Below are 57,671 nucleotides of genomic sequence, written 5' to 3' on the forward strand. Positions count from 1 at the left end.
CCGCCCGAGGCGCCGAGCGGGCGCCTCGGCCCATCAGGCTATTGCAAGAAACCAACGGCCTCGCCCCTGTGCGGGGCCGTTCGCATTCCAGCGCCCCCGCGCAGCCGCTACACTGCGCGTGACATTTCTCACAGTCCGCCGATGCCGTCTTCCAGCGAGCGCACCGTCCTGTTTGCCGATTTGCGCGGTAGCACCTCGCTGTACGAGTCCCTTGGCAATTCCCAGGCGGCCGAAATCATCACCCGCACCATCGGCATGCTCAGCCAGGTCGTGAGCCAACGCGGTGGCACGGTGGTCAAAACCCTGGGGGATGGCTTGATGGCCGTCTTCGAGCGGCCCGCACGCAGCCTGCGCGCGGCCTGTGAAATGCAAGAAGCCATCGCCCGCATCATGTCCGATGCCCACACTGGCGCCTCATCGCTGAAGCTGCGCGTGGCCTTGGCGCACGGCGAGATCGTCGCGGTCGACGGCGATTGGTTCGGCGATGCGGTCAATGTCGCGGCCCGCCTGCTCGAACATGCCGGGGACAATGAAGTGCTGATCACCGATGCGGTGCACGAGCGTCTCAACCGCCTGGATCGGCAGCGTTTTCGCAGCCTGGATCGCCTGCATCTGCGCGGCCGCGCCGAACCTTGCCGCGTCTTCGTGCTGGAGACCTGGACCGACGATGCCCCGGTGTCTACGCTGTTTTCCGACTTCACCGACACCCCTTCGGCCGACTGCCTGCGACTGACGGTAGGCGGTGTGCATCAGGTCTACACCCCCCAACAAACACCGATCGTCCTGGGGCGCAGCCCCGAATCCACGCTATGCATCGACGACACCCGGGTCTCGCGACTGCATGCGCGCATCGAATGGCACAGCGGCAACTTCCACCTCGACGATCAAAGCAGCAACGGCAGCTTCGTGCGCTTTGCCAACGAGGCCGAGACCGTGGTGTTGCGCCGCGGCCGCTGCGTGCTGCATGGCCGTGGCGTCATCGGACTGGGAGCGCCGCCAGGCGACCCCAAAGCTGCCTGCCTGAGCTTCGAAGTCTTCAGCATCGGGCCTTGAAAGCCCTCCCACGGCAGCTCAAGCTCCCAACCGATCGGCCAGCTCGCCCAAATCACGCACCACATGGTGGGTGCCTTCGGGCGCCCCCTCGGCCTCGGCATGAATGTCTGGACGCGCCACCCAGGCCGCCTGCAGGCCCGCGGCCAAGGCCGCTGCCACATCCAAAGCCAAGTCGTCCCCCACGTGCAAGACCCGGTGCGCCGGCGCCCCGGCACGGCGGCATGCCTCCATGAAAATCGCGGCATGGGGCTTACCCACCCCAAAACTGCGCGCACTGACCACGCTGCGAAACCAATGGCTCAGCCCAATGGTTTGCAGGTCGGCATTGCCATTGGTCAGCGCCACCAAGGGGAAGCGAGCCGCCAGGCGCTGTAGCGCTGGCACCACGTCTGCGTAAATCTCGACTCGGTGCCGCCAAGACAAGAATGCGTCGAAGGCCGGTTGCGCCAGCCCCTCGTCGTCGCCGGCCTGGCGCAGCGCACGCCGCAAGCTCTCCAGGCGGATGGCGCTCAGATCGTGGGACCACTGCGGGTGGGTGCGGGCCACTTCGTCGCGCAGCGCCCGCAAGCCGGCGATATCGAAACGCCGCGCCGTGGCCGGCGCATGCCGTTGCAGCCAGGCATGCAGTTGCGTCTCGGCCCGTTCGATGGCCGGCCACACGGGCCACAAGGTGTCGTCCAGGTCGAGCGTCAGCGCCAAGGGCGGCATGGCCAGCGGAGGATTGTTCGTCGCCTTCACGAGGTAGCGCATTATTCAACGATGCCCAGCATTCTGAGGCCATGGCACCATCGAACCCGATGAAGCAGGCCCCCAACTCGCCTATAGTGCACGGCGAACGTCCCCCGCCGCCCATGATCCACCGGACACGCCATGTCCCGCCCGAGCCTGCCTGACGAAACCCAACGCCTGGGGCGCCTGCACGAGTTGCGCATCCTGGACACGGCGCCCGAGCCGAGCTTCGATGCCGCCGTGAGCTTGGCCGCGCGGCTGACCGGTTGCCCCATCGCGCTGCTGGGCTTCATGGACCGGGATCGCCATTGGTTCAAGTCCGTGGTCGGGGCTGAGGCCCGGGAAGTCCCGCGCGAGCTGGCCTTGTGCAACCAGACCCTGCATGAGGACGGTCTGACGGTGGTCGAGGACCTGACAGCCGATCCCCGCTTCGCCCAGCACCCCTTCGTCGTCGATACCTATCGACTGCGCTTCTTTGCAAGCCTGCCGCTGCGGGTCGAAGGAGCCGTGGTGGCCACGCTGTGCGTCTATGACCTGCGGTCGCGAACACTGGATGCCCCGGCCAGGCAGGGGCTGCATCAGCTCGGCCTGATGCTGGAGAACATGCTGGCCTTGCGACTCAAAGAGCAGCGCTCGCGCATGCAGGAAGCCCGGGTGCGAACGGCTGGACTGGCCGGCAACGACTGGCTGTGGGAATCGGATGCCGAAGGTCGTATCACTTGGGTGTCGGCCAGTTTGGAGCGGCACACCGGGCTGCGTCCGGAAGACGAAATCGGACAAACAGCCCGCGAGTTCTTTCATCCCTGCTCCGATCCGGCCCACCGCAGCGACCATGCCGCCTACATACAAGCACGCCAAGCGCGCCAGCCCTTCAGCCAACTGGTCATGGAGCGCGAAACGCCGCGCGGCCGCCTGGCCGTGTCGGTGTCGGGCGTGCCGGTGTTCGACTCGTCTGGGCGGTTCCGCGGCTATCGCGGCGCCACCCGGGTGGTGACGGAGGAACTGCGTCTGCAGCAGCAGGCCCGCCAAGTCCAGCGCTTGCTTCAGGAGGCCATCGACAGCGTGGGGGCGGGCATCGTCATCACCGATGCCCATGACCGCATCGTGCATGCCAACCGGGCCTGGCGCGAAGGCCTGGGTTGCCACGTCCAGGGCCTGGAGAGTGCCTGCTGGACCGAAGCGCTGGAGCGGGCGGTGCGTGCAGGCGACTACCCCGATGCCATCGGACGCGAGGACGAATTTCTCGCCTGGCACACCGCCGCCCGGCCAGAGGGCGCTGCGCCGCTGGAGATGCGCTGGCGCGACCGCTGGATCCTCCTGACCGAAGAGCCCATCGCCAGCGGCGGCCACATTCGTGTGGCCGTGGACATCACCGCACGCCGTCGAGCCGAGCAGGAGTTGGAGCAGCGCGATGCCCAATTGCAAATCATGCGGCGCGCCATGGAAGCCGAGACCGCCCTGCCGATGACCGTGGTCGACGCCCTGGCTCCAGACATGCCGCTGGTGTATGTCAACCCGTCCTTCGAACGTCTGACCGGTTACCGGCGAGAGGAAATCCTCGGCCGCAACTGCCGCTTCCTGCAGTGCGAGGACACCGATCCGGTGATGCTGGCCGCACTGCGCTCGGCGCTGGCGCGTGGGGAAAGCTGCACCGTGGTGCTGCGCAACCAGCGCAAAGACGGCAGCCGCTTCCTCAATGAATTGCATGTGGCGCCCTTGCGCGATGCCCAAGGGCGCATCACCCACTTCATCGGCTTGCAAAACGACATCACCGAACGCAGCGCCGCCGCCGACCGGCTGCGGCTGAGCGAGGAGTTGTACCGCTCGGTGGCCTTGTCGATCAGCGATGGACTGATGGTGCTCACACGTGACCATTACGTCGTGGCGGTCAATCCGGCAGCCTGCCGCATCCTCGACGCCTCGATGGACACGCTGATGATGCGGCCCGGCCTCGAACTGCTGAGCGAGGACCTGCGGCCTTTGCCCGCCCAGGCCCACCCGGTGACGCGCTCACTCCAGACCGGCAAGCCGGTGACCGAGGAGGTGTATGCGGTGCGCGGGCCCGACGGCAGCCCCCGGTGGCTGGCCGTCAACACGCAGCCGCTGCGGCTAAGTCCTGACGAGCCGCCGATGTCGGCCGTGCTGACCTTTCGGGACATCACCCTTCAGCGCCAAGCCGAGCTCGCTTTGGCCCAAAGCGAACAGCGCTGGAAATTCGCCCTCGAGGGCAGCGGCGACGGCGTATGGGACTGGGACGTTCAAGCCGGCACGGTGTACTACTCACGCAGTTGGCGCGCCAATCTGGGCTATGCCCATGACGAGCTGAGCAACGATCCACGCGAATGGCGAGAACGCGTCCACCCGGAGGACTGGCCGCAGGTGCGCGCCGCGCTGGTGGCGCATTTGAAAGGACGGACCGAGGTCTACCAATCCGAGCACCGCATGCGTCACCGCGATGGCCACTATCTGTGCGTCTTCGAACGCGGCAAGGTGATGGTCCGTTCGCCCGATGGCCGTGCCTTGCGGGTGGTCGGCACTTATTCCGACATCACGCGTCTGAAGCAAGCCGAACAGGCGTTGCGCGACAAACGGGCCGCCGAGCTGGCCAGCCAGGCCAAGACGGAGTTCCTCTCGCGCATGAGCCATGAGATGCGCACCCCGCTCAATGCGATGATCGGATTTGCCCAACTGCTTGCAATGAGCGCCGGGCAGCCCCATGCGGCGCAGATTCGCGACTATGCCACGCACATGCTGCAAGCCGGCCGCCACCTCTTGGCGCTGATCAACGACGTGTTGGATCTGCAACGCGTGGAAACCGGCCAGCTTGCCCTGTCGATGGAGCCTGTGTCCTTGCGCGAAGCCAGTGCCCAAACACAAGAATTGTTGGCGCCCTTGGCGCGGGAATACCGCATCGACATCGAAAACCTCATACCGATGGACACGCACGTGCGGGCCGACCCGCAGCGGCTGCGCCAGGTCTTGCTCAACATCGTGTCGAATGCGATCAAATACAACCGGCCCGGCGGCCGCGTGACGCTGCAGGCCGGCGATGCGGCCGAGCACCGTGTGAGCATCGAGGTGACCGACACCGGCGCCGGTCTGGATGCCGCGCAGCTCGAGCGCCTGTTCCAGCCCTTCGAGCGATTGGGGCGCGAAACCTCCGGCATCGAAGGCACCGGCTTGGGTCTGTTCATCGCCAAGCGCCTGATCGAAGAGATGGGCGGCCGCATCCACGTGCGCAGCAGCGTCGGCACGGGCACCACGGTCAGCCTGGAGCTGCCGCGCGCCGATGCCGCCACGGCGAACACCATCGGTGCGGCGTCCACCGATCCCGCGCCATCGATGCCCAGCCGCATCGGCCCGCTGCGCCTGCTCTACGTGGAAGACAACCCGGTCAACGCCCTGCTGTTCCGCGAGGCCATGACCCTGTGCGAGCACATCGAACTGCAGGTCGCCGAAGATGGTGAACGAGCGTTCGACCTGGTACGCCACTGGCGGCCCGACGTCATCGTGCTCGACGCCCACCTGCCCGGCATGTCCGGCTTCGACGTGCTGCAAGGCCTGCGCCGAGACCACGGCCTGCACGACATCCCAGCCTTCATGTGCTCGGCCGATGCCATGCCCGAGGACATCGAACGGGCCCGTCAGGCCGGTTTCGCCGGCTACTGGACCAAACCCATCGCCCTGCCCCAAGTGCTGGCGGACATCGCGCGCGTGAGGCGCCGGCCAGACCCCGAGGACTGAGTTCCCCCCACCCCCTAGGGGCAAGCCCGGCCTGCGATGGTGAGACTGGCGCGGCTCGGGAATAATCCCGAAGCCACAAGGAACCCCGAATCGATGCGCTTCGCCCCCGAACCCCCCCATGCCCATGGCCGCGACAGCACCACCGGTGTGCTGCTGTGCAATCTGGGCACTCCGGAAGCCCCCACGGCGCCGGCGCTGCGCCGCTACCTGGCCGAGTTTCTGAGCGATCCCCGCGTGGTGGAGATCCCGCGCTGGCTGTGGAAGCCCCTGCTGCACGGCATCATCCTGCGGGTGCGTCCATCCCGGTCTGCCGCGAAATACGAAAGCATCTGGACCGAGGCTGGCTCCCCCTTGCGGGTGTGGACCGAACGACAAGCCAAACTCTTGCAAGGCTATCTGGGCGAGCGCGGGCACCGCGTGACGGTGGCAGCCGCCATGCGCTATGGACGACCGTCCATTGCCACCCAACTGGATGCCTTGAAGGCCGCTGGTGCCACACGGGTGCTGGTATTGCCCCTGTACCCCCAGTATTCCGGCACCACCACGGCCAGCGTGATCGATGCCGTGGGCGCCTGGGCGGCCCGCACGCGGGCCCTGCCCGAGCTGCGCTTCGTCAACCGCTATGGCGACCATCCTGGCTACATCGGCGCCCTGGCCCGACGCATCGGCCAGCACTGGATGGACCATGGCCGGCCCGACCGGCTCGTGCTCAGCTTCCACGGCGTGCCGCGGCGCACCCTGGACCTCGGCGACCCCTACCACTGCGAATGCCACAAGACCGCGCGCCTGGTGGCCGAACGGCTCGGCCTGCGAGCCGAGCAATATTGCGTCACCTTCCAAAGCCGCTTCGGCAAGGCACCTTGGTTGCAGCCCTACACCGAGCCCACGCTGATCGAACTGGCCCGCCAGGGCGTGCGGCGTGTGGACGTGATCTGCCCCGGCTTCGTCAGCGACTGCATCGAAACCCTGGAAGAGATCGCCATCGAAGGCCGCCAAGCCTTTCTGGGCGCCGGCGGCAAGGAGTTCCATCACATCGCCTGCCTGAACGATCTGCACGAATGGATCGTCGCGCTTTGCGACATCGCCGAGCAGCATCTGGCCGGATGGCCCACACGCGAAGCCAGTGACCCGGCCGCACTGACACGCCAACGCGAGCGCGCCCTGGCGCTTGGCGCAGCCGCTTGAGGTCTGGCCATGGACGGCGTACGCCTGGACAAATGGTTATGGGCCGCGCGCTTCTACAAGACGCGCAGCCTGGCCATGGAAGAAGTCGACAAAGGTCGAGTGCGTGTCAACGACCAACCGGCCAAGCCCTCGCGCGAAGTTCGCATCGGCGACCGCCTGAGCATTCAACAGGGACCGACGACCCGCATTCTCATCGTGCGCGGTCTGAGCAAGGTGCGCGGCCCGGCCGCCGTGGCCCAGCAGCTCTACGAAGAAACACCGGACAGCGTTCGCGCCCGCGAAGAAGCCGCGCGCCTGCGGCGCTACCTCGCCGACCCGGCCCACGCCATCGAACAAGGCCGCCCGACCAAGCGCGACCGGCGCAAGCTGGCCGACTGGCAGCGCTGGAGCGTGTCGCTGGACGATCTGCCCAAACGGTGATACCGCCACCGGCGCGCCGGCACGGGACACCCGCAGCGGCCCCGAGGATCCGCTGCTTGAGGCCGCCTCAAGGATTCACACACTCGATCCGGGTCGCGCGGACATGGTCGCCAGCGATGCGGCCCGTCACCCGCACCCGCACGCCGTGGGCCGGGTCACAGTCACGCGGCGTGCTGGCGTTCCATTCGACGAACGTGCCGCGCACCGTGAAGCGGAACCCGGACACCCCGGACACCTCCCCGGCCAGTCGGGCCACGGACGCCTCGCTGGCATCCGTGCGCAGCGCGAAGCGGGCTCCACGCAGCACCTGCAGCGCCGCATCGTAGTGCGCCTGCACGTCCACGTACCGCCCCTCCACCAAGTCATCCAGACTCCCTCCGCTCACCTGGGCCGACGACCGCTCGATCACGGCATCGGCGACGCACACGTAAAACAACGAGGGCGCGTCCGAGCAGACCTGCACCGGCCCGGAAAGACGCACCGGCTGTTGCCGCTGCCACTGCCGGCGCAGGATCTGGATGCGATCGGCCAGGACATACGGGTCGTCCGGCGGGCCCAAGATGCCCCCGCGTGTCCACACCCGCACCGACACCCCCTCGGCCAGCGCCTGTTGACCAGGCACGATGACCGTGCGGCCGTCCCACTGCACCCTGAGTCCACCCAGCCTGAAGCTGCCCGATGTCAGGCCCATGACCGAACCGCTCAGGCGCAGCCAGGGGCTCTGTCCGGCACCGTCCACGGTGGCGATCCGAGAGGCCAGGATCTCGCGCACCCCCCCGCTCGTGCGGGCCAGGCCGTGCACTTCCACCCGCTGCCCCACCTGCAGCGCCGAGGCGTCGGCCACCCCCACCAGCAAGGTCAAGGGCCCTTGCGCCGCATCGGTATTGACCCGCACCGGCTGCCCGGCCACCTTCAAGGGCGAGACCGAGGTCACCGGGCCGATCACCTGAGACGAGATGCGGATCTCGGAGACCACGCGCCGCCCCGAGGCCTCGGTCTCGAACTCGAGCTCGACGCGCTGGCCCAGGCCGAGCCGGAGCGGTCCGGAGGGAAGGTCGGGCGCCCCCTCCGCGCTGTCGAGCCTCACACGCGCCTGGGTGTCGTCCAGCTCCAAGCCATCGACCCACACGCTGCCGAAGCCCGAGACCGTCCCCGATGACGACACCGGCGCCCCCGTCCCACCCGAACCCACACCGTCCCCACCGCCGCAAGCAACCAGCCCGCCAGCCAGCACCAGGGCCATCAGGCCGATCCGGCTCCCCCTCAGGACGCGGTTCACGACGAAGACCCTTTTCGGGCGTGCGCAGCGTCGGTCTCGGATGCCTCGGGCTCCATGTAGTAATACACGCCAAAGCGCATGCGGTAAGGCTGCGCAGGCTTTGCGTCGGCCTGACAGCGCTGTCGCGCCTGCTCGGCCATGCACGCGAAGTCCTGCGCCCACAGCCGCCGTGCCAGCACCCCCAGCGCCTCGGCCGAAGCCTGCGACAGCCCGCTGGCGAACACGCTTTGCTCGAGCAGGCGCGGTTCGGACGTGGTCAGGTTGTGCACCGCAGCAGCCAGGTGATCGGCGCCGTTGGCGGCCAACAGCTCGGCCATGGCGGCCTCGTCGGCCGACGGCACGTAGCTCTGCGCCACCAACTCCACCCACGGGCCATCGATGTGCACCAGCGACAACCGCTGCAGCTCGTCCAGCAAGGTGCGGGGGTGCACGTCCGTGGACACCTCTCGCGCCAGCGCCTCGAACGAGCCTTGCTCTCCCTGGCGCGGCAGCCGCAACGGGCGGCCGCTGGCCGGATCGCGCCAGCGTGGGTCGGTGGCCCAGCGCGTGAAGACCAGCGACGCGGGCGAAAAAGGCTTGTCGCGCTGCAGGGCCCGGCCCAGCTGCGTCAGCGCCCGCACGTCTTTGCGGTGCACCCCGCTGAGCACGCTCAGCGCCGAATCGGTGCAGCGCCGCCCCTGGCGGCGCAGTTCCTCGGCCGCCACCTCCACGAAGACCCGCTTGAGCGCGGCCACGAAAGCCCCGTACTGCACCCCCTGGCGCAGCAACCAACGCACGATGGGCCGGGCCAAGGTCAGGGCCGTGCGCATGGCCAGCTCGGCGCGGCCGGCGCCCCTGGAATGCGCAGCGGCATCCTTGGTTTCGCTGGAAAAGGAAGTGTCCAAGGGCAAATGGGACTGATTCACAGGCTCAGGCAGGCATCCTAACCTGCGCAAAATGCCCAGGCGCCCCCCTGCGTCGGGGACCGGACGGACCGGCCCAGGCCATTTGCCGGCAAAATTCAAGATTTTCTTCAGGATTTTCCCGTCCGCCATCGGGCCCAGCCTCTTGAACCTTTGGAGCATGCCCCCATTTGCGCGCCAACCGATGGGAAGCACGACATGACAGAACCGCAACATCCTGACCCCAACCAATCTCCTGCCCCTGAACTGAACGCCGAGCCGGCCGAGCAGGTGACGCTCGAACAGAAGCTGGCCGAACTCGAAGCCCGGCACGCCGAGGTGTCCGACGCCTACTTGCGCGCCAAGGCCGAGGTCGAAAACACCCGCCGCCGCGCCGAGGAGGAAATCGCCAAGTCGCGCAAGTTCGCCATCGAGGCGTTTGCTGAAAGCCTGCTGCCCGTCAAAGACAGCCTGGAAGCCGCCTTGGCAGTGGACAACGCCACGCTGGAACAATTGCGCGAGGGCGTGCATGCCACGTTGCGCTTGCTCACCCAGGCCCTGGAGCGCAACAAGGTGCTCGAGGTGAACCCGGCCAGCGGCGACAAGTTCGACCCCCATCAACACCAGGCCATCAGCATGGTGCCGGCCGAGCAAGAGCCCAACACCATCGTGGCCGTGCTGCAAAAAGGCTATGTGATTGCCGACCGGGTGCTGCGTCCAGCCCTGGTGACCGTGGCGGCCCCCCGCTGACCCCTTGAAAGCCCCTCATTGATCCACAAGTAGCGGACAACCGGATTTTTCAGATCAGGAGCATCCAACATGGCAAAAATCATCGGCATCGACCTGGGCACCACGAACTCGTGCGTGGCCGTCATGGAAGGCAATACGCCCAAGGTCATCGAAAACAGTGAGGGCGCGCGCACCACGCCGTCCATCGTGGCCTACATGGAAGACGGTGAGGTGCTGGTCGGCGCCCCTGCCAAGCGCCAGGCAGTCACCAATCCCAAGAACACCCTGTACGCCGTCAAGCGCCTGATCGGCCGCAAGTTCACCGAGAAGGAAGTCCAAAAGGACATCGACCTGATGCCCTATTCCATCGTGCAAGCCGACAACGGCGATGCCTGGGTCGAAGTGCGCGGCAAGAAACTCGCGCCTCCGCAGGTCAGCGCCGAAGTGCTGCGCAAGATGAAGAAGACCGCCGAGGATTACCTGGGCGAACCCGTGACCGAGGCCGTGATCACCGTGCCGGCCTATTTCAACGACAGCCAGCGTCAAGCCACCAAGGACGCCGGGCGCATCGCCGGCTTGGAAGTCAAGCGCATCATCAATGAGCCCACCGCGGCCGCATTGGCCTTCGGCCTGGACAAAACCGCCAAAGGCGACCGCAAGATCGCCGTCTATGACCTCGGCGGCGGCACGTTCGACATCTCCATCATCGAAATCGCCGATGTCGATGGCGAGAAGCAGTTCGAAGTGCTGTCCACCAACGGCGACACCTTCCTCGGTGGCGAGGACTTCGACCAGCGCATCATCGACTACATCATTGGTGAATTCAAGAAAGAACAAGGCGTCGACCTCACCAAGGACGTGCTGGCCTTGCAGCGCCTGAAAGAAGCTGCCGAGAAAGCCAAGATCGAGCTGTCCTCCAGCCAGCAAACCGAAATCAACCTGCCCTACATCACGGCCGACGCCTCCGGGCCGAAGCACCTGAACATCAAGCTCACGCGTGCCAAACTCGAGGCCCTGGTCGAAGACCTGATCGAGCGCACCATCGAGCCCTGCCGCATCGCCATCAAGGATGCCGGCGTGAAGGTCAGCGACATCGATGACGTGATCCTGGTCGGTGGCATGACCCGCATGCCCAAGGTGCAGGAGAAGGTCAAGGAGTTCTTCGGCAAAGAGCCGCGCAAAGACGTCAACCCCGACGAAGCCGTGGCCGTGGGTGCGGCCATCCAAGGCGCGGTGCTGGCCGGCGACCGCAAGGACGTGTTGCTGCTGGACGTCACCCCGCTGTCCTTGGGCATCGAGACCCTGGGCGGCGTGATGACGAAGATGATCAGCAAGAACACCACCATCCCGACCAAGTTCTCGCAGGTCTTCTCCACGGCGGAGGACAACCAACCGGCCGTGACCATCAAGGTCTACCAGGGCGAACGCGAAATGGCCGCGGGCAACAAGCTGCTGGGCGAGTTCAACCTGGAAGGCATTCCGCCGGCGCCGCGCGGCGTGCCGCAAATCGAGGTGACTTTCGACATCGACGCCAACGGCATTTTGCACGTCAGCGCCAAGGACAAGGCCACCGGCAAGGAGAACAAGATCACCATCAAGGCGAACTCCGGCCTCACCGAGGAGGAGATCCAAAAGATGGTGAAAGACGCCGAGCTCAATGCCGCCGAGGACAAGCGCAAGCTCGAACTGGCGCAAGCCCGCAACCAGGCCGACGCCCTGGTGCACAGCGTGCGCAAGTCTTTGGGTGAGCACGGCAGCAAGCTCGAAGCCTCCGAGAAGGAAGCCATCGAGTCGGCCATCAAGGACCTCGAAGAAGCCCTCAAGGGCGAGGACAAGGCCACCATCGAAGCCAAGAGCGAGGCGCTGATGAAGGCCAGCCAGAAGTTGGGCGAGAAGCTCTATGCCGACATGCAGGCGGCTCAGGCGGCCGGCCAGAGCCACTCCGCTGCTGGTGCCCAAGCCTCGGCCAAGTCCGCCGACGACAACGTGGTGGACGCCGAATTCACCGAAGTGAAGGACAAAAAGTAATCGACGCTGGCCCGCCCCCCGAAGCCGGCAGCCGCAGCCGCAGGGGGCGGGGATGAAAGCACCCCCGTGGGCAGCGACACCTGCACACGGGGGCTTTGCGTTTGAAAGTGACCGAGAACATGGCAAAGCGCGACTACTACGAAGTCCTGGGTGTGGCGAAAAATGCCTCCGAAGAGGACATCAAAAAGGCCTACCGCAAGTTGGCCATGAAGTACCACCCGGACCGCAACCAGGGTGACAAGGCCAAGGAGGCCGAGGAAAAGTTCAAAGAGGCCAAAGAGGCCTACGAGATGCTCTCGGACCCGAAAAAGCGCGCGGCCTATGACCAGTACGGCCATGCAGGGGTGGATCCGTCCATGGGCGGCGCCGGCTTCCGCGGTGGCTCCGAAGGTTTCGGTGGCTTTGCAGAAGCCTTCGGCGACATCTTTGGCGACATCTTCGGGACCGGCGCCTCGCGCCGCGGGGGCCCACAGGTCTATCGCGGCAGCGACCTGTCCTATGCCATGGAAATCACCCTGGAAGAAGCCGCCTTCGGCAAGGAAGCGCAAATTCGCATCCCCAGCTGGGAAGACTGCGACACCTGCCATGGCAGCGGCGCCCGTCCGGGCACCAGTGCCAAAACCTGTGGCACCTGCCATGGCTCGGGCACCGTGCACCTGCGCCAAGGCTTCTTCAGCATCCAACAAACCTGCCCCCACTGTCACGGCAGCGGCAAGGTCATCCCCGATCCGTGCCCCAGCTGCGGCGGACAGGGTCGGGTCAAGCGCGCCAAGACACTGGAGGTCAAAATCCCCGCCGGCATCGACGAAGGCATGCGCATCCGCTCGGCCGGCAATGGGGAACCCGGCACCAACGGTGGCCCGCCCGGCGACCTGTACATCGAGATCCGCATCAAAAAACACGAGATCTTCGAACGCGACGGCGACGACCTGCACTGCACCGTGCCCGTGAGCATCACCACGGCCATCCTCGGCGGCACCATCGAGGTGCCCACGCTGTCTGGCCGCGCCGAAATCGAGCTGCCCGAGGGCACTCAGCATGGCAAGACCTTCCGCCTGCGTGGCAAAGGCATCAAGGGCGTGCGCTCGGCCTATCCTGGCGATCTGTACTGCCACATCCAGATCGAAACACCGGTCAAGCTCACAGAGCACCAACGCAAGCTGGTCAAGGAGCTGGATGAATCGCTCAAGAAAGGCGGCGAACGCCACTCGCCCCATGCCAAGAGTTGGACCGACCGGGTCAAAGACCTGTTCAAGTGAGCGCCTCACCCAGACGCTGCGCGCGGGAAATGCAAGGACATCGCGGTTTGGCCTTGCTCTGACCGAGCCGAGGCATACCCACCGTGCGCGCGCATCACGGCCTGCGTGATCGCCAGCCCCAGCCCGGCCCCTTCGCTGACACCGTGGCGCCGCGAGCGGTCGGCGCGGAAGAAGCGATCGAACAGCCTGGGCAGATCCTGCGGATCGATGCCCGGCCCCTCGTTGTGCACCGTCAGCACACACTGGGCATCCCGCTCTTCCAGACTCACGCGCACCGGCGTGCCGGGCCGCGCATGCCGCAGTGCGTTGGACAACAAGTTGCTGATGGCCCGACGCACCATCAGACGGTCCCCCCACACCTCGGCTTGACCCGCGGCCTCCAAGCGCAAGCCCTTGTCCTCGGCCAAGGCCTCATAAAAGTCGAACAGCGCTTTGACTTCCTCGGCCAACACGATGCGCTCGGGCCGCGGCAGCGCCAGTCCGTGATCGGCCTGGGCCAAAAAGAGCATGTCTGACACCATGCGAGCCAAGCGCTGCAGCTCCTCGGCATTAGAGGCCAAGATCTCGCGATAGGCCTGCGCCGGTCGTGGCTGGGCCAAGGCCACCTGCGTCTGAGTCAGCAAGTTGCTGATGGGCGTGCGCAGCTCATGAGCCAGATCGCCGCAGAACTGCGACAAACGCTCGACATCCTGTTGCAGACGATCCAGCATCGAATTGAGCCCCTGGGCCAAGTCGGCCAGCTCCACCGGCACGTCCTGCTCGGGCATGCGATGATCGATCTGGCGCGCCGTCACACGCTGCGCGCGCGCCTTCATCTCCCGCAGCGGAGCCAGCCCGCGCCGCGCCACCCACCAGGCCAGCAACCCACTGAGCAACGTGGCTGCGGCCAGGCACACCGTCAGCCAGCGGGTCAGCGACTGCATGAAATGCTGGTGGTGCCCGATATCCAATCCCAAGGTCAGCACGAGCCTACCGTCGGCAGCCAGTGCCTGCGCAGCAGGCAAGGAAAACTGCAGCACGCGCAACGTCCGCCCCGCCACGGTCCACTGGGCGGGCGGCCCCACGCCCTGCTGGCGCTCGACGGCTTGGGCCAGCTGCAGCCCATGGGCGTCATACACCGCGCGAGTCCCGTCATGCAGCTCGGCATGCAAGCCCTCGTGGGTCGAGAGCAGATGATCCAAGTGAGAAGCCAACTCGTCGGCCGAGCGGCTCTCGGCCACGATCCGCGCGATCAGGCGCGACTTGTCGCGCAGCAGCTCCTCATCCAACTCGACGAAATGCGCATCGGTGGCGCGCAGCACGAACACGCCCAGCCCCAGCAGCATGGTCAGTGACACCAAGGTGTACAGCAGCGTCAGGCGAGCCGTCAGCGTCAGCCGCAGTCTCATGCGCGTTCCTCAGGCACCTCCAGCACATAGCCCATGCCGCGCACCGTGTGAATCAACCGCGGCTCGAAGCCTTCGTCCACCTTCGCCCGCAGCCGCCGCACCGCCACCTCGATCACATTGGTGTCGCTGTCGAAATTCATGTCCCATACGTGAGAGGCAATCAAGGAACGGGGCAAGACCTCTCCACTGCGCCGCATCAGCAGCTCCAGCAGGCCAAACTCCTTGGCCGTCAGATCGATCCGACGGCCCGCTCGCGTCACGCGACGACGCAGCAAGTCGAGCTCCAGATCGGCCACTCTCAGGATCGTGGGCTCCAGGCCAGCACGCCCTCGGCGCAAAATGGTGCGCACGCGCGCCAGCAGCTCGGCGAACGAGAACGGCTTGACGAGATAGTCATCGGCACCCAACTCCAAGCCGCGCACCCGCTCCTCGACCTGATCGCGCGCGGTCAAAAAGAGCACCGGCCGCGTCCACCCCTGCCTGCGCAGCTCGCGCAATACCGTCCAGCCGTCCATGCCGGGCAGCATCACATCCAGGATGAGCAAGTCGGGATCGCCAGCCAGCGCCAGGTGCAGCCCGTCAGCACCATGGGTCGCCAGATCGACGGCAAAGCCCGCCTCACGCAGGCCCTGGCGCAAATAGTCGCCGGTCTTGGGTTCGTCTTCGACGATGAGGATCTTCACGGCCGCTGCACACACTGGAACAAGACGTAGTGTGCCTGCAACGCTGCCCAGCGCCACAAGCTGACAGATTTGTCATCTGGCAGACAGCTTGCCGTTGGCTCGACCCGCCCAAAATTCCGCCCACCGGTTGATGTACCGGTCGATGAGCCCGTGGATGTTCCCCCTCATGCCACCCATGTTCCATCTCAAACTCGCACGACTGGCAGCCGCCCTGTGGGCCGCAGGGGCCATGCTGGCCCCCGTCGCGCTGGCCTCTCCAAACGATGCCCCCCTCGATTGGCGCCAGGCCAATGACACGGTCGGAAGGTTTCAGCGCGGCCATGTCGACATCCTGCGCTGGGAAGAAGCCCAACACCAAGACCCCGCGCAGCCCCCCGCGCCATCGGCGTCCCTGTCCTTGGCCACGCCCGCCGACGCCGTGCGCCAGGCCTGGAAGGCCCATCTGTCGCTGGCCCCAGTGCAGGCCCAGCTCGGCGCAGCGCTGACCGATGCCATCGCCCAGGGGCGCTGGATGGCCCTCGACCCCAAGATGCACCGTCGCGTACAAGGTCTGAGCGAGTTGCTGGCCGTGGCCCGGCAGGCCCGTCAGGCATGGATCCAAGCCGTGGCGGCGCGACAGAGCATCGGCATGCACCGCGACAGCCTCGTGGCGGCCCAGGCGGCTCATGAACTCGGTCAACGCATGGTGCAGGTGGGCAACTGGAGTCGCCTGCAGGCAGCGCCGAGCTCGCTGGCCCTCGGCGAAGCCAAGATGGCCTTGGAGAGAGCCGAATACGCGGCCGCCCTGGCCGAGCGCGAGCTGGTGCGTGTGCTGCAGCTGACCGGACGGCACGACCGCATCGCGCTGCCCGATGGACTGCCGGCCTTGCCAGAGTCTTTGATGAGCGCCGATGCGCTGGCACACCATCTGCAGGGCTTGCGCGACCAGTTGCCGCGAGCCGAGGCGATGCGTGCATCCGCTCATGCAAGATTGGCCTACGAGGCCTATCGGACCAGCCACGCCCTGGCCATAGCCTACCGCGACCAGGTGCTCAAGACCCGCGAGCTGATGGCCGAGGAAGCGGTGCTGCGCTACAACGGAATGCTCATGAGCGTTTGGGAGCTGCTGTCCCACACCCGCTCCCGCTTGGCCACCGCGGCCGACGCCCTCCGTGCCCAACGCGACTTCTGGCTGGCCGAATCCGACCTCCAATGGGTGCTCCAAGGGGGCGAGCCCACGAACTTCGTCTCGCTCGGCGATGGTGCCAGCGCCGACACCGCCCCAGCTCACTGACCCTCGATGTCCCGACACCACATGCCGAATGCCTCTTCCCGACGCGGATTCTTCGCCATGGCCGCCAGCGCCGTGGCCGGCGTGGCCGTGGCCCGCTCGGCCTTGGCGGCCCTGCCCGAACCGGTGGTCCAGACCTCGCCACAGACCGCACCGCCCCTGCTGCCGCCCAATGGACGGCCCTACCGACCGGTCGTCACGCTCAACGGCTGGACCCTCCCATGGCGCATGAAAGATGGCGTCAAGGAATTCCACCTCGTGGCCGAACCGGTGGTGCGGGAGGTGGCGCCTGGCTTCCAGGTCCACATGTGGGGCTACAACGGCCAAAGCCCGGGCCCGACCATCGAAGTGGTCGAGGGCGACCGGGTGCGCATCTTCGTGACCAACCGCTTGCCCGAGCACACCAGCATCCACTGGCACGGGCAGCGCCTGCCCAACGGCATGGATGGGGTGGCCGGCCTGACTCAGCCGGCCATCCCCGTGGGCAAGACCTACGTCTACGAATTCGAAGCCCGCCGCCCTGGCACCTTCATGTACCACCCTCATGCCGACGAGATGGTGCAAATGGCCATGGGCATGATGGGCTTTTGGGTCACGCACCCGCGCGACAAGCACCCGCACATCAACGAGGTCGATCGCGACTTCTGCTTCCTGCTCAACGCATTCGATGTGGAGCCAGGCAGCAAGACCCCGCGCATCAACACGATGCTCGACTTCAACATCTGGTGCTTCAACAGCCGCATCTTTCCAGCCATCGACACGCTCAACGTGCGCTTGAACGACCGCGTGCGCATCCGCGTGGGCAACCTCACGATGACCAACCATCCGCTCCACCTGCACGGTCACGAGTTCCAGGTGACCGGCACCGACGGCGGCCCCACACCGCCAAGTGCACGCTGGGACGAGGTGACCACCGACATCGCCGTCGGCCAGATGCGCCAAATCGAATTCATCGCCAACGAAGAAGGCGACTGGGCCTTGCACTGCCACAAGAGCCACCACACGATGAATGCCATGGGCCATGATGTGCCCACGATGATCGGAGTCGACCACCGCGGCCTGGTGCGCAAGATCCAGCGCATCGTGCCCGACTACATGGTGATGGGCGAACGCGGCATGGCCGACATGGGTCAAATGGAAATGCCCCTGCCGGACAACACCGCACCGATGATGACCGGCCAGGGACAGTACGGCCCCTTGGAGATGGGCGGCATGTTCACCGTGCTCAAAGTGCGCCGCCACCAGCGGCCTGGTGACTACAGCGATCCCGGGCCATTCAGGCATCCACCAGGCACTGTGGCCTACGAATGGACAGGCGCGCCTCCGGCGGCCGTGCGCGCGGGCTCGCCATCGCCCGCCCCCGACTCGGCCCGCGCGGTCAAACCCCACGGCACGGGCCACGCCCATTGACGCCCCATCGATGCCCCATTGGAAGGAGACCCACCGATGCTGCAAGCCGCCCATGCCCTCGCCCTTGCGGGCCTGTTGCTCGTGCCAGCAATGACCATCGCGCACGGCGACCGCCACCACGGCGGCCAGGCCGGCCCCGTGGTGATCGAGCAAAAACCTTGGGGCATCGCCGGACAGGCGCGGGCCGTGACTCGCACCCTCGAGATCCAAATGAGCGACGACATGCGCTTCACCCCCGCCCAGATCGAGGTCAAGCACGGCGAGACGATTCGCTTCCTCCACCACAACCGCGGCAACGTCATGCACGAATTCGTGCTCGGCACCCGTCAGGAACTCCAGGCGCACGCCGAGCTGATGAAGAAGTTCCCCGACATGGAGCATGACGAGCCCTACATGGCCCATGTCGCCCCGGGCAAGACGGCCGAAATGATTTGGCACTTCAACCGTGTGGGCGAGTTCGAGTATGCCTGTTTGCTGCCGGGTCACTTCGACGCTGGCATGGTGGGCAAGATCCGCGTCGTGCCGCGATGATGTACTGGCGTGGGGTGCGGGCTGGCTTATAGTGCGCACGGCCTGCAAGTTCCTACCCCCATGTCCACCACGTACGCGCCTTCTGCACGCTCACGATGCCCTGCCCCGCGCCTCAGCGCCTGGTGTCAGTTCGCGATCTTGATCCTGCCAGCCATGGCGCTGGCCGACTCCCCTCCCGGGGAGCCGGCCTCCCCGATGGTGGACATCGCCAGCTCGGCCCGGCAGTCCCTACGCGCATCCGCCGAGTGGCTGGCCCGCGGCGTGGACGGTTGGTTTGGCGACCATCCCTTCGAAGACGGCGGCTCTGTGAGCGACGGCGTCTTCCAAGTGCGGTTGCTGCTGCGGCAACAGCATGCGCCCCGGCTGGGGGCCCGCTTCAACGCCAGCTTCCGGCTGCCCAACATCGAACAGCGCTCTGCACGGCTGTTCGTCGGACGAGACGACGCCCGAGACCTGGTGACCGACCAGCCGCAGCCCCTCAGCCGCGAACAGCGTTTGCAGCCCCCCGGCTCCGGCCAAGAAACCTTCTTTGCTGGGCTGGGCGTCCATGCCGGGGCCGGTTTCGATGCCCGCTTGGGCCTGCGCGGAGGCATCAAACCCTATGCACAGCTGCGCTACCGGCACCAGTGGGAACTCGGCCCCGCCGACCGGCTGCATTTGCGCGAAACCGTTTTCTGGACCCGCGATGACCGCGTCGGATCCACCACCGCGGTGTCGTACGAGCATGAGGTCAACCCCACCCTGATCGGGCGCTGGCTCCACGCGGCCACCTACACCCAACGCAGCCAGCGCGTCGAATGGTCGAGCAACCTCGGTCTGTACCAGTTCTTCGGCAACCAGCGCCTGCTGTCCACCGAGGCGCTTTTCCGCGGTCGTGAAGGAGGCGGTGTCAAGGTCGAGGAATACGGTCTGCAACTGAGCTGGGAGCAAGCACTGCACGAAGACTGGCTGCTCGGTCAGGTCTCCCTGGGTCACTTCCGCGAACGCGAGACAGCGGCCGAAGCGCGCCGAGGCCTGTGGGCCTTGGGCCTGACGCTGACCATCCGCTTCTGATGCCCCCGCTTCGGCCCCCTCGCATCAGATCCCTGCGTCAAAACAGCTCGGCCTGGCGTGCGTCACCAGGAGGTCGGAAAGCCGTCGCATCCAGACGCGGTGCGTGGCGCGCCAGCCCGGCGCGGGCGCAGGCTTTGTCCACGCGCTGGGCGATGAGCTGCGCCCACACCCCCTGACCCTTCATGCGCACGCCGAATTCGGCCTCATAGTCCTTGCCGCCCCGCAACTCACGCACCCGTGCCATGATGCGTGCGGCCCGCTGCGGCAGATGATCTTGCAGCCAGCGCTGAAACAAAGGGCTCACCTCCCACGGCAGCCGCAACACGGTGTAGTGAATCGACCTGGCGCCGGCCTCGGCTGCCGCCTGGACGAGCCGCTCGATCTCCGGCTCGTTCAAAAAAGGAATGATCGGGGCGACATTCACGCCCACCGGCACACCGGCGCGCGCCAGAGTCCGCACCGTCTGCAATCGGCGGTGGGGCGCCGCCGCACGGGGCTCCAGACGGCGACTCAGCGCCGCATCGAGTGTCGTCACGCTCACGAAGACCATGGCCCTGCGCTCGGCCGCATCGGCGGCAATCAGGTCCAGGTCCCGTTCCACCCCTGAGGACTTGGTAACGATGGTGTAAGGGTGTTTGCAGCGGTGCAACACCTCCAGCACCGCCCGCGTGATCCGCAAGCGACGCTCGATGGGCTGATAGGCATCGGTCGCCGAGCCGATATTGATCGGGCTGACTCGGTGCCTTGGTCGCGCCAGCTCCTGGGCCAGCACCTCGGCCGCGTTCACCTTGGCCACCAGCTTCGTTTCGAAATCCAGCCCGGGCGAAAGATTCAGGTAGCTGTGCGTGGGGCGGGCGTAACAGTAGATGCAGCCGTGCTCACAGCCCCGGTAGGGATTGATCGACCACTCGAAGGGAATGTCTGGGGAGTCGTTCGGGCTGAGCAGCGAGCGCACGCGCTCTTCCATCACCTCGCTGCGAGGAGGATGCGCGACGGCCCCCTCAGCGGCAGACTCGGCCTGCGCCCCCGGGGCCCATCCATCGTCAAACCATTCGCGCTCCTGGCTTTCGAAACGATGCGCCAGCCGCCAGCCCGTGCCGCGGCCCTTGATCACCACTGGAGACCATGGAGGTTCGGCCATGCCGGGACCCATCGGTAACTGTATAGATATACAGTATAGATGCCGAACCGCTGGAAGTCCAGGCCGGCGGCTCAGCGTCCACCCGGCCCGCGGACCGTGCGAACGCCGGGCCGCCGCATCAAGCTGCGCACAACTGCGCCTTGGCGGCCAGATACTCGCTGCGTAAACGCTCGATCAACACGCGCGCGGGCACCACCTCTTTGATGGCCCCCACCCCTTGGCCGGCGCCCCAGATGTCCTTCCAGGCCTTTTTCGCCCCTTCGCCGCCGAAATTCATCTTGCTCGGGTCGCTGACGGCCAGATTGTCCGGATCCAACCCGGCACGCACGATGGAGCCGCGCAAATAATTGCCGTGCACCCCGGTGAAAAGGTTCGAATAGACGATGTCCTGGCTGGTGCTTTCGGTGATCATGCGCTTGTATTCATCGACGGCGCGCGCCTCTTCGGTGGCGATGAAAGCCGAGCCGATGTAAGCGAAGTCCGCCCCCATGGCCCGCGCCGCCAAGATCGCGCGCCCCGTGGCAATCGCCCCGGACAGCGCCAAGGGGCCGTCGAACCACTCCCGAATCTCTTGCACCAGCGCGAAAGGACTGGTCGTGCCTGCATGACCGCCGGCCCCGGCCGCCACGGCAATCAAGCCATCCGCCCCTTTGTCGATGGCTTTGCGGGCAAAGGTGTTGTTGATGATGTCGTGCAACACGACTCCACCCCAGCGATGCACCGCCTCGTTCACATCCGTGCGGGCCCCCAACGAGGTGATGATGATGGGCACCTTGTACTTCTCGCACAAGGCCATGTCGTGCTCGAGCCGGTCATTGCTCTTGTGCACGATCTGGTTGATCGCAAACGGGGCGGCCGGGCGGTCCGGATGCTGGCGGTTATAAGCCGCCAGCGTCTCGGTGATCTCGGCCAGCCACTCGTCCAGCTGAGAGGCCGGCCGCGCATTGAGCGCCGGCATCGAACCCACGATGCCGGCCTTGCACTGCTCGATCACGAGCCGTGGATTGCTGATGATGAACAACGGCGAGCCGATGACTGGCAGCGGCAAGTTCTGAAGGATGGTCGGCAAAGGCACGGGATGCTCCTCGAGACTCAGAATGCTTCGATGTCCAAGCCCATGACGCTGTCGGCGCCATTGACGATCGCCTCACGCACCGCTGGCGCCTTGGCCAGGATGTGCTCGGCATAGAAGCGCGCCGTGGCGATCTTGGCCTGCATGAAGGCCGTGTCCTCGCCGGCAGCCAGCCGATCCTCGGCCACCATCAAGGCCCGCGCCATCTGCCAACCTGCCACCACATTGCCGGCAAGCATCAAATACGGCACGCTGCCGGCGTAGACCGCATTCGGTCGGCTCTTGGCTTGGGCCACGATGAAATCCACCACCTGCACGAAAGCTTCTCGGGCCGCTTGCAGGCGCTGGAGCATGGCACGGGCGGCCACACTGTCGCGACGGGCCAAGTCCGCCTCGGTGTTGGCGATCTGCGCAGCGATGGCCTTGGCCACCTGGCCCCCATCGCGCACCGTCTTGCGGCCCACCAAATCATTGGCTTGGATCGCCGTGGTGCCCTCATAGATGGGCAAAATGCGAGCGTCTCGGTAATGCTGGGCGGCCCCCGTCTCCTCGATGAAGCCCATCCCCCCGTGCACCTGCACCCCCAGGCTGGTCACCTCCAAGCTCATCTCGGTGCTGTAGCCCTTGACCAGCGGCACCATGAACTCATAGAAAGCCTGATTGCGCTGGCGCTCCTTCTCGTCCGGGTGTGCATGAGCCGCGTCATAGGCCGCTGCGGCAGTGATGGCCATCGCACGGCAGCCTTCCGTATAGGCGCGCATCGTCATCAACATCCGGCGCACATCCGGATGGTGGATGATCGGCGCGCTGCCAGGCCGAGACCCGTCCACCGGCCGCGACTGGATACGCTCCTTGGCATACGCCGCTGCCAACTGATAAGCCCGCTCGGCCACCGCAATGCCTTGGACACCCACGGCATAGCGAGCCGCGTTCATCATGATGAACATGTACTCCAGACCGCGGTTTTCCTGACCCACCAGGTAACCCACCGCGCCGCCGTGGTCGCCAAACTGCAACACTGCCGTCGGGCTGGCCTTGATGCCAAGCTTGTGCTCGATGCTCACGCAGTGCACATCGTTGCGTTCACCGATCGACCCATCGGGCCGAACCAAGAACTTCGGCACGATGAACAACGAGATGCCCTTCACCCCTTCGGGCGCGCCGGTGACACGCGCCAGCACGAGATGGACGATGTTCTCGGCCATGTCATGCTCACCGTAAGTGATGAAGATCTTGGTGCCAAACAGCTTGTAGGTGCCATCTGGCTGTGGCTCGGCGCGCGTGCGCACCAGCGCCAGGTCCGAACCCGCTTGCGGCTCGGTGAGGTTCATCGTGCCGGTCCACTGCCCCGAGATCATCTTGGGAATGTAGGTGCGCTGCTGCTCGGGCGAGCCGGCGGTCAACAAGGCCTCGATCGCCCCATCGGTCAGCAGCGGACACAGTGCAAAACTCAGATTGGCACTGTTGATCATCTCGATGCAGGCCGCACCGATGGTCTTGGGCAGGCCCTGACCACCGAAGTCGGTCGGGTGCTGCAGACCCTGCCAGCCCCCTTCTGCAAACTGACGGAAAGCCTCCTTGAAGCCAGGCGTCGTGAAGACTTGCCCGTCCTTCCAGGCGCTGGGGTTGCGGTCGCCTTCCACATTGAGCGGAGCGACCACCCCCTCATTGAACCGGGCGCATTCCTCCAGAACGGCCTGGGCGGTTTCCACGCCGGCATCCTCGAAACCAGGCAGCTTGGCCACCTCGTCCAAACCAGCCAGCTCCTTCATGCAAAACAGCATGTCCTTGACGGGGGCACGGTAAGTCACGGCATCTCCTCGCTTGTCACTCGACGGACAACTTGTGCACCAGGCGGAAAAAAGACCCGTGGCCTGTGCAGCGGGCGCACGGGTCTGGCGGGCCGCAACATCCCGATGTCACGGCCCGTTGTGGATCTCACAGGCTCTTGACCAGCTCCGGCACGGCTTCGAACAGGTCGGCCTCCAGGCCATAGTCGGCCACGGAAAAGATCGGGGCCTCGGGATCCTTGTTGATCGCCACGATCACCTTGGAGTCCTTCATGCCCGCCAGATGCTGAATCGCCCCGCTGATGCCCGCGGCGATGTACAGCTGCGGCGCCACGATCTTGCCCGTCTGACCGACCTGCCAGTCGTTGGGCGCGTACCCCGCGTCCACCGCCGCCCGGCTGGCGCCCAGCGCGGCCCCGAGCTTGTCGGCCAGCGGCGTCAGCACCTCGTTGAACTTCTCGGCCGAGCCCAGCGCACGGCCACCCGAGACGATGATCTTGGCGGCGGTGAGCTCCGGACGGTCGCTCTTGGTGACTTCGCGACCCACGAAGCTGGACAACCCCGAATCACTCACCGCCGCCACGCTTTCCACGCTTGCTGCACCGCCAGTGGCCGGCGCCGCGTCGAACGCCGTGGTGCGCACCGTGATGACCTTGACCGCATCGGCGCTTTGCACCGTCGCGATCGCGTTGCCGGCATAAATGGGCCGCTCGAAGGTGTCCGGCGACACCACCTTGGTGATGTCCGAAATCTGCGCAACGTCCAACTTGGCCGCCACCCTGGGGGCGGCGTTCTTGCCGTGAGCAGTGGCCGGAAAGAGGATGTGGCTATAACCTTGGGCCACGGCCAGCACTTGGGCCGCCACGTTCTCGGCCAGTTGTGCATCGAGTTGCGGCGCATCGGCATGCAACACCTTGGTCACACCGGCGATCTGGGCCGCTTGCCGAGCCGCTTCCCCGACGTTGTGACCCGCCACCAACACATGCACTTCCGACCCGCAGGCCAACGCAGCCGTCACCGTATTGAACGTGGCCCCTTTGAGGGCGCCGTGCTCGTGCTCTGCAATGACAAGAATGGACATGACCGAACTCCTCAAATGACCTTGGCTTCGTTCTTGAGCTTGCTGACCAGCGTGGCCACGTCGGGCACCTTCACACCGGCGCTGCGCTTGGGAGGCTCAGCCACCTTCAGGGTTTTCAGACGCGGGCTGACGTCAACCCCGAGATCCGCCGGCTTGAGCACCTCCAGGGGCTTCTTCTTGGCCTTCATGATGTTGGGCAGCGTCACATAGCGCGGCTCGTTCAAGCGCAGATCGGTGGTCACGATGGCCGGCAATTGCAGCTTCACCGTCTCCAGGCCACCGTCGACCTCGCGGGTGACGACCACGGCCCCATCGACCACTTCGACCTTGCTGGCAAAGGTCCCCTGCGGGCGATCGAGCAATGCCGCCAGCATCTGCCCCGTCTGGTTGCAATCGTCATCGATGGCTTGCTTGCCCAAGATGATGAGCTGGGGCTGCTCCTTGTCGACCACTGCCTTGAGCAGCTTGGCCACGGCCAACGGCTGCAACTCGGCATCGGTCTCGACGAGTATGGCCCGGTCCGCCCCAATGGCCATCGCCGTGCGCAGCGTTTCCTGGCATTGCGCCACGCCGCAAGACACTGCCACGATCTCGCTGACCACCCCCTTTTCCTTCAGACGGGTGGCTTCTTCCACCGCGATCTCGTCAAAGGGGTTCATGCTCATCTTGACGTTGGCGATGTCCACCCCCGTGCCGTCGGACTTCACACGCACCTTGACGTTGTAGTCCACGACGCGCTTGACTGCGACCAGTGCCTTCATGCGACGCTCTCCTTCGGATTGACGTAAACGTAACATCCCATTCTATGGTGCAGCGCACAGCCGGACTGTTGTCCTGGCGACAAGCGTGCTCGGGTTAACCCTAGGCATCGCAGCCTGCACAAAATAGAACGATCGTTCGATTTTGTGCATTCTAACGGATCCCCCCCCAGGGCCGTCCAGTCACCCAGCTTGGAGTCGGGTCTCCAAGCCCCACACTGCAGCGCCTCGACCGCCTCACTGCGGCCTTGCTCCGTCGGCCCCGACCTGCCTTTGATCGGCACGAAGCCAGCGTCCAGCCAACCTCCCCGCGCGCGCAACGGCCGCATCGGCGTGATGGCCCCGCAAGCCAGGCTGTGCTGCGCGCTTCCAGAGCCGGCCGAACCGTTGGTTGGAGTCCAACCATGTCCTGTGTGTGCCCTGCCGTGGCCGCGCGGACTGCGCGAGTTCTGGCGAGCGTGCCGGGGCTGGAGCCTTGCGTGACGCCCTGCGCGGACCAACCCGGCCTCAATCCCCAGCCGCGGCCTCAATCCCCAGCCGGTGACAAACGGAACTCTTTCACCGTGGGCCGCGCCGCCAGCGTCGACGCCAGCCGCGAGAGGCTGTCGCCGGCTCGTGAGCGCACGGTCATGCGGTACTCGAAGATCCTTCCTTCAGCCTCGAGCCGGTAGCTCAGGTTTGCAATCGAAAAGCCATGGGCCTCGAGCAACTGGCGCAGCTCGCTTTCGGGCATCACGTGGTCGCGCTCGAAACACACGCTGAAATGAGCATGCTGGCGCGTGGGCATGCGTCCTTCGATCAAGCGGAACACGGCCAGCACACCCAGGGTGATGAGCGTCGCCAACGCCGCGGCAAAGAAGAATCCCACGCCGATCAGAATGCCCACCGCGGCAGTGACCCAGATCGAGGCCGCCGTCGTGAGCCCTCGCACCGACAGGCCTTCCTTGAAAATCACGCCCGCCCCCAAGAAGCCGATGCCCGTCATGATCCCCTGAGCCATGCGCGTGGGATCGATCTGGGCCCGCATCGCCGCTGGACCGGCAAACCACTCGGCATGGAACACCGTGATGAGCATCAGCAGGCTAGAGGCCAAACAGACCAAGGTATGCGTCCGGAACCCCGCTGGGCGCCCGTGGTAGCTTCGCTCCAGGCCGATGACCGCTCCGGCCAATACAGCGCCCAGCAAATGAAGGCTGGTCTCTCTGTAGACGGGAGGCACTTGGGTCAGCAACTCATTCATGCACCCATCATGCCCAACACGCGCCCCCGCTGTCCAGCCGACCGTCCGCGACACATCTGGCCGCACCGATCGGACTGCCACTGGCGGGGCATGGCCTACAATAGCGGATGACGGGCCTCCTCGCATGGGAGCATGGCCAACCGGGTCAGGTCGGGAACGAAGCAGCCCTAACCATCGCGAACAGTGCCGGGGTTAAGGCTCGTCACCCGAATCCGTCGGTTTCGGGCTTCGTCGGCCCTGCAACAGGCGCATGCGCCCAGCCGCAGCGGATCATGCGGCCCGCCAGCGCCAGCGGCGCATCCCGGGATGCGCCGCAAGGCGTCCACAGCGCCTGCCCACACCACCACGGCTGCGCCTCGGTTGACGAGCGCTGCTCAGGTCATTCGGTACTTGAACTGTCCGTCCTTGCCCACGCTGGCCTTGATGCGCCCCACGGCTTGACCTTCGGCCATGCGGGCGAGCACCAATTGCGCCAGCTCCGGCAACAAACTGCCGCCCAGCAGGTGATCGACATTGCGGGCCCCGGTGTCCACTTCCGTGCATCGGGCCAGCACGGCCTCGACCAAGTCATCGCCATACTCGAAGCGGGCGCCATGTTGGGCATGGAAGCGTTCACCGATGCGGTCCAGCTTCAAACGGATGACCCGCTCGAGCACCTCATCGGACAGGGGGTAGAACGGCACGACCTTCAAACGCCCCAGGAAGGCCGGCTTGAAAGCCTTGTACAACTGCGGCCTGAGCAGCTCCTCCAGGCGCTCCGGGCTAGGCCTTTCGCTCTCGTCTTTGTTCAGGCAGGCCTGCATCAAGGTCGATGAACCCACATTGGACGTGAGGATGATGAGGGTGTTGCGAAAATCGATCTCGCGGCCTTCAGCGTCCTCCATCACGCCTTTGTCGAAGACCTGGAAAAACAGCTCCAGCACATCGGGGTGAGCCTTCTCCACCTCGTCGAGCAGCACCACACTGTAAGGCTTGCGGCACACCGCCTCCGTGAGGACACCGCCTTCTCCGTAGCCCACATAACCCGGCGGCGAGCCCTTCAGGCCAGAAACACTGTGCGCCTCTTGGTATTCACTCATGTTGATGGTGATGAGGCTGCGCTCCCCACCGTAGAGCGCATCGGCCAAAGCCAACGCGGTTTCGGTCTTGCCCACGCCACTGGGGCCCACGAACAAAAAGACCCCCTGGGGCTTGTTCGGATCTTCCAACCCGGCCCGGGCGGTACGCACGCGCTGAGCGATGGCAGCCAGGGCATGGGACTGTCCGATGACCCGCTCCTCCAACGCTTGTTGCAGCTGCAACACGGCTTGGATATCGTCCTTGACCATGCGGCCCAAAGGAATGCCGGTCCAGTCCGAGACGATCTGGGCCACGACCTGCGCATCCACCTGCACCGGCACCAAGGGCGTGTCGCCTTGGATGACGGCCAACTCCGACAACTTGGCCTGCAGTGCGGCTTGCCAGGGCGTCAAGGACAAAGGTTCGTTTTTCTTGCGCGACTTGCCAGCCGGCGGCGCAGGCTCAGCGCCCAGCGCTGCGGGCGTCGACGGCGCGCCCGCCTCGTCTGCCCCACGTTCGAGACGCTCACGCAACTCATCGATCTCGGCCACCAAGGCCTTTTCCTGCTCCCAACGGCTCAGGTCGGCCTCCAGGCGGGCCTGGATCGCTTGGGATTGTGTGTCCAGCTCGGCCAAGCGGCTGCGTTGATCCACGCCTTGCGCGGCTTCCTTCTGCAAAGCCTGACGCTCGGCTTCCAGAGCCGCGAGTCGGCGGCGGGCTTCATCGATCACCGCTGGCGTGGCATTGCGCCCCAAGGCCACCCTGGCACACGCCGTATCCAGCACCCCCACGGCCTTGTCCGGCAACTGACGCGAGGTGATGTAGCGGTGAGACAGACGGACGGCCTCAGTGACGGCCTGGTCGCAAATGCGCACACCGAAATGTCGCTCCATCAGCGGAACCATCGCGCGCAACATGTCCGCTGCCACGGCCTCGGACGGTTCTTCCACCTTGACGACCTGAAAGCGACGCGCCAAGGCAGCGTCCTTCTCGAAGTACTTTTTGTATTCACTCCAGGTGGTGGCTGCCACCGTGCGCAGTTCCCCCCGGGCCAGTGCTGGCTTGAGCAGATTGGCCGCGTCGTTTTGCCCGGCCTGCCCTCCCGCACCGATCAAGGTGTGGGCCTCATCGATGAACAGAACGATCGGTCGCGGATTGCGTTTGACCTCATCGATGACCTGCTGAAGCCGGTGTTCGAACTCCCCCTTGACGGAGGCGCCAGCCTGCAGCAAGCCCAAATCGAGCACATGCAACGCAACGTCTCGCAAAGGCCCAGGAACGTCTCCCGAAGCGATGCGCAAGGCCAAGCCTTCGACCACCGCCGTCTTGCCCACGCCAGCCTCTCCGGTGAGGATGGGATTGTTCTGACGCCGTCGCAGCAGGATGTCGATGACTTGACGGATTTCGGACTCCCGACCGATCACTGGATCGATCTGTCCCTCGCGGGCTCGCTGTGTGAGGTTGACCGTGTAACGATCCAATGCCGGCGTGCTGGCGCAGGCTGCAGCGCCCCCATCCGGTGACGATGCTGCAACCGGTGAGGATGCAATGCCAGCGGCTTCGGCCGAGCCGGCAGTCAGTTCGTCGAGGCGGTGTTTCAGGTCCTCCACGGGGATGCGCAACAACGCCGATGAGGCCCGAGCGGCCATCTGCCGCAATCCGGGATCGGTCAGCAATGCCAAGAGCAAATGCGCGCTGCGAATGCGCGCCACCTGGCTATCGAGCGATGCAATCAGCCAAGCATGCTCCAACCATTGCGGCAGACGCTGCGAGAACACGGGGGTTCGTGTATTGCCGCTGGGCAGCTGCCGCAGCGCGGACTCGAGATCCCGGCGCAGCCCTGCGGCCGACACCTCACGACGCGCACAGATCAAGCTCAGGTCGCTGCGAGGCTCGTCGAGCAAGGCCAGCAAGAGGTGCTCGATATCCACCTCGTGGTGCCCATGAGCCATGCACAAATTGGCCGCCCGTTCAGCCGCCTGCCGCGTCAGCTCGTTGAGCTTGGTAATCAAGGTCTTGAGGGATACAGACATGGTCGATGTCCAAAGAATGAAAGATTCACACCGCCGACAGCGCGTCGTAGGCCAGATCGTCGCGATCCTGGGTCGCGGGTTTGCTACAGAGGAACGTCGTCCATCCCAACCGTGGGACCAGAGCGTCAGACCGCGAGCTCAACACCGTGGGCCGAACGTCCTGCTGCCGCAGGCACAAGCGCACTTCGAACTCCAATGACACGCCGCAGACCAAGGTCAGCAGTCGCTGTAGGGCTCGCGCGCCGGTGGCTCCCGGCAGAAAATGGTCATAGCGCCGCCGCTCCAGGGGGCCTAGGTGCAAGCGCACACGCAAGTCGCGCTGCCACAGGCGTTCGCCCAGAACCGCGTTACGCCCCAGGGCCACATCGCTGTGACCGAGCACACTTCGCGCCGACGTGGGCAATCGAACCCAACGGCCCACGAACGATTCCACCCGAACGGGAATGCCGAAATGCGCTCCGATCCAAGACTCCAACTGCGATGCCGACACCTGCCGGCGCTGCAGGGCCCCTGCCCAATAGGCCACCGACTCGTCGTGCAAACCAGCCCCTGGCCCATCGAGCAGACGGTTGCGTAACGCGGACTGCCCCAGCCCTGCCAAGGACAAAACCATGGGCAAGAACCCCTCGGCTCGGTCGGACTCATACGACAGGGCCAAGCGATGCTTCTTCCATGCCTGGTAGAACAAGCCAAGGGCTCGGTGATTGAAGATGTCAAGGAAAGCGCGTGCTGCGCCATCACGCTTGAACACCTCGCGACGCACGAGTGTTTCGGTGTAGTGCAGCGGCAAGGTGCCGTGCACGCCCAGCAGCCCCATGAACGCAGGCGTGATCTCGATGCGCTCCAACCCTGCACTGGCGGCTTGCTCCTGCGACGCCTCTCGGACGACCTGAAGGTCCTCGATTTCACTGGCCGGAAAACTCAGCGACAGCGAGCTGCGAAATCGGAGCCGATGCGCAAGAATGCCCTGCTCGTCCAGGCCATCGCGCGCCGACAGCCAACGCGACAACAGGCGCACGGCCTGAAAGAACTCGTGTCGATGTGGCTCTTCCAGCAGCCGATCGATCACACGAGGGATTGAGCGCCGCTGCGGGGAGAGCATGACAGAAGTTCTTCGCCGGTGTGGGCGGAGACCAGCCGCAACCGTGTGAAGCTGTTGAGATGGGTATACAAACCAAAGAATCGGTGGAGCACCTCGGCGAACACATGCAGCCCCACGCCGACGAAACTGGTTTCATCGATGGTCAGACGGATGTCGGTTCCGCGCACGAAAGTGGCATAGGGCTTGCCTGGCAACCAGGCCACCGCAGGCTGATGCTGCACGGCCACCAGGCCATCGATCTGGCGCTGATTGGCAGCATTGCGCGGCAAATCGTACAGCCGCAACATTTCCTTGAGGGCATCGATGCCCCCCTGACTGAGTGAGAGATGGTTGAGCGACAGGTGAGAAATGAGCCGCCACAAAGCGCCTTGCCCGCGTGAAAACCTCAAGCTCGGGCTGGGCCGGCGCAACAGCCGAATCTCTTGGGCGGCACTGCCCCCCTCGACGAAGAGATCACCTCCTGGCTGCCCGATTGCCAGCTGGGTGGGCAAGTCTCGGTTGGTCGCCCACACCTCCAGTGACAAAGTCTCTTGCACCGCCCAGCTGGGTTGAAAGTCTGCATCCACCAGCCCCAGTTCCAACTCATATCCAGGGCTTTGTGAGGCCGTTCGCTCGTCGCGCTGGGTGTACCAATAGCAGGCCTTGGGTTGGACACGCTCCCCATCACGCAGCAAGTCGTCGTGGCGCAAAGAATAAAACGGGCGAAACTCCTGAACGGACTCGCCTTGCGCAGACTGGCGCACACACCACACCCTCTGAATCCCATACACCTCATAGGCATACGCCCGACGCGCATCGACCACCACCGGATACATCGTTCGAGCATGGGTCACCCGGATGGGGTCGGCCGGCGTTCGGAACAAGTTGACCACCGGCGTGCACCCGAGTTGGAGATGTTGGGCATCGAGATCTTCCAGAAGTCGGGCCGCATCAGAATCACCGCGCATGCCCGTCAATGGAATGTGCAGGATCAGGTGCGTCCCCTTGATGGCCATGTCCCTGCCAGTGCCTTGCGATGGAAGCGACACAGGCAGGTCCACGAAATTGAACTTTTCCGGATAGGCGAAGTATTCCGTGAGCAAGCGATAGGCCACATGCGACCGTGGATCGAGCTCCACGATCGACTCATGGTCCTCGAAGCCGACCAACCGCGGCCGCATCCCTGTCAGCTTCGACACCCCCTGTCCATCACCGGACTGCAAAATCACATCCAGTGACTTGGAACACAGCGCCTCGCGTAAAACGCTCACCAGCGACGGCTCGCCATCGAGGTAGACGCGCAAGCACTTTCCCTGCCAATCCGCCAAAGAAAACTGTGGCGACAGGGACTCCAGATGAATGGACACGACTGCCGACGTCCCATCGGGCCAACGGCAGCCCGGCAGGGACGGTGGCGCCATCCGGAAGCTGGCTTCGGTCAACCTCACCGGCACCAATTCAACGTCGTAAGCCGTGCGGAACTGACACGCCACGCCCCGAATCGGTCGACTGCGCAACACCTCACCACGGGGAATGCGTACGACCCCATTCATCTGCGCGGCTGCCGATCCAAGACGGAACTGAGCCACGGAACACGAAGGAAATGGCCGAAGGTAATGAGGATAGAGGACCTCCAGCAGGGATTCCGTAAAGAGAGGGAAATCGTCCTCGACACGTTTGTGGATTCGCGCGGCCAGGAATGCGAACGATTCGATCAGTCGCTCGACATGAGGATCCTCGGCAGACTCGCCACTCAGTTGTAGACGGGAAGCGATCTTCGGGTACCGCTGCGCGAACTCCCTGGACTGATTGCGTAGAAACGCAAGCTCTCTCTCATAGTAGGGCAGTAGCTCTTCCACTTCAGACCTCGACAATGCGGTCTGCACCCGCGCAGCGAACGCGATAATGCTGCGTGGTCTGGCTCACCACCGCATCAAAGCTGACAGGCTCTTTCGATTGCTCTACCAGCAGCCACGCTCGAATGGAAAAATGCAGTTTTTGCTCAGCCACGGCCCCTGTCTCCAGAGTCACCTGCACTGCACTCAGCCTGGGCTCGTGGATGCCGATGGCACGCTCGATCGATTGACAGATGCGCCGCCGGTCTTCTGGGCTGGCCAGGCTCAGGCTGCTGAAATCCAGCATCCCATACGAGAGCACGGAGCGCTCGCTCAGCGGGTACCCCTCGAAGTCCTCGTCCGCTAAAGCGCAACGGGTGTTGAGCAAGGCCTCCAGGTCGCGAGCGACACAGTCCTTGATTTGCTCCAGCGACATTTGAAGCACGGCATGAGGACTGACCGAACCTCCATCGTCGTCGAGCAGGCAGTCCAAGAGCGAAGGACGATAGCGCAACATGAGGGGCGCAAGTGAAACGACGGGGCATCCGAGCTCAGAAAGAAAGGCGGACGTGCCGCCTTTCTCTTTCCGGAAGGAGCCTTGAGAATCAGCTGAAGTTCGGGACGTTCTTGGCCAGGTCCCAGGCCCCGGTGATGTTGACCTTGCCGGACTTGTCACCGGTGATGTTGAGTTCGTCGTAGGTCCAACGCACAGCCGAGTACTTCAGCGTGAACGTCTCGGAAGGAACGCCCTCACCATTGACCGTCGGCGCCACCGAAGAAACGATGACATTCTTCAATTCGATCTTCAAATACTGGTGACGGCTCTGAGTCCCCGACGGGCTGCCCACATTGTTCTTCCCGCCATGGGCCCGGTAAAAGTAGACGATGACATCACTGATGATGGTCCCGGCCGAGCAAGCCTGCAACAGCTTGGGCGTGGCACCGTCGATGTCCTTGGTGAAGACCATTTCACCATGTTCGCAGCGCTCTGCCGTATGCCCACCGGCCGTCGACGCCGTCGCAGACTTGGGTTGACGCACCAAGTGGCTCCAGGAGTAGACCTCGACGGAATCTTTGTGCTTGCTGTCGCGGGAATCGCCCTTGATGTCGCTACCCTTGAACTCGACGTAGATGTCCTTCGCCATGGAAAAAGTCCTCCGCTGAAAAGGTTGGAGCGTTGAGAATCAGCCCTTGCCACCCTGTGGCAATTCCGCCACGAGGCGCAAAGACACCGAAAGTTCGTCCAATTGGAAATGTGGACGAACGAAGGAGACCGCCCTGTACACCCCTGGACGGCCCGGAACTTCGGAGACCTGCACGGAGGCCTCTCTCAATGGAAACTGCGCTTTGGTCTCCTGAGATGCAGCGTCATCCGACGTGACGTACTGCGAGATCCATCGGTTCAGATAGTCTTCCACGTTGGCTGCCGACGCGAAGCTACCGATCTTGTCGCGCATCATCGCTTTCATGTAGTGCGCGATGCGGCACACCGCAAACATGTACTGCAGCTGCGCGGACAGCACCGCGTTGGCGTTGGCCGCATCCAAATCGTATTTGCGCGGCTTTTGCACCGACTGAGCACCGAAGAACGCGGCGTAGTCGGTGTGTTTGCAATGCACCAAGGGAATGAACCCCAGGTCGCTGAGCTCCTTTTCTCGCCGATCGGTGATCGAGATTTCCGTGGGGCACTTCAGAGCGATCTCACCATCGTCGGTCTTGAACGTGTGCGTCGGCAAATCTTCGACGAGCCCCCCACCTTCCACCCCGCGAATCGCGGCGCACCATCCATAATTTTCGAAAGCGGCAGTCAGTCGCGCGGCGAAGGCGTAAGCGCTGTTGACCCACAGGTAACGGTCATGGCAGCTGCCATCAACCGCCTCGACGAAGTTGAACCCCTCCACGGTGGTTCCATCTTTCGGGTTGTACGGCAGTCGCCCGAGGAAGCGCGGCAAGGTCAGACCGACATAGCGGGCGTCTTCCGAATCACGGAAGGATTTCCACTTGGCATATTCGACCGTGTCGAATACTTTGGCCAAATCGCGAGGCTTGCCCAGGTCGGTGAAGCTCTCCAACCCGAACAGCTCCGGCGACGCTGCAGAAATGAATGGCGCATGAGCCGCCGCCGCGACATGGGACATCTGCTCGATGAAGTACATGTCCTCGGGCTGACGACCAATCTCGTAGTCACCGATCAAGGCCCCGAAGGGCGCCCCGCCGAAGGTTCCGAACTCCTCTTCGTAGACCTTTTTGAAAAGCGTACTCTGGTCGAAGTCGATGGCCGTGTTGAAGTCACGCACGAGCTCCTTCTTCGTTGCGTGCATGACTTTGATTTTCATCATCGCTCCCGTGGAGGTGTGCTTGCACAGATAGTGCAAGCCGCGCCAAGATGATTCAAGACGCTGAAACTCCGGGGCATGCATCACCTCGCTGAGCTGGGCTGAGATGAGCTGGTCGATCTCAGCCACTCTGGCATCGAGCGTGGCCGACAGGTTCTCTGACAGAACCACGGTCCCCTTCAGGACCTCTCGCACCAACTCGGAAATGATGTCTCGCGCACGTTGATGTTCCGTCGGCGACTTGGCCACGCGGCTTTGTTCGACGATGCGGTCGAGCAAAGACTCCGACTCTGGCGCGGCTTCGGGTTGCGGCGCTTGCGCAAGGGCTTCGGCACTCATCACGTCACTCCTTCGTGGTCTGGGTTTCTTGGCCCAAGCGCTCGAGCTGCTCGGTGTTGCGCAACACTTCGTCGAGCAAATCCTCCAGCTTCTCGTTGCCTGCCAGCTTGTTACGCAGATCGGCCAGCCGGGTCCGCACCTCGAGCAGACGACGCAGCGGTTCCACTTGCTGCACCACGGATTCCGGACGGAAGTCGTCGATCTGCTTGAACTCCAGGTTGACGGCGAACTCCCCACCCTCCTCGCTCAAGACATTACGCACCCGAAACGACGCTCTCGGGGCCATGCCTGCCATGACGGCATCGAAGTTGTCGAGATCGATGTTGACGAACTTGCGATCCTTCAGCCGAGGCGGAGGCGTCTGGTCGGAAGGTTTTCCGATGAAATCACCCAGCACACCCACCACGAACGGCAACTCCTTCTGCTCGATGGCATCGCCGATCTCGACGTCGTAGGTCAACTGCACCCGAGGCGGACGCACCTTCTCGAGACGCTTTTGCACACTGTCTTTCTTGGCCATGGGACTCCCTGCGAAGAGGATGAAAGACGCTCACTGGAGAGCGCTGAATGGATTGCGCGACCCGGTGGATGCCGGTCGGGCCGTGGCAGGCTCCGCCGGACGCGCCGCCCGACTGGAGGCCGAGATGGATGAAGCCTCCCGGCGGCGGGTCACCACCGCAGGGCGCGCAGCCGGCGTCTGCACGGGTTCGGTCGCCACGATCACCGTCTCGCCTATGGCCTCTCGGATCGTCTGCGTGAGTGTCTGGGCTTCCTCGCGGGTGCTGCCCTGCACCGCATTGCCCTGCCGCAAATGGCTCAAAGCCAAGGCCGAAGCTCGCAAACCTGCCACCGCCATGATGCTGTGGGCCGTGGTGTCATTCACATCGCGCTGCAGGACTTCCTGCGCAGCGACCATGGCCTGGCCATAGCGCTTGGCCTCCAAATGCATCTGGGCCTGCTGAAGCCAGGGCTCCTTGGCTCCCGGGTGGGCGCGCGCCGCTTGCAACAGCAAATCGCTCGCCTTGGCCCAATCGCCGGCTTCCTGTGCAGTCCGGGCCTGAGCCAGCGCCTGCTGAAGATCCACTTGGGGCAGCTTGTCTTCGGTCCGTGACACGCTGGCACAGGCCGTCAAGCCTGCAACCACCAAGACCGCCCCGACGCGCCAAAGCGCCCCCTTGAATGCAATCAGGTCCATACCGAAGACCCCCTCACCTGCTGTTGCTGATCGTTGCGACCGGTTGCTTCACCTGCAATTGGATGCAGGCCCCGCACTCTCATCGTGTCGCTTGAATGGCTGCGGATTAAATCGCAGCTTGTGGGCTTGACGCTAGGGCTTCGAGGCGCTCGTTACACAGAATTACCTATTGATACAGCAAGTCACCATATCCCCCTGAACAGGTGAGTGCATCCGCGCTCGTCTTGCCTAGACTACGGCCGCTTTTCATCACAACAAGCATCGTCTCAGGGAAGAAAGCCATGTGGCATCGCGCACCGCCGGCACTTGCTTTGCTCGCCCGTGTTCTGTCTGTCGTGGCGCTGGCAGGTGTCGTCGGTTGCGCGAGCGCCGGCAAGGCAGTCGATGCGGCCAGCGCCCTCACGAGTGGGGCGCTGCGCCTGATCGGCTTGGCCCCGCAAGAATCCCCTCCACCAAACGCTCAACCTGCGCGCATTGCGGTGCGAATGCAGGCCAGCGAATCGCTCAACGTCGACGACCACGGCCGATCCCTGTCGCTGGTGATGCGCGTCTACAAGCTCAAAGGAATCCAGGCATTCGAGTCGGCACCGCAGGACGCGTTCACCTCGCCTGCCCGTGAACGCGAGCTGCTCGGCGACGAGCTGATCGAGGTGCGCGAAATTCAGATGCTGCCAGGGCAACACCGTGAATGGCACGAAGTTCTTCCTGCCGAGGCTACTCACCTGGGCATCGTGGCTTTATTCCATCACCCTGCTGCGCAGAGCTGGCGACTGACTTTCGATGCGAAGGACGCGGCGAAAACGGGCCTGTCGCTTGGTCTACACGCCTGCAGCCTCAGCGTGGCCATCGGCCGATCGACGACCTCGTCTGCAAACCCCGTTCCTTCTGCGCCGGCGGGCTGTCAGCGCGGATGAGGACTTGCAACACGGACCTGACAACGTGATTCCATCTTCCAAGATCCTATGGGGTGAAGGTCTCTTCCTGAGACCTCAGCATTTCCAACGGCAAGACGCCTATCACGAGTGGCGGCTTGCTCAAATGGCGCGCATCCTGCATCCATACGCCTGGGGGGTGAGGCACCTTCGCGTCGACGAAGACGCTTTGCAAAACGGCCTGCTGCAACTGTTGGAGATTCAAGCCGTGTTGCCAGATGGCGATCTCTACGACGCACCAGGAGATGACCTGCTGCCTCCTTCCTTGTCTTTGACCGAACTCGACCTACAGCAGTCCGAATTCACGTTTCATTTGTGCGTCGCCCCGATGCGTCGAATGGGCAACAACCATAGCCGTCTCGACGAGAACGAAGGCGTCGAGTTGCGGTTTCGACAAGACGCACACGTGCAAGCCAGCGACTGGTTCACCGACGCGGTCCCGGCCGAAGTCGTGGTCCTGCGTAAAGCGGCGCGCTTGCGTGCCAGCCACGATGCGCGAGAAGACACCGTCAGTTTTCCGGTGCTGCGCTTGCGGCGCAAAGGCAACGGTGGATTCGAAGTGGACCGTCGCTTCATTCCGCCTTCGGTGGCCATCGACTCCACCCCGGCGTTGCAGTCGATGCTCCGCCGGCTGCTCGATGCGCTACAAGCCAAGGCCGATGCGCTGATCGGCCTGCACCGAGAGCCGTCGAAAAACATCATCGAATTCAGATCCGGCGACGTGGCTTCATTCTGGCTGCTTCACACCGTCAACGCAGCCCACGCGTCCTTGACCCATTTGGCGCGCCACCCCGGTTTGCATCCCGAGCGCCTGTATCAGGCCTTGCTCCAATTGGCCGGCTCGCTCTTGACGTTCTCCAAGTCGTTCACGTTGTCGGACTTGCCCGCCTATGACCACCAGGACCCGGGCACTTGCTTTGCTCGCATCGATCACATCGTGCGGGAAATGCTAGAAGCCGTCATCTCCACACGATACTTTGCCATCGCGTTGCACGAGAGCAAGCCTTCATTCCACATCGGTCGCCTCGACAGTGAGCAAATCCAAGCCTCCACGGCCTTCTTCCTGGGCTTGTCGGCCGCACTGCCCGGCTCGGAGCTCATCGAGACCGCGCCCTTGCGCTTGAAGATCGGCGCGCCGGACGATGTGGAAAAACTCGTGCTGTCAGCCATGCCAGGCGTGCGGCTCATCCATGCTCAGCAGGTCCCTGCCGCTGTGCCGATTCGACCGGGCATGCACTACTTTTCGCTGGAGCCACGTGGCCCTCTTTACGAGCGCATGCTGCAAGCACAAGCGATCGCTCTGTACACCCCGCAGGGCTGGCCTGATCTGCGTCTCGAACTGATCGCCGTGAATCCATGAGCACTTCACCCCCCTCCCTTTTCGAAGACACCGAGCTGATGCCACCGGCGGAGGCCCCCTCCGGTGCGCCCGTCCAAACCGGCAAACTCGTCGATCTGCTCTACGAGGGCTTCTACCTGGTCTTTCTACTGAAGAATCGACATAGCCCGGCCGATGCCACCACTCTGCGGGAGAAGCTGAAGGAATTTCTCGCCGAGTTCGAGCGTCACTCGATTCAGCTCGATGCCAGCGCCGAAGACGTTCACCTCGCAAAGTACGCGTTTTGCGCGCTGGTGGATGAAACGATCCTGACCTCGGGCCTCAAGATCCGCGAGGACTGGGAGCGCCACCCCTTGCAGTTGCAGTTTTTCGGAGATCAACTCGCCGGGGAGAACTTCTTCGTGCATCTCGAGCGACTGCGTCAGCAAGGCAGCGCTCGTTTGGCCGCGCTCGAGGTCTTTCATTTGTGCCTGCTGCTCGGGTTTCAGGGGAAATACCTGCTCGAAGGGCAAGAGAAGCTGAGCTACTTGACGGCACGTCTGACCGACGAGATCACCCACATGAAAGGACGCAAAGCAAGCTTCGCTCCGCATTGGGCGCCTCCTGACCGCGTGCAACACGTGCTGCACACCGTGATTCCGCCGTGGATGCTGGCAGCTGGCTTTGTCTGCTTGGGACTGCTGGCGTTCATGGGGATTCGGACCCTGCTCGATCGGGCAACCCATACCGATCTCGCGGCCTACCAACAGCTCATTCAGCTTCCCCCCGAAGCCGCGCATCTGACGATCACACTGCCGTGATGATTCAGGGAGCGCCCAAGGCAGTGGCCTGGCGTGGACAGGCCGCCTCGTCGTCATGCCGCGCCGCGCACACTCGGGCGCGGCACAACTGCCCTTCCAGCCAGCCCAAGGTGAGACAACGCCGGACCAGCTCCGCAGTGGGAATTCCCGCCTGGACGAGCACGACATCGCTGTGGGCCCCCCCAGGCGTGGAACCCGATCCCAACGACACCTGGCGGGGGGCGACCGATTCGGGCACAGCGCGTGACATCAACACTTCAATGACGTCCACATCGGGATCGACGGTGCGGGTGGCCATGCGGCGCACGGGCTCTCGAGACACGGGAGCGACCCGCGATCCTTTGCGGCGACGCTCAGAAGAGGTGGATGGCGCCGAAGACGCTTGCCCCACCTTCACGCGCTCAGAGGCCTGCGGCTCGACCTCGGGCTGGGGCACGGTGGAGACTTCCTCGGCCAGCTCGATACGTGCCGCCGACGGATTCGTGACGGCCGCCTCAGTGGTGCGAACGAACGGGTCGGGCAAGACCGCAGCGGCCGCTGGCTGCTGGGGCGCGCGCTGCTGGGACCAAGGCGCTGCCTCGAGTGCAGGTACGCGGCGATCTTGCATGGGCCATATCCACCATGTCAACGCGCCGACCAGCACGATCGACACGATCGGCAGCACGCGCCAAATCCGCATCCGACGTGATGTGTCCAGCGCGTGGCCTTGGCTGACCACCGCCAGGATGCCCTCTGCCTGCTCGGCAGCTTCGAGCGAGGCGTCGACGGCCGCGTCGCGGCTCGCCAAGAGACTGGGCACAGGCTCGTGCCCCGATGGTGGCAAACGACGGTTATGCATGGATCCTCCCTTGGGCGATCCGTGGCATGACCGTCCCGGACCGCGCGCGCACGATTCTAGAAAGACCGGTGTGATTTGTGGGGGCTCGCAAAGCCTCGTTACATCGTGAAAACGCCATGGGCTGGATTCTCCTGTTCGTCATCACTGGCAGCCTGCTGCTGAGCTGGTGGGCCTTGCCGGAACTGCGCAGCAATCCGCTCCCATGGGTGCGCCGCCTCGGCCGCGACTGGCGACGAACCCAACGTGGACACCGCCGCATGCGCCCGAAGAAGCCTTGGAAGGCGCCGACGCAGCTTGTGCTTTCGTACCGACACCGACTGCGCATCCTGGGCATGTTGTCGCTCCTGATCGTGCCGCCCTTGCTGGCATGGTGGATGCACGACGGCCGCCGTGTGGCGGACCTCGGCGTGCCCCACACCGCGAGCAGGAACCCCCAGATCGCCTGGCTGCTACAAGGCGAAAAGCTGGTTCCGCCGCCGGCGTTGCCACCGGAGGTATTCGCCACGGCCGAGGTCGAGGCCATCCGCCCTCGACTCACACACGCCAGCCGAGATTGGTCGCTTCTCGACGAGGACTTCCGTCAACGGCTGCTGCTCGTCTATCGACTGATGCGAGAGCGATATGGCTATGAGATGGTGCTCATCGAGGGATACCGAAGCCCGCAAAGACAAGCCGAGTTGCAAGCCATGGGGCCTCAGGTCACGCAAGCCGGACCGGGAGAAAGCTATCACCAGCACGGATTGGCCGCCGACAGCGCGTTTCTTCGTGATGGGACGCTCGTGATCTCCGAACAAGATCCCTGGGCCCTCGAAGGGTACCGACTGTATGGCGAACTCGCCGAATCGGTGGGCCTGACCTGGGGGGGACGATGGCAGATGCGCGACTACGGGCACGTGGAGCTGCGTTCCATCCAATTGTCTCGACGACACCAACGGTAACAGGTTGCAGACGTTTGTATCGCTAGACTTCGTTCCACAAAGAAATCTTCAAGTGCAGGGAGTGCACATGTCACGTCCGTTCATTGTTCTGGGCGACAAGACCAGTCACGGCGGCACCGTCGTCGAAGCATCCGGATCGACCGACACCCACGGACGGCGTATCGCACGCGTCGGGGACAAAGTGACCTGCCCCCGCAAGGGCCACGGCCGCGTGACCACGATCGTCACTGGTGACCCCACGATGCTGATCGACGGCAAGCCGGCGGCTCGCCATGGCGACAAATGCGCTTGTGGGGCCACCTTGATTGCCAGCCAATCTTTCAGCACCACCGCCTGACCGGCGCCACAGGAGTCTGCCCAATGCGCAAAATCCTCTGGCCTGGTCTGGCCCTTCTGTTGCTCGTGCCAGCCGTGCTGTGGTCCATCGCACAGTGGCCGTCGATGTCACCTTGGCTTGGCGACCGATGGTGGTCTGTCGTCGTGCTCGTTCTGCTGGGTGGCATGGCGCTGTGGGCCTTCCGCCCCAGCCGTCGGGATGCGCCACCCAATCACCCACCGCAAGCAACCGACGCTTCCCACGGCACCGCCGTCGCTCACACTCATGCTCAAGCACCGCAGACGCTGCTGGTGCGTGGCGCGTCCGTCGCTACCCGATGTGGAAACGTCCCGGAAGCGGTGCTGCAGGCCATCGGCCCCCAGCCATCGATGCCAGAACCCGATCCGCAATGGCCGGACGATCAGGGACTGCTGCGCCTGAGCGCCCGTTGTGCCACCCTGGATGTGTCCCGGGTGACCCGCGCCTTGGGCGAGGCGGCCGCCTCTGCAGCCGTCGAACGCCCGGCCCTGTGGCGAGCCTTGGCCTTGCAAGCCGACGCGCTCGATGGTCTGCAAGCGGCTTTGCAGCAGCTTCCCTCCCACACCAGGCTGAATGTCCAATGGACCGTGCCAGATCACTGGACCGCAGACGAACGCAGCCTGGCCCAAAGCTGGTTGAAAGACGAGCTGATGGCGCGCCTGTGGCCTGATGCCGGCCCGGTGGAGATTCGCCTGCTGCCTGCAGTGGGCCTGGCTGGCATGCTCCACCGTCTCCACGCCGAGAGCCTCGGGAACGATGAATCGTCGGGCGGCGGAACTTCTGCAACCTTGGTCTTGGCCTGCGATTCGCTCATCGATCCGCAGCATGCCCCCACGGCAGCCGTTCCTGGCGAAGCCGCTGCCGCCTTGCTGGTCCAAGCGCCGCGCGCTGGCGACACCTCCGCGCACGATGAGGTCCTGGCCCAGCTGTCCTGGCCGGCCTCACCGACATCCGATGTCCCGCCAGAGCGTGCCGTGCACGACATCGCGGCGCATGCCCTAAAGGCTGGGCCGCCCACCTCGGCGGTCGGCCGGGTGGTCAGCAATGTCGCGCTGGCCGGGCCTGACGCTCAACAAGTCCTCGACACCATCGTCGAACTGTTGCCCGAGCTGGACGTGGGAGAACGTCTGTGCCGCATCGGTGTGGCCTGCGGCGATCTCGGATGTGCGGGACCGCTGGTGGCTTTGGCCCTGGGCAGCCACGCCTCACGTCACGATCGGGCCCCCGTGCTGCTCCTGCTGGCAGGCCCGCAGCCCTGGGCGGCCGTATTGAGTCCGACGCAAGTCGCCTCCTCGGCCGCCGAGGCCTCGTCCAGCTGATTTCCGTTCGCCTCGCCATGCAAAGCGTCTTGAACTTCCTGTTGCATCCCCTCACCCAGCGCGTCACGGGCTGGCTGGCGTTGATCGGATTCGTGAGCGTCGGAGCCTGGGCCTTCGAACTGCCGATGCACTGGGCCTTGGCCTTGCTGGCCCTCTTTGCGCTGGCCATGCTCGTGCGCTGGGCCGTGCAGCGCTACAAGGCCCGCAAGGCGGCCAAAGCTCTGGAACAAGCCCTCGACGCCCAGCATGCCGAAGCCTCGCGGCTCGAAACGAACCGGCAACGTCGAGAAGAAGTGGCCTTGCTGCGCGAGCGCATGCGACAGGCCATCCGCACCCTCCAACGCTCCCGACTCGGACAGACCTCGGGGCGGGCCGCGCTGTACGAACTGCCCTGGTACATGGTGATCGGTAACCCAGCCGCAGGCAAGAGCTCGGCCATCGTGAAGTCGGGGCTGCGTTTTCCTTTCTCGGACGATGCCGGCAGCATCATCCAGGGCATCGGCGGAACCCGGAACTGCGATTGGTTCTTCACCTCTGAAGGCATCCTGATCGACACTGCCGGTCGCTACAGCGTCCAAGATGAGGATCGGGCCGAATGGCTGGGTTTCCTCGGTCTGCTGAAAAAGTACCGAGCCAAAGCCCCGATCAACGGCATCGTGATTGCTGTCAGTGTGGCCGAACTGGCAGCCCAGCGGCCTGAAGCCAACATCCGCCTGGCCAAGCAGCTGCGCCAGCGCATGCAAGAGCTCACCGACAAGCTGGAGGTCATCGCCCCGGTCTACGTCATTTTCACGAAGGCCGACCTGATCAGCGGGTTCGTCGAATTCTTCGAAGACCGAGACCGCAGCGAACGTGAACGGGTCTGGGGTGCCACGCTTCCGTATGATGAACAAGGACGCGCCGATGCCCTGGGGCTGTTCGAACGGCATTTCGACGAGCTGTACGAAGGGCTCAAAGCCGCCTCGGTGGCGCGGATGTCGATGCAGCGCGGCGAGCGGCTGCCGCCTGGCGTATTGAGCTTCCCCTTGGAGTTCGCGGGTCTGAAGCCCGCACTGTCCACCTTCATCGCAACGCTGTTCGAGGACAACCCTTACCAGTATCGACCCCGCTTTCGAGGCTTCTACTTCACCAGCGCGGTGCAAGAAGGGGAATCGACCAGTCGGTCCAGTGAGCGCGTCGCACGTCGCTTCGGCCTGAGCTTGCAGCCCGGCACCACGGCCAACGTCTATTCCCACACGGGTTTCTTCTTGAAAGACCTGTTCACCCGGGTCATCTTTGCCGACCGTCATCTGGTGCGTCAACACGTCACCCGTGTCCGGCGCCGCTGGCGCCAAGCCACGGTGATCGTGGGCCTTGCAACACTGGGGCTGTGCCTAGGCCTGTGGACCTGGTCGTATGCCAACAATCGCCAATGGGTGGCCAATGTTCGCGCTGACTTGGAGCAGGTCACCCGGCTGCAGGCCTCTTCGCCGGATCTTTCTTCGCGCCTGGAGGCGCTCATGATCCTGCAGGATCGGCTGCGTCAGGTCGAGGCGATCCGTCACGAGCGTCCGTGGTCCCTGTCGTTTGGCTTGCATCAGGGCCAGCAGCTGGAGGATGTCCTGCGGCGCGAATACTTTCACGGCGTGCGCGAGGTCATGCTCAAACCCGTGGCCCAAAGCATCGAGGCCTATCTGGCAGCCGTCAAGGACAACGAGGGCAAATTACAAGATGGCGCCGAACCGGTGGCGACGACGCAGTCCCCGAGCGCCACAACCGGTTCGCCGTACAGCGCAGCATCGACCACCAACGTCACCGATGCCTACAACGCCCTCAAGACCTACTTGATGCTGGCCGATCGGCGCCGCGCAGAGCCCGCTCACCTGAGCGACCAAATCACCCGATTCTGGCGCGGCTGGCTCGAAGTCAATCGCGGCGCGATGCCACGCGAGCGCATGCTGATGTTGGCCGAATCGCTGATTGCCTACACCACGGCCCAAGTCCAGGATCCCACATTTCCCCAGGTGGCCAACAACCTGGCCTTGGTCGATGAAACTCGTCGCGTGCTGCGCACCGTGGTGCGTGGCATGCCCGCCCGCGAACGGGTCTATGCCGAAATCAAGGCGCGCGCCGCCACCCGCTTTGCGCCCATGACCGTGGCCCGCGCCGTTGGCGAATCGGGGCAAGATCTGCTGGCCGGCAGCCAGGCCGTCTCGGGCGCCTTTACACGACAAGCCTGGGTCGAGTACGTGCAGGGCGCCATCCGTGACGCCGCACACAAAACCCTCCAGGCCGACGACTGGGTCCTCAAAACCACGGTGCAGGACGACCTCACACTGGATGGCAGCCCCGAGCAGATCCAGAAGGCGCTGACCGATGCCTACAAGTCCGAATACATCGCCCAATGGCACCGCTTCCTCCACGGCGTGACCGTGCAGCCGTTTGGCAGCTTCGAGCAAGCCGTCGAACGGATGAACCGCCTGGGCGACCCCGCCAATTCGCCCCTCGGGCGATTGATGACGGTCGTGCACGAAGAAACCTCCTGGGATCGCCCCGCGAGTGCCACGGCGCTGATGAGCGCCAACCGTGGTTTGGGCGCTTGGTTCCGAGAAGTGGTGCTGCGACAAACCCCGCCTCCAATGAATGCGCAAGTGCGCACCGACGATCCGGCCAGCGCTCAGCAAGCGATCGCGGGGCAAGTCAGCCAGGAATTTGCCGGCGTGAGCCGTTTGTTGAGCGCACGAGACAATGGCGGCACGCTCATGGGAGCCTACCTGGAGGGCCTGTCGCGTCTGCGCACACGATTCAATCGGATCCACACCCAGGGTGAATCCGGCCCAGGCAGCGTTCAGCTGATGCAGCAGACGCTGGAAGGACAGTCGGAGATCGCCGAGCTGCTCAAACTCGTGGACGAGCAGATGCTCAACGGCTTGAACGACAGCGCGCGCGCAAGCCTGCGCCCACTGCTCGTGCGGCCACTGATGCAGGCATTCGAAGCACTGATCCCGGACGCAGAGGAAGAAATCAACCGCATTTGGCTCGCTCAGGTCTACGGCCCGTATGAATCCACTCTGGCCGACCGCTACCCCTTCAAGCCCGACGCCCGTGTCGAGGCATCCGCCGCCGACATGGCCAAGATCTTCGGCCCTGAGGGAGCGATCGCCCGGTTTGCGGACAAGACCCTGGGGCCGCTGGTGATCCGGCGGGGCGACAGCCTGGCTCCGCGCACCTGGGCCGATCTGTCCATCCGGCTGTTGCCGGAATTCACGGGTCGCTTCGCCGCCTGGGTGGCGCCCCTTGGCGGTCATGCCGCAAGCTCGGCCGACACCGAGCAAACACTGTTTCAAATCCTTCCCCAACCGGCGCCGGGCTTGACCGAGTACAGCCTGGAGATTGACGGCCAAGTGATGCGCTATCGCAATGCCGCGGCCGCATGGTCTCACTTTGTGTGGCCCGGCCCTCAGCCCACGCTGGGCGTGCGCTTGCAAGGCGTGAGTTTCGATGGCCGAAGCATCGAGTTCTTGCATGAGCCTGGCCGGTTCGGATTGGAACGCATGATCCACAACGCCCAACGCCGCCGCATCGATGCCCAAACTCACGAGCTGCGATGGTCTGCGGGCGGACACACCGTGGCCGTGCACCTGCGCATCATCGCCATGCCCGGAGCGTCGGGCGGGGCGTCTGCAGGGAGCGGCAGTTTGGGGGCGGCGCCCCTGCCCCGAGCGGTCGCCGGTGCGGCGTCTGCTCGTTCTGTCTCGGCCCTTGCAGCGGGAGGCGCTCGATGAGCCTGCCCACCGCGACCGCCAAGCTCGTGTGCTTCGGCAAACTGCCTTCCTGCGGCGATTTCGTGCGCAACGGGACCGCCAGTGCGTCGCTGGTGCAGACATTGGACCGTTGGATGTCGCGCACCCTGGAATTGCTGGCACAGGATCCCTGCTGGAAGCAGACCTACGATCAGGCACCGGCCACCCATTTCGCATTTTTGGGGCCCCGCAGCCCCGTCGGATTGGCCGGATACCTGGTGCCCAGCCAGGATGCCTCCGGCCGCCGTTATCCGTTCATCGTGGCGGCCTCATTCGGTGTCGCCGAGCCCGTCGGATTCTTGGGCTTGAGCCCACTGGCCTTGTCGCGCCTGTGGACCCAAATGGAACACACCGCCCAGCTTGCGCAAGCCTGCCAGGAATCCACGCAAACCCAGGAGGTGTTGACGCACGCCGAACGGCGATTGCAGTGCCCTGCCACGCAGGACGCAACACATTTCCGGGAATTTTTGGAAACCCAGACCCTGGGCAGTTTGGAATCCCTCCTCGAAGAAGCCGGTCAAGCGCTGCCGCTGCGCCAAACGCTGTTGGCGCTGGGACTGCTGCTGCGTCCCCTGATTGGCCATCCCAACCCCAAACTCGAGCGGGGCCTGCAGTTGCCGCTTCCCAGTGATCCGCTGTATCGACCTTTCGTGGCCTCGTTCTGGCTTGATCTGGTGGCCGGCTTCCTGCGGCGTAGCGGTTTGGAGCTGGGCATCTTCACCGCTCGGCACCACGGACGCGCGGTGCTGGTCATCGGGTTCAACGGCGCCTGTCCGCGCAGCCTGCGCTCTGTGCTGGACCCACAAGCCGGACTCAAGGACAACATCGAATTTTCCAGTCCTTCCTGGGTTGAACCCTCGGTCGAGACGGACTACGGACTGAAGAAGCTGTCGAGCTATCTGCGCAACCCCACGCTCTCGCTGGCGCAGGCCAGCCAGACTTTTCGTGAGACTTTTCTGGGCCTCTGAGGAACACAACGATGATGTTCACACATCCCTGTCTCGCGCTGCAGACACGCCCGTGCGTGCCACGGCGGCACCTGTGGCCCATGCGTGCCTTGGCCGCCTCCTTGCTTCTGAGCGCCGGCTTGGCCGCAGCCGGCAATCGAAGCGAACCAGGGCCCGACCAAGTCCTCGTGACCGGCACGGTCCCGGACGAAGCCACCCGTGCGCTCGTCTTACAACGATTGCATGAGCTGTATGGCGCTCAACGGGTCGTCGATCAGATCGCCATCGGCAGCGTGGTTGCCCCGCCACAGTGGTCCCAACATGTGCGCAACATCCTCGGCCCTGAAATCCGCCAGGTCAGCCGCGGCCAGCTCTCGGTGCGCGGCACGCAAATCGACCTGCAGGGCGAGGTGCCCAATGAAGCCCAACGTCAACAGGTGCTCAGCGCCATGGCCACGCGGCTGAATCCCACCTATACCGTGCGCAGCGCCCTGCGCGTCGGCACGGGGGAGCAGAGTCTGATCGACCAGGCGCTGGCCAACCGCATCGTCGAGTTCGAACCCGGCAGCTCGGTGCTCACCCCGGCAGGCCGCTCCGTGCTGGACCAAATGCTGCCCATCTTGATGCGCCTGTCGGCCAAGCGCATCGAGATCATCGGTCATACCGACGCCCTGGGCGCACCAGATGCCAATTTGGCCCTTTCACTGGCACGGGCCGACGCCGTGCGCAACTACCTTCAGGCCCGAGGCATCGATGCCCAACGCCTGGCGATTTCCGGCGTGGGCTCCGCACGGCCTGTGGCCAGTAACGACACGCCTGAAGGGCGGGCCCGTAACCGCCGCATCGAGTTCCGGATCAGCCAGTAGCCCTGCAACGGTCAGGCCGACAGGCTCGCCGCAGCGGCCAAGCGCTCGGCGCAGGCTTGCGCCACAGCGGCATCCCGGGCCTCGACCATCACGCGCAGCAAAGGTTCGGTGCCTGACGCACGGATCAAGATGCGCCCGGTGTCACCCAGCTCCCGCGCCACATCGGCCTGCTCACGAGCCAAACGCTCATTGCGGCGCCAGTCCTGCCCAGGCAACAGCCGTACATTGATCAGAGATTGCGGACACAGGGTCACATCGGCCAGTAGCTCGGCCAAACTCAGTCCGCAACGCATCGTCGCCTGCAGCACCTGCAAGGCGCTGACCATGCCGTCACCCGTGGTGTGACGGTCCAGTACCAGCAGATGCCCCGAGCCCTCGCCACCGAGCAACCATCGGCGCGCCAGCAACTCTTCGAGCACATAGCGATCACCGACCTTGGCTCGCACCAGCGCGACACCGCGCCGCGCCAAGGCCTGCTCCACCCCCAGGTTGGTCATCAGGGTGCCCACCACACCGGGCACGGCCTGCCCCTGACGCAAGCGGTCGTCCACCATCACGTACAGCAGCTCGTCGCCGTTGTACAGGCGCCCTTGGCCATCGACCATGAGCAACCGGTCCGCGTCCCCATCCAGGGCCACACCGTAGTGCGCACCATGCTGGCGCACCGCCTCGATCAAGGCTTGCGGTGCCGTGGCGCCAAATCCGGCGTTGATGTTGTAGCCATCCGGACTGCAGCCAATGGCCACCACTTCGGCGCCCAACTCGTGCAGCACATTGGGGGCGACTTGATAAGCCGCGCCGTGAGCCGCATCGACCACGATCCGCAAGCCTTTGAGTGAAAGCGTCGCGCTGAAGGTGGCCTTGCAAAACTCGATGTAGCGACCCTGGGCATCGTCGAGCCGCCGCGCTTTGCCCAGCGATGCCGAGTCCACCCACTGGGGGGGTTCCTCGAGCAAGGCCTCGACCTCCGACTCCCATTCGTCAGGCAGCTTTTCACCCTGAGCCGAAAAGAACTTGATGCCGTTGTCGGCAAACGGATTGTGCGAAGCGCTGATGACCACCCCCAGATCCAACCGCAGGGCCCGGGTCAGGTAGGCCACACCCGGAGTTGGCAGCGGGCCGCTGAGCAGCACATCCACACCAGCGGACGAAAAACCCGCCTCCAGAGCCGATTCCAGCATGTAGCCCGAAATGCGTGTGTCTTTACCAATCAACACCGTGGGACGGCCCTTGCCCTGGTGTGCACGCCGCAGCACGCGGCCGACGGCATGCCCCAGACGCAAGACGAAGTCCGCAGTGATGGGAAAACTGCCGACCGTGCCGCGGATACCGTCAGTCCCAAAGTATTTTCGTTGGCTCATGGCTGTGTGGTTCGTTTCGATCCAGAGGTGGGAGAGGCTGCGCTGCGGGTTGCAGAGACTTTCAACCTTGCCTGGGCTGCTGGCACCATGAAGGCAGGCCCCCATGCGCCCAGACTTTCAGGGCATCCAAGGTCGCGGCCACATCATGCACACGCACGATGCGCGCACCATGCGCCACGGCCGCCAGGGCCGCCGCCACACTGGCTGCAAGGCGATCGGCCACGTCCCGCCCGGTGACCACCCCCAGCGACGACTTGCGCGACCACCCTGCCAATAGCGGATAGCCCAGCGCAAGCAACTCCTGTTGTCGGCGCAGTAACTCGAAATTGTGTTGCACCGATTTGCCGAATCCGTATCCCGGATCGAGGACGATGCGCTGCGCCGCAACCCCGTGGTCGCGCAACACCTGTGCTCGTGCATCCAGAAAGCAGCGCACTTCGGTGGTCACATCCTCGTAGTGCGGGGCCATTTGCATGGACTTGGGCTCCCCTTGCATGTGCATCAGGCACACGCCGCAACGCGGGTGCTGCGCAACAACCTCAAGAGCCCCTGGGCTGCGCAGCGCGTAGATGTCGTTCACGATGTCCGCGCCAGCCTCCAGGGCCATGCGCATCACCTCGGGCTTGTAGGTATCGACCGAGATGGGAACGCCCAGGCGCACGGCTTCGCGCAGCACTGGTTGCACGCGGTCGAGCTCTTCCTGCAGGGGCAGGGGCTGAGCCCCCGGACGGCTCGATTCCCCGCCCAAATCGAGGATGTCCGCCCCCTCGCGCAACAGCCGCTCGCAATGGGCCAGCGCCGATCGCGTGTCGGCATGCCGGCCGCCATCGGAAAAGGAATCGGGCGTGATGTTGACGATTCCCATCACCCGAGGACGACTCAGATCAATGTCGTAGCGCGAGGTTTGCCAAAACATGGGTTCGGAAATCGACAACGGGGCCGAAGCCCCGTTGGGTGTGAATGCGCAGCGCTGGAAATGCCTAGCGTGTCAAGCCGCTGCGGGCGCTTGGTCGGTATTGACCGGCGGAGTAGGACCACCACTGCCCTTGCCCCCACCGCTGGGCGCCCAGTCTTTCGGCGGACGGGGCGGTTTGCCCGCCATGATGTCGTCGATCTGCTCGGCATCGATGGTCTCCCACTCCAGCAAGGCTTGGGCCATCGCATGCATTTTGTCTTTGTTTTGTTCGATCAAGCGGCGAGCCACGGCGTATTGCTCGTCGATGATCTTGCGGATTTCCTTGTCGACTTTCTGCATGGTCTCTTCCGAGACGTTCACCTGCTTGGTGATCGAACGTCCCAAGAACACCTCGCCTTCATTTTCGGCATACACCATCGGGCCCAGCTCATCGGTCATGCCGTAGCGGGTGACCATGTCCCGCGCGATCTGCGTGGCACGTTCGAAGTCGTTGCTGGCGCCGGTGGTCATTTGGTTCATGAACACCTCTTCAGCAATGCGTCCGCCAAACAGCACCGCGATGGTGTTGAGCATGCGCTCTTTGTCCATGCTGTAGCGGTCGCCTTCGGGCAGTTGCATGGTCACACCCAGCGCGCGCCCGCGTGGGATGATCGTGACCTTGTGGACCGGATCGGTCTTGGGCAGCAACTTGGCCACCAAGGCGTGTCCTGCCTCGTGGTAGGCGGTATTGCGACGCTCCTCCTCGGGCATGACCATGGACTTGCGTTCAGGCCCCATCAGGATCTTGTCCTTGGCCTTTTCGAAATCCTGCATTTCCACCACGCGCGCATTGCGACGCGCAGCAAACAGCGCCGCCTCGTTCACGAGGTTAGCCAAGTCGGCCCCCGAGAAGCCGGGCGTGCCGCGAGCCAGGATGTCTGGCTTGACATCCGTACCGATAGGCACTTTGCGCATGTGCACATTGAGAATCTGTTCGCGGCCGCGCACGTCCGGCAAGGTCACGTAAACCTGACGGTCGAAGCGACCCGGACGCAACAGGGCCGGATCGAGAATGTCGGGCCGGTTGGTCGCAGCGATCACGATCACGCCCAGATTGGTCTCGAAACCATCCATTTCGACCAGCATCTGGTTGAGCGTTTGCTCGCGCTCGTCATTGCCGCCGCCCAGGCCGGCTCCGCGATGACGGCCCACGGCGTCGATCTCGTCGATGAAGATGATGCAAGGCGCGTTCTTCTTCGCCTGCTCGAACATGTCACGCACGCGGGCCGCACCCACGCCCACGAACATCTCGACGAAGTCCGAGCCGGAAATCGAGAAGAACGGCACCTTGGCCTCGCCCGCGATGGACTTGGCCAACAAGGTCTTGCCAGTGCCCGGGGGCCCCACCATCAGCACGCCGCGCGGGATGCGCCCACCCAGCTTTTGGAATTTCTGGGGGTCTTTCAGGAAGTCGACCAATTCCTTGACTTCCTCCTTGGCCTCGTCACAGCCGGCCACGTCGGCAAAGGTCACGGTATTGTTCGACTCATCGAGCATGCGTGCGCGCGATTTGCCGAAACTGAACGCCCCACCTTTGCCGCCGCCTTGCATCTGGCGCATGAAATAGATCCACACACCGATCAACAACAGCATCGGCCCCCAGGAGATGAGGATGCTCATCAGCAGCGAGGGCTCCTCGCGCGGCTTGACGTCGAAGCGGACGTTGTGATTGATCAGATCGCCCACCAGGCCACGATCGAGATAGGTGGCCGTGGTGCGGATACGGCGATCATCGTTGGTGATGGCGATGATCTCGGTGGCGCCGCCCGAACCTTCTTGCAGCGTGACACTCTTGATGCGATTGTTGCGCACCTCTTCCAGGAAATCGGAATAGGCGATCTGCCCGGTAGTGGCCGCGGTACGATCAAACTGCTTGAAGACGGTGAACAGCACCAGCGCGATCACCAGCCATACAGCCACTTTCGAGAACCATTGATTGTTCACCGCGGCTCCTTCTCCGACACGAACTGCAAAAATTGCCCGTTGACAAACAACATCGGGATCATTCTATTCGACACAAGCGCAGCACTCCGATCCAGGTGACCCCGTTTCCAACCCGAGTTTGACGGATCACACACCTCGCAGCGAGTCCTTCGGCGCTATGACCGAGATAGCTTTTTCAGCGTGCCTCAGCGTGCCGCCGTCTGGGACTTGAGACCCTGGCCGACCAAGAAGGTTTCGGCCGACTTGTCGCGGGAGGCTTTGGGCTTGATCGGCTTGACGATGCGAAAGTGGCGCTTGAAGAGCTCGACGAGTTGGCTGTACCCACTGCCGTGAAAGACCTTGCAGACAAGTGCACCATTTTGGTGCAGATGGGCGCAAGCAAATTCCACCGCCAGCTCGACCAGGTGGGCCACACGGGCCGCGTCGGACACGGCAATTCCCGACAGGTTGGGCGCCATGTCAGAGATCACGAGGTCCACGGGACGGCCAGCGACCGCCGCTTCCAGTTCGGCCAACACCGCTTCCTCACGAAAATCTCCCCGGATGAAGCGCACCCCCTCGATGGGCTCCATGTCGAGCAGGTCCAGGGCAATGATCTGCCCATTCAGCGCGCCGGCCGCGGCTCCGCCGCCGACGGCGTCGCGCGGGGCGAAGCGCCGCCGCACGTACTGACTCCAGGCCCCCGGCGCGGCTCCCAGATCGACCACCAGTTGGCCCGGTCGAATCAGCCCCAAGGTCTCATCGATCTCTTTGAGTTTGTAGGCCGCGCGCGATCGATAGCCCTCTTTCTGGGCCAGTTTCACGTAAGGATCGGTCAGGTGGTCGTGCAACCACGCCCGGTTGACCTTCTTGCTCTTGGTTTTGATGTTCATGAGCCGACGATAATAGGCAGATGTCCGCGATCACACTCACTGCGGCCCAGCGCAAGGAAAAGCGCGCCGAGGCCCATCATCTCGACCCCGTCGTCCTGATCGGCGCCGAGGGTCTCACCGACGCCGTCCTGAAGGAAACCGACGCCGCCCTCAAGGCCCACGGCCTGATCAAAGTGCGCGTTTTTTCCGACGACCGGCAAGTCCGCGAGGACATGCTCGCACAGCTCAGCGACCGTCTGGGCGCCGCCCCCATCCAACACATCGGCAAGCTGCTGGTGCTGTGGCGCCCGATCCCGCCCAAAGAAAAACCCGTGGACGAGGATCGTAAACCCGGCCCCAAGGTGGTCAAGGTGATCAAGTACTCCAAGCGCGGGGGGCAACGCCCCGAGGTGAAGAAGGTCACGATTCTGGGCAACCAGCGCCTGACCCAAGGTGGCACGGTCAAGCGGGCCAAGAAACGCATCGTCAGTCGCAAAAAGCGCGCCCTCGAGTCCTGAGTCCCGGAGGCGCCGCGGCGTCCCGGTCAGGGGCGCGCGGCCACGGCGGTGGCGCGCCAGGCCAGGGCCAGCAACGCGAATCCCTTGAGGACGAACAAGGCCAACGAGGCCCCATGCAGGGCCGCAAACGACCAGGCGCCCTGCCCGGCCCGCGCGGCTTCCATCATGGGCTGTAACGCGAAATAGCCCGCGACGGTGCAAAACAGGGCCATCAATGCCAGCCCCAGTTCCAGGCTGAAGTGCGAGCCGGCCTGCTGTTTGGCACACCGGCGCGCCAGCAGGATCAGCACCACGGCCAAGGCCAAACTGGCATGGGCCTCGATGGCGAATATCCGCGCCACGTAGCGCCCGGCCTGGGCGCGCTCGAGCACCGCAAATGCCGAGGGCGCGGCCACGGAGCCGATGGTCAGCACGGCTCCAGCCCACAGGCCGGCGACCCAGGCCATCCAACGCCGCAGCATCACGGGTCCTCCGATCGATCAGATGTAGCGAACCTCGACGATCTCGTATCGCTTGATGCCGCCGGGCGCCTGCACCTCGGCCACGTCCCCCGCTTCCTTGCCAATGAGCGCCCGCGCGATGGGCGAACTGATGGAAATGAGGCCCTGCTTGAGGTCGGCTTCGTCGTCGCCGACGATCTGATAGGTCACGGTCTCGCCGGATTCCTCTTCCTCGAGGTCCACGGTCGAGCCGAAGACCACCCGACCGCCCGCGTCGAGCGCCGCCGGATCGATGATCTGGGCCACGGCGAGCTTGCTTTCGATCTCTTGGATGCGGCCCTCGATGAAGCCCTGCTTGTCCTTGGCCGCGTCATACTCGGCATTCTCAGACAGATCGCCTTGCGCGCGGGCCTCCGCGATCGCATGGATCACGGCCGGACGTTCCACGGATTTCAGGCGCGCGAGTTCGGCCTTGAGCTTCTCGGCGCCTCGTTTGGTCAGCGGAATGGTGGCCATAGGGTCTACTCTCTCACATGGTCAAAGCGCCCGATCCCCAAGCGGTGGCCGCTCGAGAACGGTAGCGCAGGTCAGCAAAAAATCAGCCGCCGCCGATTCCCGCAGGGGACGGTCGGCGGCGGCCTGGGTTCAGAAGATGGAAATCAGTGTAGCGTCTTGTGCAATTCTTGCACGGAATAAACGACCAGATCGTCCTGGTGTTTCATCGCCTCCACTGCAGCCTCGCAACCGGCCATGGTCGTGTAGTAGGTCACACGGTTGGCTAAGGCTGCCGTGCGGATATAGCGTGAGTCTGCAATGGCCGTGCGCGTTTCATCGACCGTGGTGAACACGAGTTGGATCTCGCCGGCTTTGATCATGTCGGCGATGTGCGGACGCCCCTCCTTGACCTTGTTGACCACCCGCACCGGAATGCCGGCCGCAGCGATGGCCGCAGCCGTGCCCCGCGTGGCCACGAGTTGGAAGCCCAGCGCATGCAGCTGGCGAGCCACATCCACCGCCCTGGCCTTGTCGGCGTCCTTCACCGTCAGGCACACCGTGCCGCTGGTGGGCAGACGCGAGCCGGCGGCCAATTGGCTCTTGAGCATCGCCTCGCCAAAGGTCTTGCCCACGCCCATCACCTCACCAGTGGATCGCATCTCGGGCCCCAGCACCGGATCGACCCCGGGGAATTTGTTGAACGGGAAGACCGCTTCCTTCACGGAGAAATACGCCGGGATCACCTCGCGCGGCGGACGTCCGCCCAAGCCCTGTTGATCCTTCAGCTTGCGCCCGGCCATGCAGCGCGCGGCGATCTTGGCCAGGGGTTGACCAGTGGCCTTGGACACATACGGCACGGTGCGCGAAGCCCGCGGGTTGACCTCCAGCACATAGACCGTGGCCTCCTCCCCTTCGCCTTGGATGGCGAACTGCACATTCATCAGACCCACCACCTTCAGGGCTTGAGCCAGGAGGGTGGTCTGACGCCGCAGCTCGTCTTGCAGGCCGGGCGACAGCGTGTACGGCGGCAAGGAGCAAGCCGAATCACCAGAATGCACGCCGGCCTGCTCGATGTGTTCCATGATGCCGCCAATCATCACCGACTCGCCGTCGGCGACACAATCCACATCGACTTCGATGGCATCGTCGAGGAAGCGGTCGAGCAACACCGGCGACTTCTCACTCACCCGCACGGCCTCGCGCATGTAGCGCTCCAGATCCTTGTCGCCATGCACGATCTCCATCGCCCGACCACCCAACACATAGCTGGGACGCACCACCAGCGGGTAACCGATTTCCCGCGCCATCTGCAAGGCCTGCTCCTCGGTGCGGGCCGTGCGGTTGGGCGGCTGCTTCAGTCCCAAGGTGTGCAGCAACTGCTGAAAGCGTTCGCGGTCTTCGGCGATGTCGATGCTGTCGGGACTGGTGCCGATGATGGGCACGCCTTGGGCCTCCAGATCGAGCGCCAGCTTCAGCGGGGTCTGTCCGCCGTATTGCACGATCACCCCGACGGGCTTTTCTTTCTCGACGATCTCCAACACGTCTTCCAAGGTCACCGGCTCGAAGTACAGACGGTCGGAGGTGTCGTAGTCGGTGGACACGGTCTCGGGGTTGCAGTTGACCATGATGGTCTCGTACCCGTCTTCACGCATGGCCAGCGCCGCATGGACACAGCAGTAGTCGAACTCGATGCCCTGACCGATGCGGTTGGGCCCACCGCCCAGCACCATGATCTTCTTCCGGTTCGAGGGGTCGGCTTCGCACTCCTCGTCATAGGTGGAATACATGTAAGCCGTCTGCGTGGCGAACTCGGCCGCGCAGGTGTCCACACGCTTGTAAACCGGGCGGATGCCCAAAGCGTGGCGGGCCTGCCGCACGGCATGCTGGTCGGTCCCCAGCAAGCGGGCCAGCCGCTTGTCAGAAAAGCCTTTGCGCTTGAGGAAACGCAACTCCTCGGCCGTCAGGCTGGGCAAGGTGCGCCCAGCCAAGCCAGATTCAATACGAACGAGCTCCTCGATCTGCGCAAGAAACCAGGGATCGATGGACGTTTCCTCGTGCACCTCGGCCAAGCTCATGCCGATACGAAAGGCATCGGCCACGTACAGAATGCGCTCAGGACCGGGCTCACCGATCTCTTGCACGATCTCCTCACGGTCGGTGCTGCGTTCGGTCAGGCCATCAATGCCGGTTTCCAGTCCGCGCAAGGCCTTCTGGAAGCTTTCCTGGAAGGTGCGCCCCATGGCCATGACCTCGCCCACCGACTTCATCTGGGTGGTCAAATGGGGATCGGCCTCACGGAATTTCTCGAAGGCAAAGCGCGGGATCTTGGTGACGACGTAATCGATGCTGGGCTCGAAGCTCGCGGGCGTGGCGCCACCGGTGATCTCGT

Annotated in this window: 48 protein-coding genes and 1 other RNA gene (1 of these 49 running past the window's edge); 22 read left to right on the top strand and 27 right to left on the bottom strand. The window is 64.3% G+C overall.

Features of this window, described 5'->3' with window-relative positions; translation table 11 throughout:
• Nucleotides 1-141 precede the first annotated feature (141 nt).
• Nucleotides 142-1,053 carry an adenylate/guanylate cyclase domain-containing protein gene (locus CTA01S_RS03355; protein WP_019559346.1) on the top strand — a complete coding sequence of 304 codons (912 nt, stop codon included), beginning with the start codon at nt 142-144 and terminating at the stop codon, nt 1,051-1,053.
• An 18-nt stretch (nt 1,054-1,071) separates the two neighbouring features.
• Here CTA01S_RS03355 and CTA01S_RS03360 read toward each other — a convergent pair whose 3' ends face one another.
• Nucleotides 1,072-1,791 carry an HAD-IA family hydrolase gene (locus CTA01S_RS03360; protein WP_232300977.1) on the bottom strand — a complete coding sequence of 240 codons (720 nt, stop codon included), beginning with the start codon at nt 1,789-1,791 and terminating at the stop codon, nt 1,072-1,074.
• Nucleotides 1,792-1,923: 132 nt separating this feature from the next.
• On the opposite strand from CTA01S_RS03360, the gene CTA01S_RS03365 reads away from it, so the two are divergent.
• The 3 genes from CTA01S_RS03365 (at nt 1,924) to CTA01S_RS03375 (ending at nt 7,131) form a co-directional block, all read left to right on the top strand.
• A complete protein-coding gene (locus CTA01S_RS03365; RefSeq protein ID WP_062192195.1) occupies nt 1,924-5,526 on the top strand; it encodes a PAS domain S-box protein in 3,603 nt (1,200 codons plus the stop codon).
• A gap of 93 nt (nt 5,527-5,619) precedes the next feature.
• Nucleotides 5,620-6,711 carry a ferrochelatase gene (gene hemH / locus CTA01S_RS03370; protein ID WP_062192198.1) on the top strand — a complete coding sequence of 364 codons (1,092 nt, stop codon included), beginning with the start codon at nt 5,620-5,622 and terminating at the stop codon, nt 6,709-6,711.
• A gap of 9 nt (nt 6,712-6,720) precedes the next feature.
• Complete coding sequence (locus CTA01S_RS03375) at nt 6,721-7,131, top strand: RNA-binding S4 domain-containing protein (RefSeq protein WP_019559342.1); 411 nt, start codon at nt 6,721-6,723, stop codon at nt 7,129-7,131.
• 67 nt (nt 7,132-7,198) lie between these two features.
• Here CTA01S_RS03375 and CTA01S_RS03380 read toward each other — a convergent pair whose 3' ends face one another.
• Nucleotides 7,199-8,374, bottom strand: coding sequence for a DUF5666 domain-containing protein (locus CTA01S_RS03380; RefSeq protein ID WP_062192201.1), 1,176 nt, complete (start codon nt 8,372-8,374; stop codon nt 7,199-7,201).
• Nucleotides 8,375-8,406: 32 nt separating this feature from the next.
• Nucleotides 8,407-9,294: a DUF6502 family protein gene (locus tag CTA01S_RS03385; protein WP_157451285.1), complete on the bottom strand. Its 888-nt coding sequence runs from the start codon at nt 9,292-9,294 to the stop codon at nt 8,407-8,409.
• A gap of 216 nt (nt 9,295-9,510) precedes the next feature.
• Between CTA01S_RS03385 and grpE the strand changes: the two genes are divergently transcribed.
• The 3 genes from grpE (at nt 9,511) to dnaJ (ending at nt 13,307) form a co-directional block, all read left to right on the top strand.
• Nucleotides 9,511-10,041, top strand: a complete 531-nt coding sequence (gene grpE, locus CTA01S_RS03390; protein WP_019559339.1) for a nucleotide exchange factor GrpE — start codon at nt 9,511-9,513, stop codon at nt 10,039-10,041.
• Between the two features lie 69 nt (nt 10,042-10,110).
• Entirely contained in the window at nt 10,111-12,048 is a 1,938-nt protein-coding gene (gene dnaK / locus CTA01S_RS03395; protein ID WP_019559338.1) for a molecular chaperone DnaK, read from the top strand.
• A 119-nt stretch (nt 12,049-12,167) separates the two neighbouring features.
• Entirely contained in the window at nt 12,168-13,307 is a 1,140-nt protein-coding gene (gene dnaJ / locus CTA01S_RS03400) for a molecular chaperone DnaJ (protein WP_062192628.1), read from the top strand.
• A gap of 5 nt (nt 13,308-13,312) precedes the next feature.
• Here dnaJ and CTA01S_RS03405 read toward each other — a convergent pair whose 3' ends face one another.
• Together CTA01S_RS03405 and CTA01S_RS03410 are read right to left on the bottom strand one after the other, a co-directional pair.
• Complete coding sequence (locus CTA01S_RS03405) at nt 13,313-14,695, bottom strand: heavy metal sensor histidine kinase (RefSeq protein WP_062192207.1); 1,383 nt, start codon at nt 14,693-14,695, stop codon at nt 13,313-13,315.
• Complete coding sequence (locus CTA01S_RS03410; RefSeq protein ID WP_062192211.1) at nt 14,692-15,378, bottom strand: heavy metal response regulator transcription factor; 687 nt, start codon at nt 15,376-15,378, stop codon at nt 14,692-14,694. Before CTA01S_RS03410 ends, CTA01S_RS03405 begins: the two co-directional genes overlap by 4 nt.
• Nucleotides 15,379-15,544: 166 nt before the next feature.
• Between CTA01S_RS03410 and CTA01S_RS03415 the strand changes: the two genes are divergently transcribed.
• The 4 genes from CTA01S_RS03415 to CTA01S_RS03430 all read left to right on the top strand — a co-directional run bounded on the left by CTA01S_RS03415 (nt 15,545) and on the right by CTA01S_RS03430 (nt 19,642).
• Complete coding sequence (locus CTA01S_RS03415; protein ID WP_157451286.1) at nt 15,545-16,651, top strand: TolC family protein; 1,107 nt, start codon at nt 15,545-15,547, stop codon at nt 16,649-16,651.
• A 57-nt stretch (nt 16,652-16,708) separates the two neighbouring features.
• Nucleotides 16,709-18,058, top strand: coding sequence for a multicopper oxidase family protein (locus tag CTA01S_RS03420; protein WP_084362295.1), 1,350 nt, complete (start codon nt 16,709-16,711; stop codon nt 18,056-18,058).
• A gap of 36 nt (nt 18,059-18,094) precedes the next feature.
• The gene (locus CTA01S_RS03425; RefSeq protein WP_062192221.1) at nt 18,095-18,589 is read left to right on the top strand and encodes a cupredoxin domain-containing protein; all 495 of its coding nucleotides are present in this window, start codon (nt 18,095-18,097) and stop codon (nt 18,587-18,589) included.
• A gap of 153 nt (nt 18,590-18,742) precedes the next feature.
• Nucleotides 18,743-19,642 carry a hypothetical protein gene (locus CTA01S_RS03430; RefSeq protein WP_062192225.1) on the top strand — a complete coding sequence of 300 codons (900 nt, stop codon included), beginning with the start codon at nt 18,743-18,745 and terminating at the stop codon, nt 19,640-19,642.
• Nucleotides 19,643-19,679: 37 nt separating this feature from the next.
• Here CTA01S_RS03430 and CTA01S_RS03435 read toward each other — a convergent pair whose 3' ends face one another.
• The 6 genes from CTA01S_RS03435 to CTA01S_RS03460 all read right to left on the bottom strand — a co-directional run bounded on the left by CTA01S_RS03435 (nt 19,680) and on the right by CTA01S_RS03460 (nt 26,724).
• Entirely contained in the window at nt 19,680-20,783 is a 1,104-nt protein-coding gene (locus tag CTA01S_RS03435; protein ID WP_062192631.1) for a PA0069 family radical SAM protein, read from the bottom strand.
• A gap of 118 nt (nt 20,784-20,901) precedes the next feature.
• A complete protein-coding gene (locus CTA01S_RS03440; RefSeq protein WP_019559329.1) occupies nt 20,902-21,858 on the bottom strand; it encodes an NAD(P)H-dependent flavin oxidoreductase in 957 nt (318 codons plus the stop codon).
• Nucleotides 21,859-21,875: 17 nt separating this feature from the next.
• Nucleotides 21,876-23,666 carry an acyl-CoA dehydrogenase gene (locus CTA01S_RS03445; protein WP_062192229.1) on the bottom strand — a complete coding sequence of 597 codons (1,791 nt, stop codon included), beginning with the start codon at nt 23,664-23,666 and terminating at the stop codon, nt 21,876-21,878.
• Nucleotides 23,667-23,793: 127 nt separating this feature from the next.
• On the bottom strand, nt 23,794-24,726 hold the full coding sequence (locus CTA01S_RS03450) for an electron transfer flavoprotein subunit alpha/FixB family protein (protein ID WP_019559327.1): 933 nt from the start codon (nt 24,724-24,726) through the stop codon (nt 23,794-23,796).
• A gap of 11 nt (nt 24,727-24,737) precedes the next feature.
• A complete protein-coding gene (locus tag CTA01S_RS03455) occupies nt 24,738-25,487 on the bottom strand; it encodes an electron transfer flavoprotein subunit beta/FixA family protein (RefSeq protein ID WP_019559326.1) in 750 nt (249 codons plus the stop codon).
• A 523-nt stretch (nt 25,488-26,010) separates the two neighbouring features.
• On the bottom strand, nt 26,011-26,724 hold the full coding sequence (locus tag CTA01S_RS03460; RefSeq protein WP_062192233.1) for an MgtC/SapB family protein: 714 nt from the start codon (nt 26,722-26,724) through the stop codon (nt 26,011-26,013).
• Nucleotides 26,725-26,833: 109 nt separating this feature from the next.
• Between CTA01S_RS03460 and ffs the strand changes: the two genes are divergently transcribed.
• Nucleotides 26,834-26,931, top strand: an RNA gene (gene ffs / locus CTA01S_RS03465) — signal recognition particle sRNA small type.
• A gap of 167 nt (nt 26,932-27,098) precedes the next feature.
• On the opposite strand, the gene tssH is transcribed toward ffs, so the two are convergent.
• From tssH to CTA01S_RS03505, 8 genes are all read right to left on the bottom strand, one after another.
• Nucleotides 27,099-29,816 (bottom strand): type VI secretion system ATPase TssH, encoded by a 2,718-nt coding sequence (gene tssH, locus CTA01S_RS03470; protein WP_062192237.1) that lies wholly within the window; start codon nt 29,814-29,816, stop codon nt 27,099-27,101.
• A gap of 25 nt (nt 29,817-29,841) precedes the next feature.
• Nucleotides 29,842-30,918 (bottom strand): type VI secretion system baseplate subunit TssG, encoded by a 1,077-nt coding sequence (tssG, locus tag CTA01S_RS03475; protein ID WP_062192240.1) that lies wholly within the window; start codon nt 30,916-30,918, stop codon nt 29,842-29,844.
• Complete coding sequence (gene tssF / locus CTA01S_RS03480; protein ID WP_062192243.1) at nt 30,882-32,756, bottom strand: type VI secretion system baseplate subunit TssF; 1,875 nt, start codon at nt 32,754-32,756, stop codon at nt 30,882-30,884. The genes tssG and tssF overlap by 37 nt, the downstream gene beginning before the upstream one ends.
• A gap of 1 nt (nt 32,757) precedes the next feature.
• Nucleotides 32,758-33,249 carry a type VI secretion system baseplate subunit TssE gene (tssE, locus tag CTA01S_RS03485; protein ID WP_019559320.1) on the bottom strand — a complete coding sequence of 164 codons (492 nt, stop codon included), beginning with the start codon at nt 33,247-33,249 and terminating at the stop codon, nt 32,758-32,760.
• 88 nt (nt 33,250-33,337) lie between these two features.
• Nucleotides 33,338-33,877: an Hcp family type VI secretion system effector gene (locus tag CTA01S_RS03490; protein WP_019559319.1), complete on the bottom strand. Its 540-nt coding sequence runs from the start codon at nt 33,875-33,877 to the stop codon at nt 33,338-33,340.
• 39 nt (nt 33,878-33,916) lie between these two features.
• A complete protein-coding gene (gene tssC / locus CTA01S_RS03495) occupies nt 33,917-35,407 on the bottom strand; it encodes a type VI secretion system contractile sheath large subunit (protein ID WP_019559318.1) in 1,491 nt (496 codons plus the stop codon).
• A gap of 4 nt (nt 35,408-35,411) precedes the next feature.
• Nucleotides 35,412-35,927: a type VI secretion system contractile sheath small subunit gene (tssB, locus tag CTA01S_RS03500; RefSeq protein WP_019559317.1), complete on the bottom strand. Its 516-nt coding sequence runs from the start codon at nt 35,925-35,927 to the stop codon at nt 35,412-35,414.
• Between the two features lie 30 nt (nt 35,928-35,957).
• On the bottom strand, nt 35,958-36,602 hold the full coding sequence (locus CTA01S_RS03505; protein ID WP_062192246.1) for an outer membrane protein assembly factor BamD: 645 nt from the start codon (nt 36,600-36,602) through the stop codon (nt 35,958-35,960).
• Nucleotides 36,603-36,883: 281 nt separating this feature from the next.
• On the opposite strand from CTA01S_RS03505, the gene tssJ reads away from it, so the two are divergent.
• From tssJ to icmH, 3 genes are read left to right on the top strand one after another with little or no spacing between them, the layout of a single operon-like run.
• A complete protein-coding gene (tssJ, locus tag CTA01S_RS03510) occupies nt 36,884-37,516 on the top strand; it encodes a type VI secretion system lipoprotein TssJ (protein WP_062192250.1) in 633 nt (210 codons plus the stop codon).
• Between the two features lie 25 nt (nt 37,517-37,541).
• Nucleotides 37,542-38,894, top strand: coding sequence for a type VI secretion system baseplate subunit TssK (gene tssK, locus CTA01S_RS03515; RefSeq protein ID WP_026329908.1), 1,353 nt, complete (start codon nt 37,542-37,544; stop codon nt 38,892-38,894).
• The gene (gene icmH, locus CTA01S_RS03520) at nt 38,891-39,673 is read left to right on the top strand and encodes a type IVB secretion system protein IcmH/DotU (protein ID WP_019559313.1); all 783 of its coding nucleotides are present in this window, start codon (nt 38,891-38,893) and stop codon (nt 39,671-39,673) included. The genes tssK and icmH overlap by 4 nt, the downstream gene beginning before the upstream one ends.
• A gap of 4 nt (nt 39,674-39,677) precedes the next feature.
• Here the strand turns inward: icmH and CTA01S_RS03525 are convergent, their stop codons facing one another.
• Entirely contained in the window at nt 39,678-40,472 is a 795-nt protein-coding gene (locus tag CTA01S_RS03525) for a hypothetical protein (protein WP_062192254.1), read from the bottom strand.
• Nucleotides 40,473-40,627: 155 nt separating this feature from the next.
• Here CTA01S_RS03525 and CTA01S_RS16375 point away from each other — a divergent pair, with 155 nt between their 5' ends.
• From CTA01S_RS16375 to CTA01S_RS03555, 6 genes are all read left to right on the top strand, one after another.
• Entirely contained in the window at nt 40,628-41,449 is an 822-nt protein-coding gene (locus CTA01S_RS16375) for a M15 family metallopeptidase (RefSeq protein ID WP_019559311.1), read from the top strand.
• Between the two features lie 67 nt (nt 41,450-41,516).
• Complete coding sequence (locus CTA01S_RS03535; protein ID WP_062192259.1) at nt 41,517-41,786, top strand: PAAR domain-containing protein; 270 nt, start codon at nt 41,517-41,519, stop codon at nt 41,784-41,786.
• Between the two features lie 368 nt (nt 41,787-42,154).
• A complete protein-coding gene (locus CTA01S_RS03540; protein WP_157451288.1) occupies nt 42,155-43,123 on the top strand; it encodes a hypothetical protein in 969 nt (322 codons plus the stop codon).
• A gap of 17 nt (nt 43,124-43,140) precedes the next feature.
• A complete protein-coding gene (gene tssM, locus CTA01S_RS03545) occupies nt 43,141-46,887 on the top strand; it encodes a type VI secretion system membrane subunit TssM (RefSeq protein WP_062192265.1) in 3,747 nt (1,248 codons plus the stop codon).
• On the top strand, nt 46,884-47,873 hold the full coding sequence (gene tagF, locus CTA01S_RS03550) for a type VI secretion system-associated protein TagF (protein WP_019559305.1): 990 nt from the start codon (nt 46,884-46,886) through the stop codon (nt 47,871-47,873). The genes tssM and tagF overlap by 4 nt, the downstream gene beginning before the upstream one ends.
• Before the next feature lie 80 nt (nt 47,874-47,953).
• Nucleotides 47,954-48,718 carry an OmpA family protein gene (locus CTA01S_RS03555; protein WP_232300978.1) on the top strand — a complete coding sequence of 255 codons (765 nt, stop codon included), beginning with the start codon at nt 47,954-47,956 and terminating at the stop codon, nt 48,716-48,718.
• 11 nt (nt 48,719-48,729) lie between these two features.
• On the opposite strand, the gene glmM is transcribed toward CTA01S_RS03555, so the two are convergent.
• From glmM to CTA01S_RS03575, 4 genes are all read right to left on the bottom strand, one after another.
• The gene (gene glmM / locus CTA01S_RS03560; protein WP_062192274.1) at nt 48,730-50,079 is read right to left on the bottom strand and encodes a phosphoglucosamine mutase; all 1,350 of its coding nucleotides are present in this window, start codon (nt 50,077-50,079) and stop codon (nt 48,730-48,732) included.
• Nucleotides 50,080-50,140: 61 nt separating this feature from the next.
• Entirely contained in the window at nt 50,141-50,995 is an 855-nt protein-coding gene (gene folP, locus CTA01S_RS03565) for a dihydropteroate synthase (RefSeq protein WP_062192277.1), read from the bottom strand.
• A 72-nt stretch (nt 50,996-51,067) separates the two neighbouring features.
• On the bottom strand, nt 51,068-52,978 hold the full coding sequence (gene ftsH / locus CTA01S_RS03570; protein WP_019559301.1) for an ATP-dependent zinc metalloprotease FtsH: 1,911 nt from the start codon (nt 52,976-52,978) through the stop codon (nt 51,068-51,070).
• A gap of 185 nt (nt 52,979-53,163) precedes the next feature.
• Entirely contained in the window at nt 53,164-53,850 is a 687-nt protein-coding gene (locus tag CTA01S_RS03575; protein ID WP_062192281.1) for an RlmE family RNA methyltransferase, read from the bottom strand.
• A 20-nt stretch (nt 53,851-53,870) separates the two neighbouring features.
• On the opposite strand from CTA01S_RS03575, the gene CTA01S_RS03580 reads away from it, so the two are divergent.
• Nucleotides 53,871-54,347, top strand: a complete 477-nt coding sequence (locus CTA01S_RS03580) for a YhbY family RNA-binding protein (protein WP_062192285.1) — start codon at nt 53,871-53,873, stop codon at nt 54,345-54,347.
• A 26-nt stretch (nt 54,348-54,373) separates the two neighbouring features.
• Here the strand turns inward: CTA01S_RS03580 and CTA01S_RS03585 are convergent, their stop codons facing one another.
• The 3 genes from CTA01S_RS03585 to carB form a co-directional block, all read right to left on the bottom strand.
• Complete coding sequence (locus tag CTA01S_RS03585) at nt 54,374-54,808, bottom strand: DUF4149 domain-containing protein (RefSeq protein WP_019559298.1); 435 nt, start codon at nt 54,806-54,808, stop codon at nt 54,374-54,376.
• An 18-nt stretch (nt 54,809-54,826) separates the two neighbouring features.
• Nucleotides 54,827-55,303: a transcription elongation factor GreA gene (gene greA, locus CTA01S_RS03590; RefSeq protein ID WP_019559297.1), complete on the bottom strand. Its 477-nt coding sequence runs from the start codon at nt 55,301-55,303 to the stop codon at nt 54,827-54,829.
• A gap of 143 nt (nt 55,304-55,446) precedes the next feature.
• Nucleotides 55,447-57,671, bottom strand: partial view of a carbamoyl-phosphate synthase large subunit gene (gene carB / locus CTA01S_RS03595; RefSeq protein ID WP_062192289.1) — the 3' portion only. Its footprint extends 1,030 nt past the window's final position; the window shows 2,225 of its 3,255 coding nt (coding positions 1,031-3,255); its start codon lies beyond the right edge, outside the window — the gene reads right to left on this strand; the stop codon is at nt 55,447-55,449.

The organism is Caldimonas taiwanensis NBRC 104434, assembly GCF_001592165.1.
Lineage (GTDB): Bacteria > Pseudomonadota > Gammaproteobacteria > Burkholderiales > Burkholderiaceae_C > Caldimonas > Caldimonas manganoxidans.

Excerpts from the sequence above, each read along its gene's own strand:
- dnaJ (WP_062192628.1), top strand. The coding sequence starts at position 12,168 with ATGGCAAAGCGCGACTACTACGAAGTCCTGGGTGTGGCGAAAAATGCC.
- CTA01S_RS03435 (WP_062192631.1), bottom strand. The coding sequence starts at position 20,783 with ATGGCCGAACCTCCATGGTCTCCAGTGGTGATCAAGGGCCGCGGCACG.
- CTA01S_RS03585 (WP_019559298.1), bottom strand. The coding sequence starts at position 54,808 with ATGCTGCGGCGTTGGATGGCCTGGGTCGCCGGCCTGTGGGCTGGAGCC.
- greA (WP_019559297.1), bottom strand. The coding sequence starts at position 55,303 with ATGGCCACCATTCCGCTGACCAAACGAGGCGCCGAGAAGCTCAAGGCC.
- tssC (WP_019559318.1), bottom strand. The coding sequence starts at position 35,407 with ATGAGTGCCGAAGCCCTTGCGCAAGCGCCGCAACCCGAAGCCGCGCCA.
- tssH (WP_062192237.1), bottom strand. The coding sequence starts at position 29,816 with ATGTCTGTATCCCTCAAGACCTTGATTACCAAGCTCAACGAGCTGACG.
- CTA01S_RS03365 (WP_062192195.1), top strand. The coding sequence starts at position 1,924 with ATGTCCCGCCCGAGCCTGCCTGACGAAACCCAACGCCTGGGGCGCCTG.
- tssE (WP_019559320.1), bottom strand. The coding sequence starts at position 33,249 with ATGTTGCGCTATCGTCCTTCGCTCTTGGACTGCCTGCTCGACGACGAT.
- CTA01S_RS03415 (WP_157451286.1), top strand. The coding sequence starts at position 15,545 with ATGCCACCCATGTTCCATCTCAAACTCGCACGACTGGCAGCCGCCCTG.
- CTA01S_RS03460 (WP_062192233.1), bottom strand. The coding sequence starts at position 26,724 with ATGAATGAGTTGCTGACCCAAGTGCCTCCCGTCTACAGAGAGACCAGC.
- CTA01S_RS03375 (WP_019559342.1), top strand. The coding sequence starts at position 6,721 with ATGGACGGCGTACGCCTGGACAAATGGTTATGGGCCGCGCGCTTCTAC.
- CTA01S_RS03405 (WP_062192207.1), bottom strand. The coding sequence starts at position 14,695 with ATGAGACTGCGGCTGACGCTGACGGCTCGCCTGACGCTGCTGTACACC.
- tssM (WP_062192265.1), top strand. The coding sequence starts at position 43,141 with ATGCAAAGCGTCTTGAACTTCCTGTTGCATCCCCTCACCCAGCGCGTC.
- CTA01S_RS03380 (WP_062192201.1), bottom strand. The coding sequence starts at position 8,374 with ATGGCCCTGGTGCTGGCTGGCGGGCTGGTTGCTTGCGGCGGTGGGGAC.
- CTA01S_RS03535 (WP_062192259.1), top strand. The coding sequence starts at position 41,517 with ATGTCACGTCCGTTCATTGTTCTGGGCGACAAGACCAGTCACGGCGGC.
- glmM (WP_062192274.1), bottom strand. The coding sequence starts at position 50,079 with ATGAGCCAACGAAAATACTTTGGGACTGACGGTATCCGCGGCACGGTC.
- CTA01S_RS03355 (WP_019559346.1), top strand. The coding sequence starts at position 142 with ATGCCGTCTTCCAGCGAGCGCACCGTCCTGTTTGCCGATTTGCGCGGT.
- tssG (WP_062192240.1), bottom strand. The coding sequence starts at position 30,918 with ATGCTCTCCCCGCAGCGGCGCTCAATCCCTCGTGTGATCGATCGGCTG.
- icmH (WP_019559313.1), top strand. The coding sequence starts at position 38,891 with ATGAGCACTTCACCCCCCTCCCTTTTCGAAGACACCGAGCTGATGCCA.
- CTA01S_RS03430 (WP_062192225.1), top strand. The coding sequence starts at position 18,743 with ATGGCGCTGGCCGACTCCCCTCCCGGGGAGCCGGCCTCCCCGATGGTG.
- CTA01S_RS03490 (WP_019559319.1), bottom strand. The coding sequence starts at position 33,877 with ATGGCGAAGGACATCTACGTCGAGTTCAAGGGTAGCGACATCAAGGGC.
- CTA01S_RS03540 (WP_157451288.1), top strand. The coding sequence starts at position 42,155 with ATGCCAGAACCCGATCCGCAATGGCCGGACGATCAGGGACTGCTGCGC.
- dnaK (WP_019559338.1), top strand. The coding sequence starts at position 10,111 with ATGGCAAAAATCATCGGCATCGACCTGGGCACCACGAACTCGTGCGTG.
- tssB (WP_019559317.1), bottom strand. The coding sequence starts at position 35,927 with ATGGCCAAGAAAGACAGTGTGCAAAAGCGTCTCGAGAAGGTGCGTCCG.
- CTA01S_RS03505 (WP_062192246.1), bottom strand. The coding sequence starts at position 36,602 with ATGGACCTGATTGCATTCAAGGGGGCGCTTTGGCGCGTCGGGGCGGTC.
- grpE (WP_019559339.1), top strand. The coding sequence starts at position 9,511 with ATGACAGAACCGCAACATCCTGACCCCAACCAATCTCCTGCCCCTGAA.
- CTA01S_RS03450 (WP_019559327.1), bottom strand. The coding sequence starts at position 24,726 with ATGTCCATTCTTGTCATTGCAGAGCACGAGCACGGCGCCCTCAAAGGG.
- CTA01S_RS03580 (WP_062192285.1), top strand. The coding sequence starts at position 53,871 with ATGTCCGCGATCACACTCACTGCGGCCCAGCGCAAGGAAAAGCGCGCC.
- hemH (WP_062192198.1), top strand. The coding sequence starts at position 5,620 with ATGCGCTTCGCCCCCGAACCCCCCCATGCCCATGGCCGCGACAGCACC.
- folP (WP_062192277.1), bottom strand. The coding sequence starts at position 50,995 with ATGTTTTGGCAAACCTCGCGCTACGACATTGATCTGAGTCGTCCTCGG.
- tssJ (WP_062192250.1), top strand. The coding sequence starts at position 36,884 with ATGTGGCATCGCGCACCGCCGGCACTTGCTTTGCTCGCCCGTGTTCTG.
- CTA01S_RS03555 (WP_232300978.1), top strand. The coding sequence starts at position 47,954 with ATGCGTGCCTTGGCCGCCTCCTTGCTTCTGAGCGCCGGCTTGGCCGCA.
- CTA01S_RS03455 (WP_019559326.1), bottom strand. The coding sequence starts at position 25,487 with ATGAAGGCACTGGTCGCAGTCAAGCGCGTCGTGGACTACAACGTCAAG.
- CTA01S_RS16375 (WP_019559311.1), top strand. The coding sequence starts at position 40,628 with ATGGGCTGGATTCTCCTGTTCGTCATCACTGGCAGCCTGCTGCTGAGC.
- tagF (WP_019559305.1), top strand. The coding sequence starts at position 46,884 with ATGAGCCTGCCCACCGCGACCGCCAAGCTCGTGTGCTTCGGCAAACTG.
- CTA01S_RS03420 (WP_084362295.1), top strand. The coding sequence starts at position 16,709 with ATGGCCGCCAGCGCCGTGGCCGGCGTGGCCGTGGCCCGCTCGGCCTTG.
- CTA01S_RS03575 (WP_062192281.1), bottom strand. The coding sequence starts at position 53,850 with ATGAACATCAAAACCAAGAGCAAGAAGGTCAACCGGGCGTGGTTGCAC.
- CTA01S_RS03425 (WP_062192221.1), top strand. The coding sequence starts at position 18,095 with ATGCTGCAAGCCGCCCATGCCCTCGCCCTTGCGGGCCTGTTGCTCGTG.